Raw genomic sequence first — 57,671 nt, 5'->3', positions numbered from 1 at the left:
CTGTTTATTATCCGACACGGTCAATCCGTCGGCAATACGTGCAAGGAGGATATGCCCGACTGCGACTTGACGGAGCTGGGCTTGCGGCAGGCCGGGTATGTGGCGGAGTGCATGAAGGGAGCGGACCTGACGCATATCGTCTCCAGTCCGCTCGTGCGCGCGCTGCAGACGGCGCAGCCGCTGGCCCGGTCCAGCGGCTTGCAGATCCGGGTATGGATCGACGCTTACGAGGTGCGCGACCGCGGCCTGTATCGCGGCCCAACGGCGCAGGAGCTGGAGCGTGCGTACCCGGGGATCGTTATCGAGGACGAGGTGGAGCCGGACGGCTGGTTGTATGCCGGCGACGAGACGCCGGAGATGGGCCACCGGCGGGCGCTGGCTGTGCTCGGGCGGCTGCGCCGCGAGTTCCCGGGAGACGAACGGGTCGCGCTGTTCGCCCACGGCGGGTTCAACCGGTTTCTGCTGCGCGCGGCGCTCGGGCTCGATCATCAAAGCGCCGTCCGCTTCGAGGAAAGCAACGGCAGCATCTACTGGCTGAGCTTGCAGGAGCCGGAGATCGTCGTCAGGTATGTCGGGGGACCGCGGCCTTTATTTACGCAGGAGGGCCCTGCGGCTGCCAAGGTGTGAAGCGTGCGGAATGAAGCCGGGAAGCGGCCGCTCGGGTGGTGTTGCCGCCCGGTCGGTCGGCTATATGTGGACGGACGTGCGGCACCGGCCTGCAAGCGGCCGATGCGGGGAAGAGAGGGAGAACGATTGAAGGCACTCGTCTTATCTGACGTACACGCCAATATTTACGCCCTTGAAGCCGTATGGAGCAAGGAGAACGACAGCGATATCGTCTATTGCGCCGGTGATCTGGTCGATTACGGACCTTTTCCGGGAGAAGTGATCGCCTGGATGCGCGAACATAATGCCGTATGCGTGCAAGGGAATCACGACCGCAAAGTCGCCGCGCTGTATCGCCGGCCGGATCAGTTGAAGGATACGCCGGACGGGGAATGGAAATGGAAGCACGATAACGCCGGCAAGCTGGGCGAGGACGACATCACGTTATTGGAGCGGCTTCCGGAATCGGTCTCCTTTTGGATGGACGGTTTCGGTTATCGGATGCAGCATCTGTACTACAAATACGAGACGATCGAAAGCTTGCATCAGTTTGACGAATACTGGCGGTCGCATGCGGAAGAGGATGTACGGGAAGCGGAGCACCGGCGGCTGATCTTCGGTCATACGCACCGGAGAACCGTTCATTATCTTGGCGACCGGGAGCTGTGGCTGAACCCGGGCAGCGTGTCTTATCGGAGGAAGGACGATCCGTCCAAGGACGCCCATTACATGACGATCACGGACGGCCGCATCGAGATGAAAAGCGTCGAATACGATCGTTCTCCGCTGCTGGCGGCGACGAAGGCGACGCGGCTCTGCGCGGGCGAGCTGGAGGCGGGACTGCGGTTTTTCGGGTGATCCGGAGCGGATTTGTTGGCCGCTGGATCGCGAATGTTGGAGTATTCCGGGGCGAGTTGCGGGCTGGATTGTGTTATTTCTAGGGGGCCGGACTGCCAGGGTCGAATGGGGAGGCCGGGCTGTCCAGCAGGACTTATCGAGTTGTATCGTCGAGTAACAACATGGTTAGCCATAGGAGTTGTAGCATCGAATCGTACCGTGATTTTCAGAAAGAATTGAAGTATAAATTGCAGAATGATTTGTAGCATGAATTGCAGGATGAATCGCGGCATGAATTGTACAGCGAATTGAAGAATGAATCGCAAAATTAACTGTAGATTGAACTGCCTTCGCAGAATGAATTGCTGAGTGAATTGCTTTTTACAAGATGAACTGCAAAGTGAACTGCACCAGCAGTTGCAATAACTAAATTGGAATAGCGATCTGCTACCATGAATTGCACATTGATTCGGATCTTGAAAAGTCAACGATCTGGTGAATTAATGCGAAATTAATTGTAAATTAAATGTAAATTAAATGGTCACTGCACTTTGTTGATCATCCTCCCGGCAACTGCATCATGAGTCCGCACCACCGCGATCCGGGGCACTCCCTATTGAATAATCGAGGAGATTATCCTTTTTCTTTTTCAAGTTGGTTAATTGGTTTGTTGTCGATCGGCACGATAATTCGAAAATAGTTTAGTAGACGGGGAGGCCGTTATGGATTTATTTCTGATTCGCCACGGGCAGTCGATCGGCAATACGGTTTCTTACGATATGGCTGACGGAGAACTGACCGAGCTCGGCCGCAGTCAGGCCGAAAAAGTAAGGGCAGGTATGGAAGGAGCCGGTCTGACGCATATCGTCTCCAGCCCGCTGATGCGTGCGATTGAGACGGCGCAGCCGCTGGCACGGACGACCGGGCTGCCGATCCGTGTCTGGATCGAGACGTTCGAAGTGCGTGGCAAAGGGGAGTACCGGGGACCTTCCGAGCAGGAGCTGAAACGGATGTACCCGGAAGTTGATCTTGAAGACGAGGTGGAGCCCGAGGGGTGGTATTGCGCGGGCAATGAAGACGAAGCGATGGGCCACGACAGGGCGTTGCGCATCCTGGAGCGGCTTCGCCGGGAGTTCCCGGGTGATGAGCGGGTGGCCTTGTTTTCGCACAGCGGGTTTAACCGACGGTTGTTGTGCGCGGCGCTCGGTCTCGACCATCGCAGCGACGTCCGTTTCCTGCAAAGCAACGGGACGATGTATTGGCTGCACTTCGGCGAACAGGGGCTCGATCTGAGGTACATCGGCGATTTCCAACCGCTTTTCTCCAAGTGAGCGCTAAGGCAGGGCGCGGCTGAGCAGGGCGTCCATGGAATAAGAGCTTCTAGCACATCTTATTTTGGCCTCAAACGCAGATTTTTGTGGGATAAGAGCTTTTAGCAGCTCTTATTATGCCGGTTTGGGCGGGAATCGCGGAAAGTCGAGGAAATAAGAGCTTCCAGTATATCTTATTTCGGGCTCGAACACGGATTTTGGAGTAATAAGAGTCTCAAACATCCCCTATTACGCCGAATGGAGCAGGAAATACGCCAAGTTTTGGGCGAAGTGTGCCAGAAGTATGCCAAGTCTTTGGCGAGCGGGGCAGGGAGTACGCCAATTTTGGGTGTATGGGGCTACTGGAAGTATGTCAAATTGGGTTTTTGGGTATATGGGCTGCCGGAAGTACGCCAAGTTTGCGCCAAGGACGGCGAGAATCCTGCACGTGCGAATCCGAACCCGCAGCGGGCCGATTACTACCGAATGTTACTGGAAATTGACTCGACACGCTTCAGCATTAGAGGAATCGTGCTGCTGTTTGCGATCATTAGTTTACATATTCATTGCCGGAGGAGGCGTAAGATGAATAATCAGGCTAGGGCGACTTATTTGCTGGGCCGCTACCCCCAATTGGAGCGAACGTTGTATACGACCCGGCAAGGGCTGCCTTCGGATGAAGTGAATGCCGTAGCGCTGGCAGCCGGTACCGTATGGGCCGGGACGTCCGCCGGTCTCGCCAGGCTGAGCGGCGACGGTTGGGAGGCGGTCGACGGCGGCCGTGAGGATGGCCCTCAGGCGGGAGAAGCGGTCTCGATGCTGCTTGCGGACCGCGAAGGGAGCTTGTGGGTGTCGGCCGGAGACGCGCTGTATCGCTTCCGGCGAGGGAAGTGGAGCCAGGACGGACCGGATGGCCGGGTTGTCGCGATGACGCAGGACGACGACGGCGCCTATTGGGCGGCGACACCTGAAGCGCTGTACCGCTCCGGGGCGAAAAGCTGGGAGCGGATAGCGGCGTTCGGCCGTGCGCAGGTGCGGGACATTGCCGTCCTCGGTCAGGGCAACGTTTATGCGTCGACCGATTCGGGGCTGCTCGCCCTTTCAGGCAAGCGGCCGCACTGGTTTAAGATGGAGGCCAGAGACCGCGGCATCGATACCGATGACCTGCGCGGCCTGTCCGCCGACAAGTGGGGCCATCTGTGGATCGCCTCCGATAAAGGCATATGCATCCACGACAATACGGATTTGTTTTACAAACTGGACGGCTCCAAAGGTCTCGCCTACGAAGACGTGCGCGTCATCGTCCGGGGCGGGGACGGGGCGGTATGGTTCGGCACGTCGCGCGGAGCGATCCGGCTGCTAGACGGGCAGATGCGCTATTTCGCCTCCAAACGATGGCTGCCGCACGACGAGGTCCGCGCCATCGCCCTGGAGCCGGACGGGACGGCCTGGTTCGCCACGGCTGGCGGCGTCGGACGTATCGCAGCGCGCTGGATGACGCTCGAAGAGAAGGCGGACCATATCGATCGGATGGTCGAGCGGTACGAGACCCGTTACGACTATGTCACCCGGCGCGGCTTGAAGGAGGAAGGCGATATCGAAAGCGGCAGCGTCCGGATCTCCGACAACGACGGGTTGTGGACGTCCGATTATGTAGCGGCCCAAAGCTACCGTTACGCCGTAACCGGCGACGAGCATGCGAAGGCGAAGGCGAAGCGCTCCATGCATGCGGTGATGCGGCTGCTGGCGGTTACCGGCAGGCCGGGATTTTTTGCCCGCTCGATTTGCCACCGGACAGAAGCGCAGTTTGGCAAGCACCGGGAAAATCCCGAATGGCGCTTGTCGCCGGACGGCGAATGGGAATGGAAAGGAGACACGTCGAGCGACGAGCTTACCGGACATTTTTACGCGTATTCGATCTATTACGATCTGGTTGCGGACGAAGACGATAAGCGGCTGATCCGGGAAAGCGTCCGGGCGATTATGGATCACGTGCTCGAGCACGACTACTGCCTGACCGATGTGGACGGCTTGCCGACGACCTGGGCGGTATGGACGCCGGAGAAATTGAACCGTGACGCGAAATGGCTCGATCAGCGCGGAATCAACTCGCTGCAGCTGCTTTCGTTTTTGAAGACGGCTTCGCATGTAACGGGCGACGAAAAGTACGAGCGGACTTACCGCGAATTGGTTACCCGTTATCACTACGGCATGAACACGCTGGAGCAAAAACGGACCTACCTCGGCGAAGCGAGCAGCATCGACGACAATCTCGGCTTCCATGCGTACGTTCCGCTGCTCCTGTACGAGACCGATCCGGATCTGCGGGCTTTGTATATGATGAGTCTGGAGCACCATTGGCAATTCGAGCGGCGGGAACGGTCCCCGTTCTGGAACTCGGTGTACGGCGGGTTGACCGGGAAAGCGTGCGATATCGAAAACGCGGTGCAGACGCTGGCGGAGATGCCGCTCGACATGATCCACTGGAAGGTCGTCAACAGCCACCGGGCCGATATCCGGTTCCATCCGGAGCTGCAGCGCCACGGCTACAAGCTGCTGAGCGAGCCGCTGCCGTACGAGGAACGTCCGATGCACCGCTGGGACAAAACGCCTTATATTTGCGACGCAGGCGACGGACATTTGCTGGAGGACGGAACCGTTTATTTGCACCCGTACTGGTTGGCGCGGTACTTCAAGCTCATCGACGAATCGCCGAAGCCGGTCGAAACGGCCCCTGAGCGAAGCGAGCCGGCTCCCGTACGCTCGCAGCAAGAACACGAGACGGAGGCAGCAAGGTAACCCGAACCCGCTTCAGGGCGGCTATACGGATGAAGCGGTCGGAACATCGCAAGCGGACGGGCGGCAAGGGAATTATCGGCACAAGTTCAACGAATGGGCGGTCATAAGGCCAAAGGCATAACCATAAGCATGTTGACCCATGGTGAGGCAAGGAGCGGCGGAGGAAGGGACGATACACGCGGCTCTCAAATTCCGGTAAGGGGTGTGGAGAGATGGAAGCTGTCGTAACTGAGGAGATGCGCGACTTTTTTCATACGAACGGATATTTGCTTGTGAAAAATGCAGTGCCGAAGGAAAACTGCGAGCGGCTCATCGAAACAATCTGGGAATTTACCGGCCAGCAGCCGGACGATCCCGAGAGCTGGTACCGGCCTGCCGCCGGGATGGATTCGCTGTGGAAACACCAGAGCGCGGGTATGATTCCGCTGTATCAGCACCAGACGATGTGGGATAACCGTCAGCATCCGCGGCTGTATCAGGCGTTTGCCGAGCTGATGCAGGTGAAGGAGCTGTGGGTAAGCATCGACCGCGTCAATATGAAGCCGCCGCGCCGCGACGATTTTACGCAGTTTAATACAGGCTTTATTCATTGGGATACGAATACGTCGAATCTGACTTTCCCGCTTCCCCGGCCGCGTCCGGTGCAGGGCGTGCTGTACTTGGCCGACACGTCGGCGGATCAGGGCGGATTCCAGTGCGTGCCGAGCATTTACCGCGACTTCGAGCAGTGGCTTCAGACGCAGCCGGAGGACCGCCATCCGACGATCCCCGACGTGAAGGGGCATGAGATCGTTCCGATTCCCGGCGAGGCCGGCGATCTGCTCATCTGGGACTTCCTGCTGGCGCACGGCAACGGGCAAAATTATACGGATCAGCCCAGATTTGCCCAATACATCACGATGTTTCCCGCCAAGCCGGGGGTGACGCGTTCGGAAGTGGTCGAAGGCTGGCAAAATCGCAAAGGTCCGTCCATGTTCCCAGCAGATGAACGCGAGTGGGAGCTGAAAAACAGCGACGGCCCCGCCCGGTTGACCGAGCTCGGACGCAAGCTGGTCGGACTCGACCCTTGGTAAAGGAAGGGCCCGCTATCTGTCCAATCCGGCCTGCATGCGAAACGTTCAAACGCCGAGCTTCTTCAACCGGCGCGATGTAAAGCCGATTCATTGCCGGGCGCTGCACCTGCGGCGCCCCCATCACGCTAACCAGGACCCAACCGTTCTGGCGCATAGGGAGGTGCCAATCGATGAAATCGACGAATCCGTCACACCATTCGACTTGGACGCAAGGGGCCGGAATCCCGATCGGACTATGGGTGTCGCCCCCGCCGCAGCATATATCGGAAGAGCGGTATCGAGAGATTAAGGAAGCCGGGTTTACGTTCGTGATCGGCCTGGCCGAATACGGCGCAGGGACCGAATATATTCACAAGGCGCTGGATGCTGCGCAGGCGAACGGATTGCGGTATCTCGTTTATGACACGAGACTGTTTGCTTTGTCCCGGGGCGACCTGCACAAGGTCGGGGAAATTGCCGGTGAATTCGCAGGCCATCCCGCCTTCGGAGGAAATCTGTTCATCGATGAGCCGTCTGTCGCCCAGTATGCGCATCTGACCGCTTTGAAAGCGGCGTACTCCGAAGCGGTGCCGCACGGATTGGCGTATGTGAATTTGTTTCCGACCTACGCTTCCGACGAGCAGCGGGGAGGCGTCGATCACGAGCGGTACGTCGAGTTGTATATGGAGCAGTTTCGGCCGGACATCCTGTCTTACGACCATTACCCGTTTCTGACTCCGCGCCCGGGACGCGAGCTGACGATTACGAAGGACTATTTCGTCAACCTGCAGTTGATCCGCCAAGCCGCATTGCGGCATAACGTTCCTTTCTGGCTGTTCATTCAGACGCTGGCGTTCAACCGTTCGAACCGTGATCCTTCCGCGGCGGAGATCCGCTGGCAAGTATATACGAGCCTCGCTTTCGGTGCGAAAGGCATTCAATATTTTACTTATTGGACGCCGGATGACGGCAGGGAGACGTTCGGCGACGCGATGATCGACCGGGCGGGCAACCGGACCCGGCATTACGGCGAAGTGCAGTCGGTCAACCGGGAAATTGCCGGATTGGGCGGCTTGCTGTCGACGCTCGAGTCGGTCGGCGTGATGACCCACGGCAACGTACAGCCGCCGTTCGACGGCGCTCTGACGCAATTCGGGCCGCTGAGTCGTCTCGAGGGCGATGCGGCGATTATCGGCTGCTTCCGGGATGGCGTCGGCCGCGCCTACGCGCTGGTCGTCAACGAGAGCTTCGAGGTTGCGCATACGATAAACCTGTGGCTGTCCCGCCCGGAGGAGCCAGTGCAGGTATGGCAGCAAGGGGTGCAGATGGAGCTTCGTCCGGAGTCGGGCAGACTGAGCGTGTCTCTCGAGCCCGGCGAGGGCAAGCTGGTGCAGTTTGCGTGATGATGATTAAGTTGACAAGAGGAACAGGCGATGGAAATGAAAACAAAACCAAACTTGAAATATCGCGACGACGGAACGTTTACGATCGTGCAGTTCGCCGATGTGCATAACGGCGGAGGCGCGCCGGAGGATGTTCGCTCGCTCGCTTTGATGGAGGAAGTGTTGCGGCTGGAGAAGCCGGACCTTGTCGTGTATACCGGGGATCAGATTCGCAGCCGCGGACCCGATCCCCGGGCGCAGTTCCGCGAAGTGACTGCGATCGCGGAGAACGCCGGCATCCCGTACGCGTTTGTCTTCGGCAATCATGATTCCCGCCGGGGCGTCACCCGTCAGGAACTGATGGAGATGGAGGCTGTCCGGCCGTTATGTATGGCCGAGGCGGGGCCGAAGCACGTCAGCGGGACGGGCAACTACACGCTGACCGTGGTGGAATCGGACGCCTCCGCCGCCCGGAGACGAATCGCGGAGGGGGAGGAGCGTACGGCGTTGACAGCGCCGACGGACTCCCTCCCGCCACCTATCGCTTCGGGAGAAGCGGTCCGGCGGGCGGCGGCGAATCTGTATTTCTTCGACAGCGAATGCAACGCGCCGGAGCGGGCCGTCCGGGACGGACGAAGCGAATGGATCTCCCGCGATAAAGCCGAATGGTTCGCAGCCGAATCTGCGGCTCTCGAGAAGCGGCACGGAGCCAAGCTTCCGGCGCTCGCTTTTTTCCATATCCCGCTGCCGGAATACGAGGAAGTGTGGAACACCCGTCCCTGCTACGGGCACCGGCTCGCGGAGGTACGCTGCCCGCGGTTGAATACGGGCGTATTCGCCGCGATGGTGGAGAGAGGCGACGTGATGGGAATGTTCGTCGGTCACGACCATTCCAACGATTACTGGGGCGAACTGGCCGGAATCCGGCTGTGCTACGGCCGGACGACCGGATTTAACGGCAACATACGGGAGGGGCATTCGCGGGGGGCGCGGATCATCCGCTTGTCCGAGGGCAAGCGCGGCTTCGATAGCTGGCTGCGGCTGGAGGACGGATCGACGGTATACAGCCAGCCGGAGCATCGGCCCGGCGAACCGGCGATGGCGCCGAATGCTGCAGGATGAACCGACTGCCCCGGAGTGTCACAATTACGAATCGTATGAAGGGAGAATCAATCGGAATGGCGGAGAAGAAGAAGCTTCAATTTCGCGCGGACGGGACGTTTAAGATCGTTCAGATCGCTGATCTTCACTATGAGGGCGGCGTACCGGAAGATCTCCGCACGATCGCGGCTGTCCAATCGGTGCTGGAAGCGGAGCGGCCGGATTTCGTCGTATTTACGGGCGATGCGGTAAAAGGCAACCGTTGTCCCGACCAGCTCGGACAGTTTTTGGAGCTGCTCGCGTTGCCGGAGTCGTACGGGATTCCTTACGCGTTTACGTTCGGAAACCACGACTCGGAGCATGATATGTGCACCCGTGAGGAGATGATGGAAGCCGCTTCGCGGCGGCCGCTTTGTTATGCGGAGGCAGGGCCGGACGATGTGACGGGCGTCGGCAACTACATGGTTACGGTCGCATCCGCTGCGGATGGGGAAGAGTCGAAGGCGGCCTTCTACTTTTTCGACACCGGCTGCAGCGCGCCGAAGCATATTATCAAAAGCTACGCATGGCTCGAGCGCAATCAGGTGGACTGGTATATCCGGCAATCGGAGGCGTTGACGCAGCGAAGCGGGGAGCCGCTTCCGGCGCTTGCCTTTTTCCACATCCCGCTGCCGGAATATAACGATGTATGGGATTTTCATACATGCTACGGGGTCAAAAATGAAAATGTCGGCTGCCCGCGCCTGAATACGGGCATGTTCGCGGCGATGAAGCAGATGGGCGACGTGATGGGCACGTTTGTCGGGCACGATCATACGAACGATTATTGGGGAGATCTGTACGGAATCCGGCTATGCTACGGCCGGGCTAGCGGCTACAACACGGTGGGGGAAGAGGAATTCGCCAGAGGATCGAGGGTGATCCGGCTGCGCGAAGGCGAGCGCGGCTTCGAGACATGGATTCGGATGGCGGACGGTTCGGTCGTAGACGAACAGCCCGAGCACACCGCGATCGGCCGGGTGCCGCCCGTGCCCCGGGTGAAGGCGGAGCCGGCCGAGCCGGTGGAACCGGTACAATCCGAACAGCCGGTGCAATCGGCGCAGTCCTGAGGCGAGCAAGGCCGGGGCGGCGGATACGAGCTGCGGATTTAAGCGCGCCATATTCGGAAGCTGTAACGATGGGGACGGGAGGACTTTGTATGCTGCAAAAAAGAGGCTCTTCGGAAACGGATCGGCTGCTGATCGTGAATGCGGACGATTTCGGCATGTGCCACTCGGGCAACGAAGCGATTATCGGCTTACTGCGGGAGGGGTTGATCTCGTCGGCGACGCTGATGACGCCGTGTCCATGGGCGCTGGAAGCGGCAAAAGCGGCTGCGGACAATCCGTACTTTGATGTCGGCGTTCATCTGACGCTCACCAGCGAGTGGAAGATGTACAAGTGGGGTCCGGTTACCCGTGACGCCGATGTGAGCAGCTTGATTACGCCCGAAGGTTATTTTCCGGCCAAATGCCGGGAGGTCGAAGAACGGGCCGACTCCGCGCAGGTGAAGACGGAGCTTCGGAACCAGGTGCTGCTGGCGATGAAGCTCGGGGTGGACCCGACGCACCTGGACAATCATATGGGCAGCGTATACGGAATCGCTTGCGGACGCGATTTTCTGCGGGAGGCGATCGAGCTGTGCGCCGAGTTCCGGCTGCCTTTCCGGCTGCCGCGTCAGTTGGGCGACAACGGCCGAAAAATGTCGCCCGAGATGCGTCTGATCTATGAGGAGCGGGTCCGCTACGCGGAGGCCAGCGGCATCGCGCTGATCGATCACCTGCTCGGATTGCCGTATTCGTTGGAGGAAAACGAAACGTACGATTCGTTTAAAGCGAAGATGATCGATACGCTCCGCAGCCTGCAGCCCGGCATCTCGGAAATCATTATTCATCCGTTCTTCGCTACCGAAGAGTTGAAGGCGATCACCGGACAGTGGGCGAAACGGCAGATGGAATATGAATTGTTCCGCGACGCCGATGTGCGGCGCGTGATTGACGAGGAGAACATCCGCATGATCAATTGGAAAATGCTGCGGGATGCCCAGCGAGGGGGATAAGATGCGATGCAACTATCGGTGATGACTTTTAATTTGCGGCGGCAGACGACGAAGGACGGGGGCAATGCCTGGACGTTCCGGAAGACGTATGCGGCCGATATCGTAAAACGGTACCGCCCGACGGTGGCGGGAACGCAGGAAGGCTTTCGCGAGATGCTGACCGTTCTGGAGCAGCAGCTCCCGGGATATGCATGGATCGGCGAAGGCCGGAACGAGGGAAGCGCCGACGAACACAATGCGATCCTGTATTTGACCGAGGAGCTGGAGGTGGCCGACTGGGGGCAATTTTGGCTGTCCGAGCATCCGGAAGGGCCTGTAGCCAAATGCTGGGGCGCCTCGCATCACCGGATATGCACATGGGCGCATTTCCGCTCGCGCCAAGATCCGGACCGGCAGTTCCTGCATTACAACACCCATCTCGATCATAGCAGTCAGGAAGCCCGCGAGAAAGGCGTCCGCTTGCTCTGGCAGCGGCTGTCGGACCATCGGGCGCGGACCGGCTTGCCGGTGCTGCTTACAGGGGACATGAACGCCGAGCCGGACAATCCGGCCATCGCCTATTTGCGCGGACAGTCCGATCCGGGATCGGAGAACCGTTCGCTGACCGATGCGTATTCGATATTGACGGAGCCTCCGGGGACGTCGTTCCACAGTTTTGAGGGAGGGGCGGAAGGCGAGCCGATCGATTATATTTTCGGAACGTCCGAGGTCCGGTTTGACGATGTATGCATTATCCGGGACCAGTATGACGGCATCTACCCGTCCGATCATTACCCGGTTGCCGCCAAGGCTACGCTGTCCGGCTCCCCGGTGCAGGCGGCGAAGCGGGAAGGCGGGGAGAGCGCTTGAAAATCGGAATCAGCAGCTACAGCTTGAATTCCTGCATCGAGTCCGGCGAGATGGATATCGGAAGCGCGATTCGCTGGATCGCGGAGCAGGGCGCGGAACATGTGGAGATCGTGCCGTTGTCCGCCATGAAGGAGCGGATGAAAAACGGGAAGTACGTGGCGGACATTCGCAGAGCGGCCGAGGACGCCGGACTGGAGCTGTCCAACTATGCGGTTGGCGGCAATTTCGCGGGCAAGGACGATGCGGCGCTTGCCGGGGAGATCGCCAGGATCAAGGAACAGGTCGATATCGCCCATGCCCTCGGCGTCAAGCGGATGCGTCACGATACGGCCCGCAGACCGATGGCGCAATGCTCGGCCGACTGGTTCGAGCGGGATCTGCCCGCCGTGGCGGACGCCTGCCGGGAAATTGCCGATTACGCGGCAGGGTACGGGATCACGACCAGTCTGGAAAACCACGGCTACTACGTGCAGACGGCGGACCGGGTGCTGCGGATCTTACATGCGGTGAACCGTCCCAACTTTAAAACGACGGTGGATGTCGGCAATTTCCTGTGCGCGGACGAGGACCCGCATGTCGCGGTGGCGAAAGTGATCGGTCACGCTTCGATGGTGCACATCAAAGACTTTTATTACCGGCAGCGCTGCAAAAATCCCGGAGAAGGCTGGTTCGAGACTTTAAACGGGAATTATTTGCGGGGAGCGATCGCCGGCTGCGGGTATCTGGATATGCCGCATCTGCTGTCTACGATCAAGTCGTCCGGCTACAACGGGTATTTGTCGATCGAATTCGAAGGAATGGAGCCTGCTGTTGTCGGGGCACGGATCGCCTTCCAGAACGTGCGGCGGATCTGGTACGAGTCTTGAGTGGCAGGATTGGCAGGAGTGATTGGAGCGGCAGAAGCGAAGAGGGATGAACGAGGAGGCGCGCGCCGTACGAGGTTCCGCATGCACGGTGCTGCGCTTCATCGCGATGACCGGCCGGCTGCTCGGCTGCTTGACTGCAAGGAGGAGCTGTCCGGTCACGAAAATAAGCAAATCGGGTAGGAGGCGACGGTCGTATGGCGGGTGTGAAGGTACTGCTCTGGATTGACGTGGAAGATTACATTACCCCTCAGTCGCAGGATTCGCTGCTTGCTCTTCTGCAAATGCTGAACAAGCGCAGCGTGAAGGGGATCTTCAAGTTCGTCGGGGAAAAGGCGAGGCGGGTCGAAGAGGACGGTCGCGCCGACATTGTGAGCGAGCTGCAGCGGCATGAGGTAGGCTACCATACCGATCTGCACAGCCAGCATCCGGTCACGACGGAGTATCTGGAGTTGCTCAGCTTCCGCGGCGGAGCCGAAGAGTACGAAGCCCGGGAGCGTCAAGGGCTTGAGGACGTGCGCCGCATTACCGGCAAGCCGGCGCTCTGTTACGGACAGGCTGGCTACTCTTGGGCGCCGCAGACGTTCGCCGCACTGAACAAGTGGGGAATTCCGGTCTATTTGGACGATCACGACCATGTTTCCTGGCAGGAGAAGCCGTTCTGGTACGGGGGGCTGCTTCATTTTACCCATCTGAAAGGCACGATGCGGATGAAGCTGCGCGAAGGCGGGCTGGAGGAGGCGAAGCGGCAATTTGACAGGTTGTATGACGAGTTGTCCGCCGAACCGGCCGGATTCGTAAGCATCTATTACCACGAGTGCGATTTCGTGTGCAGCGCGTTCTGGGATAAAGAAAATTTCGGGCGGGGTCGGCAGACGCCGCGCGAGCTGTGGAAGCCGGCTCCTCTTAAACCGGCCGGAGAGATGGAATTTTACCTGGAGCAGCTCGGGCAGTTTATCGACTACACGTTATCGAGGGAGAACGTCGAATATATCGGCTCGGAGCAGGCGCTCGCCCTGGAATGTTCGTCCCGTGCGCCTGTGGGGGAAAGCGAGCTTCGCGCTTTGGCGGCTTCCATAGGCGATGAGCTGGGGTTCCGCGTATCCGGCACCCATTCACTTTCTCCGGCTGATCTGTATTCGCTGTTTCGCGGCTTGCTTCTGGGGAAGGAACTAACGCCGGAGTTCCTGTACGGACCGGAGAACGAGGTCGAGAGCGAAACGTCCGGCACGGTGCGGGTATCCGACTTGATATGGGCGCTCGGCGCCGAGCATCCCGAAGTTCTCGGGTTCAAGATGCTTCCGGATTCGTTTGAGCTGAATGGCGGGAAGATCAGCCCGCTCGATCTGACTTGTACGATGGCCCGGATTCTCGAGCGGGGGCTGAGCGGGGACGATGAGGTAGAGATTGTCCGCGGGAAGCTGAAGACGAAGGAATGCGCGGGGGACAATGAGCTGTGGGGAACCCGCTGGTCGATCTTCCCCGAAGATTTGCGGGTGCCGAACGTCGTCCGGATGTCGAAGCTGCAGACATGGACGATGAAGCCCGCCATATTCGGGTAAACGGCTTTCGCCTCGCCCGGAAGGCCGAATATCGGGCTTGACGCGGGGCGAAAGGCGAAAGACGAGAGGACAGGAGGAACGAACACGATGGAATTGTTTATTATCCGCCACGGCGAATCGGTAACGAATACGTCGCCTACCTTGCTGGCAGACGGAGGCTTAACCGACAAAGGGCGGGCTCAGGCGGAAAAAGTGGCGGCTTGTATGGCCGGCGCCGGTCTTTCGCATATTTTCTCCAGTCCGCTCATGCGGGCGATCGAGACGGCTCAGCCGCTGGCCCGGGCAGCTAATCTGCCGGTTGAAGTATGGCTGGACGCTCACGAGGTATGGACCGGGGACGGGTATCGGGGGCCGACGACCGAGTGGCTCGCCGCTATGTACCCGGAAGTAAGGTTCGCCGAAGGAACGGAGTGCGATCCGCTAGGCTGGCATTGTCCGGGAGGCGAAACGTCGGAGACGGGATACGGCCGGGCACAGCTTCTGCTGGACAGGCTGCGCACCCGGTTCACGGGAGACGAGCGCGTCGCTCTGTTCGCTCACGGCGCCTTGAACCGGCGCATGATGCTGGCGACGCTCGGCCTCGACTATTCGAGCAGCCTTCGTCCTTACGGCGACAACTGCAGCATCTGGTGGCTCGGCTTTGAAGGCGCCAAGACGTCGATCCGCTACATCGGTCCGGCGATCCCGCAGCTGTTCGACGTTGTATGAGTATCGTGTGACCGTGTGATTGGCTTGTGCTGGCCCTCGGTTCCGCAGTTTGCGGGCCGGGGGCTTATTTAAGAGAGCAGAATGTTTATGTTCTTCACCGTATCAAAGTGAAGATGAGCCCGGAATATAAGCTAAACGATACTCTAACGGACATGGTGGAGGCTATTTCGCTAAAATATCAGTTTATTTAAATGTAACGGTCACCACAGCGCTTATTTACTCCAAACTACCTCTAGTGGAAAAAAACGATCCGATTTGGCGGGAGTAACGATACAAGAGTTCGTTACAAATTCAAACGTCCGAATTCGGCTCTGATAACGAATGCTGGGTTCGTTAGCCATACCATCGCAAAAAGACAATACGACCGAGGGCGAGCGGCTGGAACGAAGGTACCCATTCCCTTCCACACGATGGCGTATGGGTTTGCACGTCAAAGAACCGCACGGGTGCTTTACCGGTCATCTCAGCTTCTTTGCCAGCACATTATCGATCCAGGCATACAACAGACCGGCCGTTCCGGTTCAGGTCGTAACGCTGGACGAATTCGGCGGGGTAGAAGGCATCGAAAATCCAGACTCCCCCCAAGGCGCCGATCAAGGTATAAACCAACACGTGTACGATAGGGACTTTTACCGTTTTGCGAATCAGCATCGATACGAGCATCAGCGTGAGAGGATATCCTATAGCGGCGATGATGCAAAATAGCGTAGTTAAGATAGGCCCGACATTGCGGATGCCCATATATTCTGTAGTTGTTATTTTGTAGCCTTCCAACAGCTCCATACCGAACGTCGCCGCACTGAAGAGCACGATAAAGCAAACCCACAGGATCGAATAATGCCGGAACAGATTCAACGGCAGCACCGCCTTTAGCAGAGATGAGGTGGTTGGTCCGAAGCGAACGAACGATGAAGAGGGTGACACATGACACGTTCCTCGGCCCTACAGATTAGACGAGTGCGGAATCGTAAAGTTTCATTTCGGATGCAAGCCGGTACGGCAAAAAGCCCTCCTGCCGAAGCGACGGAAGGCTTGAAGCGGAATCGGACGATCCGGATGAATTAATGATGATGGCCCGAATGACCGTGAGGCCCATGATTGTCATGATGGTGATGATGATGATGCTTGTGATCGTCAACGGCGCTGTGGTGGTGCATGACTCCGCTCTGGTGCATCCGGTTGTGCAGCATGCGGTGGGCGCTCGTCAGCGTCATCAGAAGGCGCTTGTACGTTTGCTCGTCCGCCTTCGTCGCCATCGTTTTGATATATGCGGTCGATCCTTCGATCTGTTCGAGGATGGTGACCGCATCGGCTGGGCTGAAGAGCGGATTCCCTTCGACGACGACCATAACCGCGCTTGTATGAGCGGCGATCATCTCCGACTGGTCATGGTATTTGCCGCGCACGCGAAGCGCGATCCAGCAGCTTTCCTTAACCGGTACCGACCAGTGTCCGGCATAATGACAGGCTTCCGGATCGGTCGTCTGCAGCTCGCGGAGCTCGCCGTTAACGACCAGCTCGATCTTCGTCACGGGAACGGTGACCGACGATACTTGCCAGACGACATCGAGCGTTCCGCCGGAAGACGATAGTTCCAGCCGCGTCCCCATCTCGTGTTCGCCCACCCGGAAATCGATCAGCGGGCCGAGTGTGGCGAACGTGTTCCCGCGGCGGATTGCGTTCATCCACGACTCGTAGGAGAAGAGTTCGTCCGGAGGAATCAGCGCATATGTGCGGATCGTTCCGACCGCTGTAGATTGGGACATTTTATCGGTCCCTCCGACAGCCGGGGTCAGGTAGCCGCAATTCAAATAACGGTACCAGTCGGACAGCGAGTACGGGTTGATCCCGATATTTTCAAATGAGCACATCTCGACCGCGTCGACCTCGCCGAGCACGAGAGCGGCAGCGCCTTCCGCGCGCGGGTTGGGCAGATGGGGCATGACGACAATACCGCCCTGCTCGTGGCATCGCTTGGCCCATTCCGTTACGGTCGCCTCCAGCGGATCGCCGAGTCCGGATTCGTCCGGCCCTCCGGTACACAGCGGCAATATCATCCGCCCTTCGTAACCGAGCAGCGAGATATGGCCGAGCACATGCTGGCGGTTTTCCGTCCCGACCCTGACCAGATACTCGCCGGAGCCGCCGTTTTCTTTGCTGCCGATCGTTGTTTTGCCGTCGAAGTCACCGAGATTGCTGAACATTTCGCCCCATTGGCTCGTAAGCAGGTTGACCACATTGACGCCTTCGGCTTCCCCTTCGAGCAGAGCCGTCTGCGGCGACAGGAAATGGACGTGCGTATCGGCCGTCACCCAGCCTTTTTGCCTCCATGGAAGGACATGGTCCAGTTCGACGGTGATCGTACTCGTCTGCCCGTCGACCGTCACCTTGCGGCGAACCGGACGAATCTCGAAGCCTTTCGTTACCTCGATGTACACGTCGCCGCGCGGCAGCTTGAATTCGGCTTCCCCGTCGATGTAAGCGCTGTAATGGAACTCCTGGACATATTCCGCACCGTAGTCTTCGAACCAGTGGGCGTTCGGCATCCGGTGTCCGGCTACCGGGGCGATGTAGTCGCCGAAGGCGCCGTGTACGTGAATTTTGGCTGCGACTTTGCGGCCGCTTGTCCGTTCGACGATCCGGATCGCGACTTTTTGCACCGGATTCTCCACAGGCGTCCATAAAGACGATTGCTGCAGCTTCCGGACGGGGATCGCTTCGACGCTTCCGCCGTGTTCGATGAACAGCAGCGCATCGGGGTGTGCGGAGTACTCGATGATCCATTCGTCCGGGCGAGGCGTAGGCAGGCGAGGGTTAGTGTTACCCAGCCATTCGTCGTGATTGTATTCGAGAGCCGGCGCGGCGTGGATCACCTCGCCAAGATCGATGAGAATGTTGGCGTTATCTCCATAAGGCTGGGGGATGAAGCCGGCCGGCGCGGTATAACGCATCTTCCGTTTGGCTTCCCAGCGGAACGGATTGGATGCCAGATCGGTCCGGGTGATGCCGAACAGGAAGGCGGTGCCGTCTGCGGGGCGCATCGACAACGCGATCAGTTCCTTGTCCGGGTGAGGGTTCTCGAGCGCGTACAGCCAGTGGTGCATCGGGCTTCCGAAGCCGGGAAACGTAGTGCGCAGCTGGCTTTGCCCCCACGGAATGGCCGGAGCTTCTATATGCAGCAGATCCGTATTCGTCGCCATCGTGCGCGGCTTGACGTGTTTGACCGATTCGAAGCTGTTCTCGCCCCATTTCACCTGAAACTCGCTGATCTGGTACCGTCTCCGAATCGGGAATTCCGCCTCCGTCCCGTCCGAGTACCGCAGCGTGTACACGCACACCGTCTCACCGAGACGAGGGGTGCCCATCATCGGGCTGACAATTCCGCCGTGAGCGGCCGGGCTTTCCTTAAAATCGGCGGCATGCAGAAAAAGCAGCTGGCGGTCATGCAGCGGCTGCGGAAATGCCAGCTCGACGGCTTCGTCCTTGAGCAGCACGACGTTGCCCGCTCCTTTTCGCGCTTGCGGACCGAGCGAGAACGGCACTCCCCATAACTCCTGCACTCCGGTCAGGAGATGGTGCTTGTTGCGGAGTACCGCGTCGGAGCAGTCTTCCGGCTGCAGCTCGGCGATGATCCGATTATAGGCGGCTGATAAGTCGACCGGGGTAAACCGGCCGTCGCGACAGTTCGTGTTCGGGTGCATGCTCATCCTCCCAGTGTTTACAAAAGTCCGGTTTACCTTATATAATACATTTAATTAATGATTAAGTAAATTAGGAAAAGCAGCAGGAACTACTCTCTGCGGTCATGGAAAGTGGAAGGCTGCGGGGCGGCGGATAATCAGATGAAAATGAAATAGATGCAATGTGGGACAGCCGTCTAACTAATTAATTTAAGGAATAAGTCAATTGACAAACGGCGTGCCGCACAGTTTGTCAGACAAACGTCTTGATCGGCGCGGTCTCGCATATTTATCGATGGAGATTAGGCCGAAGTCATGCAGAACCAGAGCGTAATGCGGGTGAAGGCGCGTCTGTTCCGTTTTCTCTTGTGGTCGGCCGAAGCGAAAGGAAGTGGCGGCTTCTTATGCAAGCGGTTGTGCTTAAAGAAAGGGAGCGCGGTCAATACGTGACGGTAACCGATCTCCCGGTTCCCCGGCTGGCCGGTCCCGGAGATGTGCGGATTCGCGCGCTTAGCGTCGGACTGGACGGTACGGACCGGGAAATTATCCGCAACCGGTACGGCGTGCTGCCGGAAGGCGCGTCCCAGCTTGTCATCGGGCACGAGCTGCTCGGAGTCGTCGTCGAGGCGGGGCCCGCTTCGATGTTGAAGCCAGGCGAGCTGGCGACGGTGCTGGTGAGGAGGCCGTGCGGGGACGTCCGGTGCACCTGCTGCCGCAGCGGTCAGCAGGATTACTGCTCGACGGGCTTCTACACGGAGCGGGGCATCCGCGGGGCGGACGGCTTTTTGTGCGAATATGTGGTGGAGCGGTCGGACTATGTGGTGCCGGTTCCCCGGGAGTGTGCGGAGTACGGTGTGCTCGTAGAGCCGCAGAGCATCGTGGAGAAGGCGTGGAACCAGATCGGCAGCCTGCAGCGGCGTCTCGCTTGGTCGCCTGAAACGGTCCTTATCGTCGGTTCGGGTCCGCTCGGCTTATTGGCGACGCTGACGTGCCGAAGTGTGGGGCTTGATGTCCATGTATGGTCCAGGTCGGGTGCGGACAGCGTGAATGCGGACATCGTTCGCAGCTGTGGAGGCCGCTATCACGAGGTAAATCTGCGGGAGGAGCCAGGCGCTGACTCCGGTTTGTTATCGGGTGGCGGCGGTCTAAGCGGCGTCTCCGGACTGGCCGAATTTGCCGTCACGCAGCGGATATCGCCCGATCTGATCTGGGAATGCAGCGGGTACAGCCCGCATGCCTTCGAGGCGATGAAGGCGTTAAACGCGAATGGAGTGCTGGCGCTGCTCGGAGTAGCCTCCGGCGACCGAAGGATCGAGATTTCAAGCGATATGCTGAACCAGGAAATGGTCCTGAAAAATAAAGCGATTATCGGCTCGGTTAACGCTTCGCGTGCCGACTTTGAGTCTGCGATCCGCCGCTTGCAGCGCATCGAGGCGATGTACCCGGGGCAGCTCGTCCGGCTGATGACGGAGCGATTGTCGCTGGGACAGGTGCCGGATCTCGATTTTGAACAAGTAACGGTCAAAGCGGTGGTCGATCTGGTAACGAGAGAGGAAGCCGCTCGTCTGATCGGCGGCGGCGTTCGGGACGGATACTGAAGCGGAACGTCCGGACTGGCAGGTCGTGGAGAATGTCGTATGAACTCCTCAGTGGCCGGAGATCAAAGATGATGAGGCGCACTTTCGTGCGCGATCCGGGCTGGGCGGGGCAAGGGGATACGCCGATGCCGCTACAGTTGGTTCAGGCTAAGAGGGGATGTTAGGCACGGATCAGATCCGGACCGGTTCGCCGTATGTCCCGAACAATGCGAGGTGCAGGAGGGATTGCAGTGAAAATAGGCATAATGGGAGGGACCTTCGATCCGGTACACCTTGGACACCTGCTCGCGGCGGAACAGGCGCTTGAGGCTCACTCGCTGGACGAAGTCTGGTTTTTGCCGGCCTATCTCCCTCCGCACAAAAGGAAGCATACCGTCACGCCGCCCGGATTGAGACTTGCGATGCTGAAAGAGGGGATCCGGGATCAGCCGCGCTTTCGTGTTGAAGAGGCCGAGCTGAGACGGGGCGGCATTACTTACACGGTAGATTCGGTGCGGGAGCTGTGCCGGACGTATCCGCAGCATGATTTTCATTATATGATCGGCTCCGATGCGCGGGCATCCTTGCCCGGCTGGCGGGGGATCGAAGAGATTGCCGCACGCGTCGGATTTATTGAACTGAAGCGTCAAGGCTGTCCGGACACGGGGCGGGCGCTCCCCGAGTTTATCGCAGACAAAATGCGAAGCGCGGGAATGACACCGGTCGGCCTATCGTCGGCTGACGTTCGCGCAAGGCGGGATGCGGGACTCTCTATTCGTTATCTGGTGCCGGAGCGGGTCCTTCGCATCATCGAAAGCAGCGGACTGTACCGGCCGGACGAACAGGCAGAAGTCCGAAATGTTTCTATTTCTATTACAGGAGGCACCGATTCATGAGGGATGTATTGAATCAATGTGTAGCGAAATATCCGGAGCTGTCGGAATGCTCCGGCGATATCGTAAGTGCGTTCGAGACGATCCGGGACAGCTATCGCGGTGGCGGCAAAGTGCTGCTTGCCGGCAACGGGGGCAGCGCGTCTGACTGCGAGCATATCGTCGGCGAGCTGATGAAAGGATTTATGTCGAAGCGTCCGGTTCCGCAGACGATGCGAGACCGGCTGCGCCGGTTCGGGGACGAGGACGGCGGCTATATCGCCGACCGGCTGCAGGGCGCCCTGCCGGCGATCTCGCTCGTCAGCCATACGGCGCTGGCGACCGCGTATGCGAACGATGTGGCGGCCGACATGGTGTTCGCCCAGCAGGTGTACGGCTACGGCCGGCCGGGCGATGTGCTGATCGGCCTCAGCACGTCGGGCAATTCGGCCAACGTCGTGCGCGCCCTTCAGGTGGCGCGTGCGCTTGATATGCGCACGATTGGCCTGACCGGCCGGAGCGGCGGACGGATGAAGGAGCTGTGCGACGTTATCATCCGCGTCCCTTCCGATGTGACGCCTGACATTCAGGAACGGCACCTGCCGATTTATCATACCCTCTGCATCATGCTGGAGGAGGAGTTTTTTTGAACGAAGGCAGGCGTTGAAGCAGCGGAGGGATGGGATAAGGTTAGTGTAGGTTAGGCAATGGTGAGGCCATGCGAGGTCAGGAAGATTAGGTGAGGCGATGGAAGATTAGGCAGGGCAGGTGAAGGGCTGCTGCCGCCTGCGGCGCTATATGGTGTGACGGCGGACGAATGACCGCATCCGAAGAGGAGGGACAGCTTAGGGCTGGCCCTTTTTGGCGTGGGGTTAGCAGTCTTTTGGAGCTCTTATTTTTCCATACGCACGGTGTTTTGGATAAATAAGGGATGTTTGCAACTGCTATTTTGAGGAAAATCACCGTTGAAGAGGGAGTAGCCCCCGAATAAGAGGCGCAAACGTCTCCTATTTGCCTTTTCCTATACGTTATACGGTAAATAAGAGCCTCAAACCACCTTTATCCGCCTTGGTTCAAGCGCTGGTAGGCTGCGAACGAAACGCCAATAAAAACTCAGATAGAGGGTGCTTTTGCCAGGAAAGGACTGTAGAATGGGAACTAAGCTCCTTGGCTCGCAGGTTATTTTTGCTATGATGGTCGAGCAGGTATGGAATTGTAGGCCGGAGCAGGTGATGGAAGCTTCATCCGGATTTTACCTTCGATCTGTCGAGCCTGCGGATAAGGATAACAAGAACTTTATTTGACCAAATACTTGTAAAGGCAGGCATCATGAAAAAGAAACCGAAAACACTTACTGTCGTACTGTTTGGATTACTGGCTCTGTTGTTTTTCTACAAGCCGGAGCTGCTGTCTTTTCTAACATCCGAAACCGCTCCAAGCCACGATGAAGAAGCGGCGTATACGATCTATTTTCCTTCCGACCGGTTCCCCGAAACGGCGGAGCATATCCGGATCGCGGTGGAACGCGGCAAGTCTTCCATCTGCACGATTGACCGTAAAGGCGCCGACGAGAACCGGAAGGAGTCGTTAAAAGGCGTACCGACCAAGCCGAATCTGGATCGCGATGAGTGGCCTATGGCGATGTGTGCCGAAGGCGGGGCGGGAGCAGATATTATGCACATAAGCCCCTCGGACAACCGCGGCGCCGGATCTTGGGTCAGCAATCAGCTGGAGAAGTATGCAGACGGGACGAAGGTCCGCATCGTTGTGAAGTAAAGAGAGGCGAAGGTCCGCATTGTTGTCAGGTAAACTTTCCGCACCTTAGTACTTCCGTATCCCCAGCAAAGTAAATGTCAGACTCGCAGCGTCACGTGTGGCGGGCGGCTGCGCGGAAGCACGGAAGGACGGATGGATGCCTTGACGGCAACCGTCCGTCTTTTTTCCATGCGGGGCTTCCCGCTGCCGCTGTCGGCCAGCCGCTTTCCGTTTACGTCTTCAAGCGGGTCCCGGCTAGGCGCAGCTTGAGGAAGGAGGAGGGGGCGGAGCCGGTCCACCTTTTGTACATCCGGTTAAAGTAGGACGGGTCGCAGTAGCCCAGAAAATCGGCAATCTCGGCGATGGTCATCGTACTGTTCAGTAGCAGGTCTTTCGCTGCGTTGATCCGCACCTGGTGGAGGTAGTCGATCGGCGGCTGACCGGTGATCTCCTTGAAAATGCCGGTTACGTAGTTCGGCGTGCGGTCGACGACTGCGGCAAGCTGTTCGATCCGGATCGGTTCCCGGTAATGCTCCAGTATGTACTGCAGCATCGTCTGCACTTGAGCGTGTTTTTTGTGCGGATAGCGCGTCGCTTCATAATCCCGGCACGCCAAGGCGATCAGTTCCTGGGCGATCCCGCAGCATACCGGCTCGTAATAGGCCAGCTTGCCGAGCCACTGCTGGGCCAGAATATGGAACCGCTGCTTCCCGTATTCGAGCGTCTGGGACTCGGCCTTGAACCAGCTGTCCGAGCGGAGCGGAGGGAACAAGCGCAGCGTTTCCTCGTCGGGCGTGAAATGTACGGAATATTTCTGATGCGTCTCACCGTTTATCGGCAATCCTTCCCTCATCGTATGCGCAGGGATGTAGAGCAGGTCGCCTTTTTGCAGCGGGATGTCTTCGCCGTTCAGCCGGTAGAGGAGCCTGCCCCGGACGACCAGAATGAGCATACAGTATTCGGTAGACGATAACGGCTTGCGCCAGGTCGTATCGACATCGTCGAAATAAATCGAATGCAAAGCGAGCAAAACTTCGCCCCCTATCCGGAATGCGTGTAGGATTATGAAGATGAAATCATTATAGTACAACCTGAAAGAAATAAGTATACATAGAAGAAGCAGAGTCTGAAGTCCATGCAAAGAAAGCTTCCGAGCGAAGCTGTATCATGGCAAATGTCTTGTGCGAAAAGGGGGCTTGGTTGCAGGAAGGAAGGGTTCAGTTTCACTGAAAACGTATGCCTCTTCTGAAAGTAGAATCATCCAAGGGAATCGGTCAAAGCCTTCCCTGCGATACAGGAAAAAGGGAAGCATCCCGCCACGGTAAAGCGTCTCAACATCTCCGGCGAAGCTGAAGACAGATGCGGCGATGGAGGCGCTGAAGGTGATTACCTCCGACGAAGTGCAGAAGCTGATGAGCGAATACGGCTCCCCGAGCATACTGCAGAGCGATGAGATCCGCAAGGTATACGGCTCCAAGCTGGACGAGTATAAAGGGAAGAACGTACAGGCGCTGTTCAAGACGACGCCGGGAACTCCGCACGTGATTACCAAATACGAGTATCTGGTAAGCGCCGAAGCGGAGGTGGGAAGACGGCTGATCACCGAAGGCCATGACGTGAACACGGTGATCCGGACGATCGAGGAGAAAGCGAATCAGAAGCTGTCGCAGTAAAAATAGGCGCGGGGCTTTTCGGGAGGACCGGGTTCCGTAAAATGGCCGCCAAATCGTGGCCGTCTGAATGTCTGGCCGTTGGAAGTCGCGTGAACACCGTGCGGAAACATCGTGCCAAAGGACCGCGCTAAAACACTGTGCCAAAACACCATGCCGAAACCGTGCCGGCAGTTGCGCTCATGAATCGTCGGTTAGACGTGCAATTCTGCTGCTTGCTCCGGTTATTTTTTGACACCTGTTTTTTCGATTTTGTCGCATATACGGGCGCAATGTATTGTAAGATGAGGGCAGATGGAATTAAGTTTAAGTTTTAAGCAATCGGAGGCGATCGATGATGAAAGTAGGACTCAGCACGTACAGTTTGTCCCGGGCGGTAGCGGACGGGGAGATGACCTTCCTGGATACGGTAAAATGGATTGCGGACAACGGCGGGGAGCACGTAGAAATTTCTTCGGGCAAAATCAATTTGACCGAGGAGCCTGCGCTCGTGGAAGCGATCCGCAAGCAGGCGGATGTTAGCGGAATCGATGTGTCCGACTATGCGATCGGCGCTCAATTCGTGCAGCCGGACGAAGCGTCGTACGAGGCGGAAATCGCCAGGGTGATGAAGCATGTTGACGTCGCTCATGCGCTGGGCGTGAAGCTGATGCGTCATGATGTGGCGTCCCGCCCGATCCCGGAAGCGACGCTCGTCAATTTTATCGCGGACCTGCCCAAGCTGGCCGAGGCGTGCAGACGGATCGCCGATTACGCAGCCCAATACGGGATCACGACCAGCGTAGAAAATCACGGCTACTATATTCAGCACAGCGACCGCGTACAAGCGCTCGTTCATGCGGTCGGCCGCGACAATTACCGCACGACGCTGGATATCGGAAACTTTATGTGCGCGGATGAGGATTCGGTCGTTGCCACGAGGAAAAATTTGCCGATCGCCTCGATGGTCCATATAAAAGATTTTTATTTGCGGCCGTTTCACCAGAACCCGGGCGAAGGGTGGTTCCGCACGGCGGGCGGCAATTACTTGAGAGGCGCTATAGTCGGTCAGGGCGACATCGATATCCGGACCGTACTGAAGGCGATCAAAGATTCCGGTTACGACGGTTATCTCTCGATCGAGTTCGAAGGAAAAGAATCCTGCACGTACGGTTCGAAGGTCGGCATGGAAAATGTCCGGCGCCTATGGGATGAAGTGTAGGGAAGAGTAGGGCTAAAGGCTACTGGAAGGGCCGGAAGAGCTAAAAGAGCTAAAAGAGCTAAAAGAGCTAAAAGAGCTAAAAGAGCTGATAGGGCTAAAAGCGTAGTTGCGCAAGCTCCGTTCCAGTAAGTTTCTCTGGGATGGGGCTTGTTTTGAATGTTGATGTGCGCGTGCGCGGCTTTGGCTGGCTGGTTACTTGCCCAATAAGAGTCTTTAGAAGCTGCTATATCGACGGAAACTGGCTCTGCACACAATATAAGAGATAACAGGGACCCTAATAATGGTGCGTTAAGCTGCAATCTTTGATTTTGATAAAAATAAGGGGTGCTAAAAGCCCTTATTTCCACATTTATCCTTGAATGACCAAAAATAAGAGCTGCTAAAGACTTCTATTCGTTTGATTGATTGCGATACGCGGTGGTGTGCTATTTGACTCCAATGCAATTCGCAGGCGGGGCCCAGGTAAAGTCGCAGTTGAACCTTAATATTACTCAGTCAAATGAGCCACCGTGCCGATCGGACCGCCACATGAACTTGCTAGCGACAAAAACTACTAATTACCGCCCACCGTCCAAACAGCGGCAAGTTGTTGGGAAGTTGCAGGTGCGTGAGTCGTATGGGTAGGCGTATGGGTAGATACGCGGCGCGTAGGCATGCGAGGGCTCCGGTAACCACGCCCGCTCCGACTTCCGCACCCCGGCTCCCGTTCAGCAACCACTCCAGCACTCACTCCCATTCCTGCTCGGCTTCCCCTCCAGCACCCACTCCGGCATGATGTTAGACTTTACATTGGACACAGGAAACCGAGAGTTCGACAATAGATGGATTCTAAATCGAGGTGTCCGAGAGGACAAAAAAGTATGACAAGGAGTTCAATTTCAAACTGTTCGGCTCATCCAAGAAGAAGGGCAGGAGGTAGCACAGATAGTTTGAGAAATGGGGCTGCATATGAATACGCTCTATCGATGGATGGCTGAATTCAAGAACGATGGTGCACAGGCCTTACCCTCCAGCATCCACCTCGGCTCCCAGTCGCTCCTATTCCAGCACTCACTCCCGCACCCGATCCGACTCTCGCTTCTACTCCCACACCCGAATTCCGTCCATTTATCCGTCCCAGGAAGGTCCTAATCAAAGAATGTCATTTACAACTGCAGATGCCGTTGATTATAATATGAATTAATTAAATAATTAAGAAAATAGGAGGAGACCTGCAATACAGCAAAATAAAATCGCCTATTTGAAACAGGTGAAGCAAAGTAACATGTCCGAAGTTCTCGAGCGGATCTGGCAATTTCAGCAGATTTCGCGGGTGGAACTTGTTGAGCATACGGGGTTGACCTCGGGAACGATTACGAATTTGACGCACGAGCTGATCGGGTTGAAGATTATTCGCGAATTCGAAGCCGTATCGGGGAACGTCGGCCGCAGGAGGGTGATGCTCGGCCTCGACTCGAGCCTGTACCGGATTATCGGGCTGGATATCGGCCGGGCTACGCTGGAGGTTGTAGTCGTCGACCTGAACGGTAAAATCATCAAATCGATCGAACGCGACATGAGCGAGCGGAGAGGTCCCGACGAGTATTTTGACGTAATCGGACCGCTGCTTACCGAGACGAAACGGGAGATCGAGAACGCCGGCTACACGGTACTCGGCCTGGGAACAAGCGTGCCGGGACCGATGGACTACAGCACGGGAGAACTGCTGAATCCGCCGAACTTCCCGGGCTGGAGCGGGTTTCCGCTGCAGCGGACGCTGGAGGAACGGTTCGGCATGGTCACCCTGATCGAGGACGACGCGCGTACGTCCGCGATGGCGGAGCGCTGGTACGGCCTGGGCCGGAACGTGCAGGATCTCGTCTTCATCACGATGGGCATCGGCATCGGCGGCGGCGTCGTATCCGGAGGCAAGATCGTCCGGGGTACGAACGGACTGTGCGGGCAAGTGGGCCATATGACGATCGTCATCGACGGCAAAATATGCGACTGCGGCAACCGCGGCTGCTGGGAAACGGTAGGCTCGATCCCGGGCATACTGGGACGGTGGTCCGGCGGCGGCTCAATGGAGCAACTGCGTGAAGCGATCCGGCAAGGAGACGCGGAAGCGCTGCGCTGCCTGGAAGATACGCTCGGTTATCTCGAAACGGCGCTTATCAATGTGTATAACTTGTACGATCCGGAACTAGTCGTGCTGGGAGGGAGATTATATCCTTATTTGGCGGATTACCTGCTTCCGGTCCGGAACCATCTGCGTTCGAGGCTGTACGCCTTTGCGAAGGACCGGCTGCGGATCGAACCTTCCACCTTCGGTACTTCTCAGAGCGCCGTAGGAGCTGCGGCGCTGTTGTTCGGATTTTTGCTGTCCGAGCCGGTGCGGCTGCTGGCGCTGGCCGAAGGCGGATAAGAGCCCGTGTAGTCCGTTAAGCTTGCCTGAATCGGGCTGCCCCGTGTTGGACTGCAATCGCGTTTCGCTTTGCAGAGCTTCAGCCGCCTTCACGGCATTCTGCACGAATCGTCCGCCTCCGGGTTAGACGGGATGATCCCGCCGGCCCGGACGGGCGGTTTCTGGCAGAGCTGCAGGCCAAGCATCACGTACTCAACTACATAGCACTACATCTTTTTTTTGCCGCATAAACTTAAAGATTAAGTAAATTAAAATCAGGAGGAAGAACCATATGGGAGAGGGAGAATGGTATCGTCCGCATCGCAACGCCGGCTGCAGAATAACCGACGGTCTTACGTTCAAAGGCTACCGGTCGCTGCTGCTCGAAAACGAAAAGGTACTTATTCATCTGCTGCTCGATAAAGGCGGCGAGCCGATCCGCTGGCTGCACAAGCCGACTGACACCGACTTTATCTGGATAGCCGGCAAAGGGCTGGGCCCGAGCCATCCGTTATATTCCGAATATGAAATCAGCTATATCGGCGGATGGCAGGAGATGTTCCCGGAGGTCAGCTATACGTCGACCTACCGCGGTGCGACGGTACACCGCGGCGAGTCGGCGGTAACGCCGTGGGATTACCGGATCATCCGGGACGATCCGGACGAAATCCGGGTGCTGCTGATCAACCAGATCCGCTCGCTGCCGCTGCGGACGGAGAAGCAGATCGTGTTGACGGCGGGAAGCGAGACGGTCCGGATCGAGGAGACGATTTTCAATCTGTCTCCGGCGACCCCGCTCGAAGCGAACTGGGGGCATCATCTGGCGTACGGCCGGCCATTTCTGGGTCCGGATTCGTTTATTACGCTTGGCGAAGGGGCGACCGTTCATCACCCGGTAACCGGGGAAAGCTGGGCATGGCCTCTGATGAGCGGCGGCGGAACTGATACCGATCTGTCGATCATGCCGGCACCGGGGACAAAACGCGATCTGCTCTACATCTCTGCGCCGGACAGCAAGTACCGGCTGCACAGCCCGCGCCGGGGCGTATCGCTCGAGGTGCGCTGGGACGGCAGCGTATGGCCGTATTTGTGGTACTGGCAAAATTTCCAATCCGACTTCGCCGCGCCGTTCTTCGGATGCGACTACAACATCGGTCTGGAAATGTTCAACGTGCCGCCGAAGCTGACGCTGGGCGAAGCGGTCGAGCGCAAGCTGGCGCTGGCCGTGCCGCCGTCGGGGCGCCTGTCGTCATGGCTGGAATTCGAAGCGATTCCCGGAGGGGAATAGCGGCATAGACTTCATCTAATCCAACGCTTGACAGAGGGAGGAGCTAATCTATGACTGCCGGGAAACGATTGATTTTTGCAGCGATACGCACCAATTCGGTGTACGACCGGACCAATCTCGTCACGATCCGCAATATGGCCCGCCCTTACGACGATGAGGCGGAGCCTTGGAGGGGAGCGGAGACGCCGGAGTTCAGCTGTCTGCTCGATACGATTATAGCGAGAAGGCTCGAGGGGAAACCGGTCGTCTGGTCGATGGGAGCGCATGTGATCAAAAACGGGCAGTCCCGCTACGTGATCGAGATGGTGCGTAACGGTTTTCTTACGCATGTATCGGGAAACGGCGCGACGAGCATCCACGACTTCGAGCTCGCCTTTCTCGGGGAAACGTCGGAGGATGTGGCCCGTTCGATCGAGGACGGTTCGTTCGGGATGTGGGAGGAAACCGGCCGGTACATGAACGAGGCGATCCGTGAGGGAGCGGCGCAAGGCTTGGGCTACGGGGCGAGCCTGTATCAGTATTTGTCGGCTCATCCCGAGAAGTTCCCGCATTATGACGACTGCGTCTTCGTTCAGTGCCAGCGTTTCGGCGTTCCGTATACGTGCCATATCTCGATCGGTACCGATATTATTCATCAGCATCCGATTGTCGACTATGAAGCGCTGGGCGGAACGTCCGGGGAAGATTTCCGGCACATGTGCCGATCTGTCGCCGCTATGAAGAACGGGGGAGTCTTTCTCAACTTTGGTTCGGCGATCTCCGGACCGGAAATTTTTCTGCGCGGCTTATCGCTTGCGCGTAACCGGGGGCTGCCGATGCAAGACATCGTCGCCGCGAATTTCGATATCGTTCCCGTAACCGCCGATTCGCGCCCTCCGGAAACGGACCCCGACTACCATTACCGGCCCCGCCGGGTACTGATCGACAGACTCGGCGAGATCGGCGGGGAAGGTTACTTGTTCCACGGGCTGCACCAGCAGACGATCCCCGCGCTGTTCCACGGTCTGATGCGCCGCAAGGAGAAGCTGGACGCCCCATTCGCACCGCCTAAGGATGCGGGCGCCGAAGCGGCGCAAAGCTTGAAGCTGTACCCGGTCGGCGTCAGGCGCAGCAAATTTCGTCTCGACCAGGACACGCCGCCGGACGTTGACGCTGCGGCTGGTCCGGCAGGCGCGCCGCACCACCGGGTGGAAGCGGCACACGCCGGAGGTCCCGCCGGCGGCGCATCCGAGCCGAGGCCGGGAACGTGGACCGATCCGCAGCTAGGCGATCTGATCGCCCGGCTGCAGGAAGCGAAGGAGCGCGGCTGCCGTGTCCTCGTCTCGCTGGGCAGCAACGTGGCCGGCAGCGGAGTTCAGCCTTACTTGATCGATCTGATCCGCCGCGGCTACGTGACGCATCTGGCGCTGACCGGGGCCGCCTGCTTCCAGGATATCGAGCTGGCCGCCTTCGGCCATACGGAAGCGGTGGAGGAAGGGACGCTGAAGGATGGAAAGCTGGCGATGTGGAAGGAAACCGGGGATATCGTGCACGGGGCCCTTCTCGAAGGCAACGCAACCGAAACCGAAACCGAAATCGGAACTGGATGCGGTTACGGGGAGAGCATCATCCGATACGCCCGCAATCATCCCGCCCTTTTCCCGCATATCGAGGACAGCCTGCTCGGAGCTTGCGCCCGGTACGGCATCCCCTATACGTGCCATATTACGATCGGCACGGACGATATCCAGTTGCACCCGATGTCCGACTTCGCGGCCCAGGGGAAGGCGAGCGGCATCGATTTTCAAATGTACTGCCATACCGTAGCTCATCTGGAGGGCGGCCTGTTCCTTAATTTCGGCTCCACTGTCACCGGTCCCGAAGTGTTCCTGAAGGCGCTGTCGATCGCGCGCAACCTGCACTATCCCGTTCATCATATCACTACCGCGAACTTCGACATCGTCCGGCTGGGCGACTACCACAAGAAGGTCGGCTACGAAGATTGGGACTACTACTACCGGCCGCGCAAAAATATCGTTCACCGTCCGACCAGCCTCGGCGGCAAAGGGTTTCATTTTGAAGGGCTCCATGAGGAAACGATTCCCGCGATCTGGGAAGCTCTGGTCGAAGCGGGGCAAGCAACGTAAAGAACGGATATACGATATGGGGGAGGCATAAAGCACATGGAATCTAGCAGCGGAACTACACTGAAGACGCCGGTCAAGGCGATTTTGTTCGATTTCGACGGCACGCTGTCAACGCTCCGGGCGGGCTGGGAAGAGACGATGGCCCCGATGATGAAAGAAGCGATCGCGGGAAGCCGGCAGCTGACGCAGGAGGAATCCGAGGCGCTGGACCGGGAAATCGCCGATTATATCGATCAATCGACCGGAATCCAGACGATATTTCAGATGAGATGGCTGGCGGATCAAGTGGCGAAAAAAGGATGGAACGAGCAGGTGCTCGGGGAGTGGGAGTACAAGGCGGAATACAACCGCCGGCTGCTCGAGACGGTGCGCAGACGGATCGCCGACCTGGAGGCAGGGAAGCTCCGGGCGTCGGATTATTTAATGAAAGGGTCCGAGGCGTTTCTCGAGCTGCTGCACGCCAGAGGGATCGAGATGTTCGTCGCGAGCGGCACCGATCATCCGGACGTTGTGAATGAAGCGAAGGTGCTCGGCGTCCATGCGTATTTTAAGGAAATTGCGGGAGCGCCCGTAGGCCGTGCCGACTGTTCGAAAGAAAAAGTGATGCGCGATCTGCTGGAGCAAAAAGGGTTTCGCAGCGACGAGCTGGCGATTATCGGCGACGGCAAGGTCGAAATCCGGATCGCTCGCGAGAACGGAGCACTGGCGCTGGGACTGGCGAGCGACGAGAACGAGCGGGAAGGCATCAATCCGGTCAAGCTGGAGCGGCTGAAGACGGCGGGAGCGAACCGGATCGCCGGAGATTTTACGAATACGGCGGAGTGGCTGGAATGGCTCGGGCTGGATTCCAAATAAACGAACGGGAGGCGGGACCAATCATGAAAGGGATCGACTTCACAGGAGCGCTGGTTCTAAGCGCGCCTGAGGTTTGCGGACCCGAGGCGAAAGCTATCGACGTACTCGTCGAGGAGATAGCCGATCGGACCGGCGTCGTCCTGGAAAGGACGCAGGTATATGCCCGGCGGCCGGTACCTGTTATCGTTGCCGGAACGGCTGAGTCGCTGCGCCGCATCTCCGGGCTGGAATGGCCGGAGGCGGTGACCGGGGGACTCGCGGAGCTGAAGCCGGAAGGGTACATGCTGCGAACGGAGGGAGGCGATGGCGTACCGCCGGCGGTATGGATCGTCGGAGCGGACGCGAGAGGCGTCCTGTACGGCGCCGGCAAGCTGCTGCGTCTGCTGCGCTGGGGAGCGGGCTCGTGCCGGCTGGAAGGGCCGCTTCATACGATAACCGCCCCGTATTCGCCGATACGCGGCCACCAGCTCGGCTACCGGCCGAAAAACAATGCGCTGGACGCTTGGAGTCCGGAGCAGTTCGACCGGTACATCCGCGAGCTTGCGTTGTTCGGGGCGAATAGCATCGAGATTTTGCCGCCGCGCACCGACGATCATCCGACCGGCCCGCTGATGAAGGTCGAGCCGCTGGAGATGATGGTGCGGATCGCGGAATCGATCGACAGCTACGGGCTCGATACGTGGATCTGGTATCCGAATATGGGCGACGATTACGATGATCCGGTTACGATCGCGGCCGAGCTGGCCGAGCGCGAAGACATTTTCCGCAAGCTTCCGCGCATCCGGGCGTTGTTCGTCCCGGGCAGCGATCCGGGCAAGATGGAGCCTGATCCGCTGTTCGTATGGACGGAGCGGGTAGCCCGGCTGCTCAGGCAATACCATCCGGAGGCGAAAATTTGGCTGTCTCCGCAAATTATGAGGCATGATTCGGCGGCCTGGATGGAAGCGTTTTACCGGCAGGTCGACCGGGAACCGGATTGGCTCGGCGGCATCGTCTTCGGTCCGCATGTCGACGTTCCGCTGCCCGAGCTGAGGCGGCGGATTCCGGCCCGGTACCCGATTCGGCGTTACGAGGATATAACCCACAACTATCATTGCCAATACCCGGTCGCAGACTGGGATATGGCTTATGCGCTCACGCTCGGCCGGGAAAGCTGCAATCCGCGTCCCGCCGCCCAGAAGCATATTCATAACGTGCTTGCGCCTTACGCAGACGGCACGATTGCCTACTCGGAAGGGATCAACGACGATGTGAACAAATTCGTCTGGTCCGATCAGGAGTGGGACCCGGCGACGCCGGTCGTGCAGACGCTGAGAGAGTACGCCGGATTGTTTATCGACGACGAGCGTGCGGAAGCGGTCGCTCAGGGACTGCTCGCTCTGGAGCGCAACTGGGAAGGGCCGCTGGCCGTGAACGACGGAGTCGAAGTGACGCTGCAGCAGTGGAAACGGATGGAGGCGGACGCGCCGCCCCGGATGCGCGACAGCTACCGGTTCCAGATGCATCTGCTGCGCGCTTATTTCGATACGTACACGAAGCGGCGGCTCGCTTACGAGACGGAGCTGGAGTATAAGGCCAGGGAAGCGCTGCAAATGGCGCCTGTCAGCGGAAGTCTGGCTGCGCTGGAGCGGGCCGGGCATATTCTCGGGCAGGCGAGGACGGAGCCGGTGGGGGCTCCTTACAAGGAGCGCTGCGAGCAGCTCGCCGACGAGCTGTTCGCGAACATCGGCTACCAGCTGACGGTAACGCGCCATTTCGCCAGATCGCAAGGCAGAGGCGCCTTCATGGACGCGATCGACGCTCCGCTGAACGACATCCGCTGGCTGCGCACCCAGTGCGAGCTGATTGGCGAGGCGGAAGACGAAGGCGAGCGGCTTGCGCTGATCGAAGGGGCTCTGAACCGGACGGACCCGGGGCCGGGCGGCTTTTACGACAACTTGGGGTCTTGTCGGGGCTTCCGCCGCGTCGATCCGGGTGCAGGCTGGCAGGCGGACCCCGGGTATTTGGCGACGCCGAGAATCGCTTATGCGATGCATCTGCTGTCGATGTCGCCAGAGCGCCAAAAAGAGCTCGGAGGCATACCGCTTTCCTGGGTCGCCCATACGAACGCGATGCTGGATACGCCGATCGTCGTCCGGTACGATTCGCTCGATCCGCAGACGAAGTACAAGGTGAAGGCGGTGCTCGTAGGCGAGACGAGCGGCCGGACGCCAAGGGACTGCTGGGCGAGTCTGACCGCAGGCGACAGCTTCGTGCTGGACGAAGAGGTGCATATCGCGGCAGGAGGCGTGACGACTCGGGAATGCGCGGTTCCGCCGGAAGCGGTGCAGGACGGCCGGCTGAGCCTGACGTTCCGGCGTACGCGCGGTTTCAAGCGGTTGAATGTCGCGGAAGTATGGCTGCTGCCGGAACGGAACCGTTCCGAAATTTGAAGCGGGGGATGATGGGAAATGCGGGTGGAATCCGCCAGTAAAGAGTACATTTTCGAGGACGAGCGGCCTTTTCAGTCCTGTCATGCTTCTACGATCGTAGCGCTGGATCACGGACGGCTGCTGGCCGCCTGGTTCGGCGGGACGAAGGAAGGGGCGCACGATGTCGACATCTGGGGTGCGTTTCGAACGAAGGAAGGCTGGAGCGAGCCGGCGCGTTTGGCAGGAGCCGACGTTCCTCTGTGGAACCCGGTGCTCGACCGGGACGAGAGGGGCATCCTCACGTTATATTACAAATCCGGCGTTAAAATCCCTTCGTGGCGGACAATGGTGACGACCTCCTCCGACGACGGCACGACCTGGTCGGCTCCCCGCGAGCTGATCGAGGGTGACAAAGGGGGACGAGGTCCGGTCAAAAACAAGCTGATCCGGCTGCGCGACGGCACGATGGCCGCCCCCGCATCGCTAGAGACGAAGGAGCGCTGGGACGCTTTCGTCGACTTGTCCGAGGACGGCGGCGCTTCCTGGAACCGGACCGGGTTCGTCCCGCTCCGGCGCGTCCCGAAACAGGAAGGAGAAGCGGCGACGGACATCCGGCCCGCCGAGGAGGCCGACGGCGTGATGAACAAAGGCGTTATCCAGCCTACGCTGTGGGAATCGGAGCCGGGCCGTGTGCACATGCTGCTGCGCACAACCGAAGACACGATCTTCCGCAGCGATTCCGCAGACGGCGGACGTTCGTGGTGCCAGGCCTATTCGATCGGCTTGCTGAATAACAATAGCGGCATCGATCTGGTACAGATGAATGACGGAACGCTCGCGCTTGTTTATAACCCGGTAAGCGGGAGATGGGGGCCGAGAACGCCTCTGGTCGTCCGCTTCTCCTCCGACAACGGAATGAGCTGGGGCGGCGAGTTCGTGCTCGAGAAAGAGCCGGGCGAATATTCGTACCCCGCTATCGTGGCGGACGGCGAAACGCTTCATATTACGTACACCTGGAACCGGGAACGGATCGCGTATTGGAAGCTGACAGTATCCGGAAACGGATAAGGATACGGTACATTTGTGCGATAGGGAAAAGGAGGATGGCGGACGATGATTCGCGTTACGATCTGGAACGAGTATTCTCACGAGCTGCGTAAGGAAAAGGTGGCGGCGATTTACCCGAGAGGCATCCACGGGGCGATCGCCGAAGGGATCGCATCAAGCGATTTTATGATCCGCACCGCGACACTGGCTGAGCCGGAGCATGGACTGACGGACGATGTGCTGCAAAATACCGATGTGCTGATCTGGTGGGGACACCGCGCCCACGAGGAAGTGGACGACGCGATTGTAGACAAAGTGCATGCCCGCGTCTTGAACGGGATGGGGTTCATCGCGCTTCATTCGTCGCATTACTCGAAAGTATTCCGCAAGCTGATGGGCACGACCTGCTCGCTCATCTGGAGAGTGGCGGACGAGAAGGAACGGTTGTGGGTCGTCAATCCCGGTCATCCGATTACGCAGGGCATCGACCGTTATTTCGAGCTGGAGCAGGAGGAAATGTACGGCGAGTTTTTCGACATTCCCGAGCCGGATGAGCTTGTGTTTATGAGCTGGTTCCAGGGCGGGGAAGTGTTCCGCAGCGGCTGTACGTTCCGGCGGGGCAGAGGGAAAATCTTTTATTTCCGCCCGGGCCACGAGACGTATCCGACGTTCCATAACGAATCGGTGCTGAAGGTGATCTCGAACGGAGTCCGTTGGGCGGCACCGGAGCCGGAGCAGGCTCCGCGCAGCGTGCCGCCTAGTCCGCATCCGGCGCTCGAGCCGGTGCCCAGCGAGAAGCCGGTCAAATCATCCAACTAATAGCGAGGAGAGAAAATCGAATGGCAACTTTAAAAGTAGGGGCAGTAGGAACGGGCGGGATGTTCAAAGGCGCGCATCTGGCCGCCTGGCTGGCCAATCCGGACACCGAGCTCGTCGCCTTGTGCGATGCGAATAAGGAGGCGGCTCAGAGAATCGCCGACGAGCACGGCATCGAGGACGTGTACGAGGACTACCGCGAGCTGATCGCGAGAGACGACATCGATATTATTAACGTCTGCACCCCGAACCTGTATCATTCTGAAGTGTCGATCGCCGCGCTGAAGGCGGGCAAGCATGTGTTCTGCGAAAAGCCGGACGCCGTCAGTCCCGAGGAAGCGGTCAAGATGGCGGAAGCGGCGAAGGAGAGCGGCAAGGTGCTGATGGTCATGCGTAACAACCGGTTCCGTTCCGTAGCGCAGTTTCTGAAAACGTATGCGGAAAAAGGCCATATGGGCGACTGCTACATGGGCCGGTGCGGATGGATCAGGCGAAGAGGCATACCCGGCAAAGGCGGCTGGTTTACGACGAAAGAATTGTCGGGAGGCGGTCCGCTAATCGATCTGGGCGTCCATATGATCGACCTGGCTGTCTGGATTATGGGCAATCCGAAGCCGGTTGCGGTTAGCGGCTCGGCATATACGAAGTTTGCCGAGACGGATCTCGCCGATTCGGAGCACAGCGCGTTCGGGGAGAAGAAAAGCGGCGGCGTATTCGACGTGGAGGATCTGGTCTCCGGCTTCATCCGGTTCGAGGACGGGGCGACGCTGCAAATCGAATTCAGCTGGGCGTCCAATATCGAGCAGGAAACCCGGTTCGTCGAGCTGCGCGGCACGAAGGCGGGCTTCAGCTTGAGAAACGACGATTTGAAGCTGTTTACGGAGATCGAAGGGACCCTGTGCAACGTGGAGCCGCAAATCGTCAAAAACGGGCATGGGCACGGCTCCAACATCCACCATTTTGTAGAGGTGGTACAAGGGCGGGAGAAGCCGATTTTTACGCCGGAGCAGGGCGTCGATATGATCAAGATTTTAAGCGCGATCTACGAATCGGCGCGGCTAGGCCGCGAAATCCGGCTCGACTGAGGACAGTTCCTATTCAGGCTTGGCCGGCGGGAGGTTGGATCTATTTGTTCTGGGGGCATATCGACAATTGGGAAGCGGAGAAAGCCATGTGGCCGGCGGCTCTTCAACAAGCGATGGAGCATATCCGCTCGCTGGACTTCGATCAAGTACCGGACGGAAAATACGAGCTGGACGGCAGACGGATGCACGCTTCAATCAAGACGACAACGACGAGAGCCGCGGCGGATCAAAACGCGGAATCGCACCGTACTTATATCGATATTCAATACGTAATCAGCGGCGAGGAGAAGATCGGAGTCGTGCCGTGGCGCTCTTTGCTGCAAGTCGCCAGGGATGATCTGGACACGAGGGACGTCGCTTTCTACGACAAGGTGGAGCAGGAGCTCTGGCTGCACCAGAAGCCGGGGATGTACGCCGTCTTTTTCCCGGCGGATGTTCACCGCCCTTGCTGCAGCGTGAACACGGAAGGCCCGGTACGCCGGATGGTGATCAAAATCGATAGACGGCTGCTGGTTGGCGAAGAGCAATAAAACACCCCCGATGGCCCGAAAGAGCGGTTAAGCTTCCCGGGTCATCGGGGGTTTCGTCAGATTAGGGCATATAAGTTCATTTGTCTGTTTCGGTTTCGGGCGAGGCAGTGATACCGGTATCTAGGATTGCGCTGGTACCGGCGCGTCCGCAAACAGCTTCTGCTCGAGCGCTTCCGCCATCCGTTCGTGGAAGTCGGCGGTCGGATGGTTAATCCCGTTCGACAGCATCTCGTGAATATCGATCCCCTGCTTCTCCATCTCTTCCCACATCGCGTAAATGTCGAGCAGCGCCACATCCTCCTCCCGGGCCATCGCACGAAGAGCCTGTACGTACCGGTGCAGGTTTCCGTTCTCGTATACCCGGGTAAAGTTCGCCACATGGTGGCGGTGCACGTCGGCGATCCGCGGGTTGTCGTGCTTCATCATCATCGGGGGAGTGAACAGCAGCACTTCCGCTTCCGTCTGTTCCTTCACTTGACGGATCAGATCGCGGATCGCCCCGATGTAGTTGTCCAGCCCGGCGTCTCCGCCGTGGGCGTCGTTCAGTCCGAAGCAGATCGTAACCAGATCGGGCTTGTAGATAAGCACGTCATGCTGCCAGCGTTCCCTGGACCGGTGAGCCGTGTCTCCGGATACGCCGGAGTTGATCACGTTCAGGATGCTGATCGGATAACGGTTGGCTACCCGTTTGCGAAGCAATTGATGATAGACGCGCTCATGCTCGACCACGCCTTCCTCCATGCACCCTTGCGTTACGCTGTCGCCTATCGCGACATATATAGCAGGCCTCGCCGCAGGATTTGTTGCCTTCTCCAGCAGTCTGGCTTGCAGTCTTGTAAAGTCGTCCATGAACCGTAAACCTCCTGAGCAAGTGATGAACCCATCATAGCAAATCGGCGGGAACGCCGTCTTTGTACAAAATTGATTTTTGTGCGTCACGAACCTTTAATGGTAAAAGGCGGCGGAACGTACACGGAAAGCGGATAGAAGGGAAGCTGCCCCTTCGAAAAAACGATCGGAGCCGGCTTTACGGGTCCACCCGCGAATGTTTTTTTCTGTAATCGGTTGCGCTCATGCCGGTCGCTTCCTTAAAGACGCGGGTAAACGAGCGCAAGGAAGAGAAGCCGACGTCATAGGCGATCTCCGACACCGACATGTCCGTGGCGCTGAGTAGACCCGATGCCCGGCGAATCCGCAGCTGATGCAAATATTCGAGAAAGTTTTTGCCGAGCAGCCGCTTGAAGGCGTTGCGCACGACAAATACGCTCACCCCGAACTTGCCCGCCACTTCCTCAAGGGAAATATTTTCCTCCAGAAAATGCGTGTTGACGTATTTGACGAAATCCCATTCCTCGGGCTGGGCGGAGGACGGCTGCTCGAGCGAGGCGAAGCCGGGATGGTGGCGGAAAAACAAATAGATCGCCTCCAGCAGCTTAATCCGCATAAAGCCCTGTTTGCCAAGCGTCTCCGGCACGGTCCTGTATTCGTTCTCCAATGCGAAGAGAACCGATTGCAATGCTTCGAACGGCTGGGCAGGGAGATCGTAAAATGGAGTCATCTCGTCCGATAGCCGGACCAGCCACCGCCCGACCTCGGCGAAGTCGGGCTGGAACAGCAGGTTAATATCGAACATGCAGCAAAATTTGACGAGCTTTCGGTCCCCGTGCAGCTTCAGCGCATGCAGATGGTAAGGAAGCAGCAGGCAGATGCTGCCTGGTCCCAGCCGGTGCTCCGCGCCGTTGACGACTTCCGTTCCCTCGCCGCCGGTCACAAGCGATATTTCGACGAACTCGTGATGGTGGTTCGGGTACCCGTTATGGACGGTGTAATGCTTGATGTACAGCGGCAGCTCGCCCTTCTTGAACGTGTTGAGGCGAAGGCTGTCCTGAAAAATAGGAAAAGTCGTCATTCGTTTTTCCTCGCATATCACGATGGGATCAACGTTCGTATGGCCTTATTGTATCAATTATTGGCTTACTTTCCTACACAAATTGGCGCGTAAGCGTTTGCCCGGGCTTTTATAATAGCAACTGAGAGCAGCAGTTATATCCGGCGCCAGAGAAGCCAAGCAAGCAGCCGCTTCGCCTGAGCGGAGCCGGACAATACATGGGATAAGGGGATAGAGCCATGAGTCAAGAAACGTTAGCCATCCACGGCGGTCCGAAAACGAAAACGACTCCGTTCGGCACCGGGAAGCGATTCGGTCTGGACGAAGCGAAGGAGCTCCTGGAGGCGCTTGAGCAAAATACACTGTTTTACCATTTCGGCAAAAAGGTAAAACAATTTCTGAGCGATTTTAACGAGATGTACGGCGTGAAGTACAGCGTCGCGACAACCTCGGGGACGGCGTCGATTCACGTAGCGCTCGGTGCGGCCGGCGTAACGGTGGGCGACGAAGTTATCACGAGCCCGATCACCGACCAGGGGACGCTTATCGGCATTTTGTATCAAAATGCGATTCCGGTGTTCGCCGACCTCGATCCGAATACGTACAACATGGACCCGAAATCGATCGAAGCGCGCATTACGCCGCGTACGAAAGCGATTCTCGTCGTCCACCTGGCGGGCAACCCGGCCGATATGGACGCGATTATGGCGATCGCCCGCAAGCATAACGTCAAAGTCATCGAAGACTGCGCGCAAAGCTACTTGACCAAATACAAAGGCCGTCTGGCCGGCACGATCGGCGATTACGGCTGCTTCAGCACCAATGACTTCAAGCATATCTCGACAGGCGACGGCGGGATCGTGACGGTAAACTCCGGAGACGAGCAGGATTTCCTGACGACGCATGCGTTCGCGGACAAAAACTTCAAACGTTTCGGCGATACGGTTCAGAAAGATCTTCATTACGTGGCGCCGAACTACCGGATGACCGAGCTTCAAGGCGCGGTAGGGATCGCGCAGCTCAAGAAGCTGCCTTGGATTTGCGAGCGCCGTCACAAATTCGGCGACCGGATTACAGCCGGAATCAGCGGTTTGCCGGGCATCGAGCCGCATAAGGTGGAGGAAGGCAACGAGGGGACGTACTGGTTCTACATGCTGCGCATCGACGAGTCCAAGCTGACCTGCACGCGCAAGGAGTTCAGCGAGGCGCTGGCGGCGGAAGGCATTCCGAATACGGCGGGTTATATCGCTTCCGTTATGTACATGCAGCCGTTGTTCCAGAAGCGCCAGGCGTATCTCGGCAGCCACTTCCCGTTTGATATTACGGGAATCACGTATAAGGAAGGCGACTGCCCGGAAGCGGAACGGATTTTGCAGACGGCGATCCGCCTGAGCGTCAACGAGTTTTTCTCCGAGCAGGACATCGACGATATGGTCCGGGCGATCCGCAAGGTCGCGAATCATTTTGCGAAAGTACCTGCGGTATAAGCGAAACGAATACAGCGTATAGATTGAAAACGAGGCGGGGCCGTTCCTCTAAGTCTGATGAGACTTGGAGGACGGCCTTTCTCCGTCTCCTTTCTCCGTCTTCGTTTGGCCTTCAGGCGAAGCAAACTTGCATCGTGTAAAGAAGCAAACTTACATCGGGTAACGAACTGTACGGCGCTTATACTCGCAAAGTACGTTTTTCTGAGATCTAACGAACGCCATCGGCCTTATTAGGCGAAGAACAGTTGGAGATACGATCTTGTAGAGGAGGTAACGTGCCTAAGGTTCGCAACAGCTTTCAATCGCAGCATTTTGGCTGAATAAGGGGTGTGATGCAAAAAGGCCGAGCGCCAGCTTGCAACGCTCAACCTCTTTTTTGAAAATTCCCCGGGCCTACACCGTCTCCTCAATCCTCCGGCTGACGGTGTCCATATCGTCGAGCCCGGCCCAATAGAGCTTCAGCTCGGCGCAGATCCGCACCAGCTCGGCATAGCGGATGTTCATGTCGGCATACAGCCGGTAAGTCGGCACAAGATCCCGGTACACCTCATGGCGGGAGGGACGGTTCAAGCCGTCCGGACCGCTCCATTCGGCGGCTTCCTTGCGGGAAGGCAGACTCAGCGTCGTCTTCCGGATGAACAGCTGGGCTTCTTCCCCCGTGCAATAATCGACGAACCTTTTGGCCGCCTGTTTTTTGCCGCTCTGCTTGTTGACAGCCAGTCCGATCGCCAGCATCAGCGTAGCGGGCTTCCCCGAGTGGGGAAGCGGCGCAATATCGTAATCGAGGTCGGTTTCGCGCAGCGAATTTATACTGAAATAACTCGTGACGATCATCGATACTTTCTGCTGGGCGAATAACGCCTCCGCATCGGCATCCCGCTCGGACAAATAAGCGGAAGCGACGTTTTGCGCGGCAAGCAGGGAGGAGCCGGTTGCGGCCGCCGTGCGGAGCAAGTCCCGGTCGAACGCCAGCCGGCCTTCCGGGCTCCGGCCGAAACGAATCCCGCTTTGCAGCAGAAACAGCGGCCACCGGTTAATCGATAAATAATGCATATAAAAACCGAGATGTCCGCGGCTGGCGGACAGCCGCTTCGACGCTGCCGCCACATCGTCCCATGTCCAGCTGTCGTCCGGCGCGGTCAGCTCCGTTTCGCGGAAATGAACTTTATTGTATGCCAGCACAAACGGGGAAAAAACGAATGGCTGTACATACAGCGCCCCCGCTTCGGTAAACGGCCTGTTCAGGAACGGATACAGCGAACCGGACGGCTCCAGCGGCTCCAGTTGGCCCGAAGCGGGACCGTTCTCCAGCATCGTCTCGAACATCTCGTTGTTTACGGTGACGACATCGATCGGCTCCGCGTTAAGGAAATCGGCGAGCTCGGAAGCGGACCGGGTAGACGGAAGCGGTACCGGTTGTACGACTATGCCCGGATACGTCCGGTGAAACCGGTTCAGCAGCGTCATCAGGTTGACATGCTCGAGCAATGTCGAGAAATACCCGAGCCTGATCGTAACCGTCGCTGCGGCTGCGTTCTGGACGACCCGGGTGCCGATCCGCGGCACCTTCTCAACAAGTCCTTGCTCCACCAGCTGCTCCAGTCCTTTGCGGACGGAGTTTTTGCTTAAGGAAAACTGCTCGATCAATCGATGCTCAGACGGCAAAAAGTCGCCGGGCGCGTACCGGCCCATGCCGATATCGTTGCGCAGCGAGACAAGCATTTCTTCCAGTCGGATGCGAAATGTAGTGCGTTTCGGTTTTGCGGACATGCAGAAACCTCCGAAGATAGTCCGGCCAAACGTACATGGCTTGATCGGTTGTACTCATTATAACGGCAAATGTGCGTGTTGAGAAGTTGACGGTAATGGTTAACCCTCTTTATAATATACAATAAGAACAAGATATGAACCAAAGATCAGCGGAATCGAGGACAGCAATCATGAGAATTGTAACGACCCATAAGGGCGTCATTCGGACGCAAACGGTGCAGGCTCCTTTGTGCGCGGACGGTCACGTTGTTGTAGATACCGTCTACTCGGCGATCAGTCCGGGAACGGAAATTAGCGCGATTAACCGGAGCAGGGAAGTGGAAGATTCGATCGTGCTAGGCTACAGCGCGGCAGGGATCGTGAGAGAAGTCGGGGCTGGCGTAGAGCATGTGCGCCCCGGGCAGCGGGTTGCTTGCTACGGCGGTCCTTACGTCAGGCATGCCGAGCAAATCGTCGTTCCGAGAAATCTGGTCGTACCCGTACCGGACCATGTCGACTTGCGCGACGCTTCGTTCGTGGCGCATGGAGCGATTGCGATTCATGCTTTACGCCAATCCGATCTGCGGTTCGGTGAGACGGCCGTCGTCGTTGGGCTCGGCATCCTCGGACAACTGCTGTGCCAGCTCGCAAGCGCGGCCGGCTTCCGCGTTATCGGGTTTGATCTGATGGAGGAAAGGTGCGAGCAATTGCGGGCCGGCGGAGCCGGCACCGCATGCGTGAATGGAGCGGAACTGGGGGAAGCGATCCGCGACCGTTCCGATGGAGCCGGAGCGGACGCCGTGTTCATCTGTGCGGGCGGCAAGGCGGGGGGCTTGATCGATCAGGCGCTTGAGTGGCTGCGGGATCGGGGCAAGATCGTCATCGTCGGCGACGTCAAAACCGAGTTCAGCCGCAATAAGTTGTTCAGCAAGGAAGCCCAGGTGATCATCTCCCGGGCGGGCGGTCCTGGCCGCTACGATGCCGTCTACGAGCGGGGCGGAGTCGATTACCCGATCGGTTATGTACGGTGGACGGAAGGACGCAACATGGGCGAATATATCCGGATGCTGTCCGAAGGGCGCGTTGCCGTCGGTTCGTTGATTACGTCGTGCGTGCCCGTAGACGATGCGGCCGGCGTGTACGAACAGTTGATGCTCGATCCCGGCAGCCAGCTCGGCGTCGTATTCAGCTACGATAAAGTGCCGTCATCGTCGGCCGTCTGACTGCAAGGTCCATCGGTCGTCCTATATTAAGGAAGAAAAGCGATACGGTCCGAGGCCGGTTTCCCCCGATTCGTTCGGCAGGCCTCAAGGAGCGTATCGCTTTTGGTATAGGAAATGAAGGGCGGCCCTTGCCCGCCTAGGACGGAGGGCCCTCCGTTTGCAGCGGAAAAAGCCGCTAAACGGATCTGTGCATCCGAAGGCAAGCTTCCGTCCGGACGTGTTTACCGGAACGGATATGTGTAGTTGAGCTCTTCGTTAAACGTTACATAGTCCAGGTTGACCATCAACAGCAAGTAACGCATTCCTGTTTTCGGATCGCTGATGATGATATGATCGCGTCCCGCCGCTTCGATGACGCCTCGGAATATTTTGGCGTTCCACTCGCTGTTGTTCTCGTACGTCATGTAAAACGTGCCTGTTTTGCCCAGATTGAGCCGGAGAATATTCTCAACGAACGATTCCTCGGCCGGCAGCATCGGAGTCGGACCCGGCATTCCGGGAATTGTGCCTCCTGTCGTAACCGGCGGCATCGGACTCGGTCCATAGGACGGGAAGCCCGTGCCGGGTTGCGGCATCATTCCGCTTCCGTACGAAGGCATGCCGGAGCCGGATTGCGGCATGGACGGGAAAGACATTTTCGGCGCGCCTGCGCCCGTTTGGTAAGGATTCATGTTCATCATGATCGCATTCCTCCTTGAACGAATTCGTTCAATTTTTTTGTAATGCTTGAAGCGCGATTTGGGGAATAATGTAACGAATCGGGTATGGGCTAAAACCTACTCTATAGTGTATGGGCGGATGCCGGAAAGGTGACATCAGAATCGACAAAATTATGAAAACCAAACTGCGTTTGTTGTCAAATCCGGCACGTGTTGCTATGATAAGGTGAGTACGGCGCCGAGGGCGCTGAAGGAATCGTTCAGGAGGCTTACATTGTGGACAAACAAAGCCGTATAGATTCGGCCACAGCAGCAGCCGCAGATACGGAGGAGGAACAGTCGGCAGCCCGGATTCCGACTTGGAAAATTTTCGTGGAGCTCACCAAACCCGGCATCCTGTTCTCGAATACGATCACGGTATTCGGCGGATATTGGGTCGCGTTGGGCAGCTCGGGAGAATCTTTCCGTCTATCGCTGCTTCTCTACGCGGTACTTGGAGCGCTGCTCGTTATGGCTTCCGGCTGTGTGCTTAATAACTACTGGGATCGGGATCTGGATCAGAAGATGACCCGTACACGCAAGCGTGCGCTGCCGACGGGCATCATTTCCCCGAATATTGTATTAGGGTACGGTATTTTTCTCGGAGCGGCCGGACTGGTGGTCCTGTATTTCGGCACGAACCCGCTTACAGCGCTGCTTGGAGCGGTCGGCCTGATCGTATACGTCTTTATATATACGATGTGGCTGAAGCGGACTTCGACGCTTAGCACGACGATCGGCGCGATCTCCGGATCGATGCCTCCCGTTATCGGGTATTGTGCGATTACCGGTGTTATGGATATGGGCGCATGGATTTTGTTCGGCATTTTGTTTTTCTGGCAGCCGCCGCACTTCTGGGCGCTGGGCATTCGCCGCAAGGAAGAATACCGGGCTGCGGGATTCCCGCTGCTGCCGGTTGTGCACGGCAACGAGCTGACTAAGATGCATATGCTTCGTTTCCTCGTTATGCTCGTACCCGTATCTTTGCTTTTGTACGCATACGGATACGTCGGTGAGATTTATTTGGTCGCGGCGATCGTACTCGGTCTTGCCTGGACGTTTATCGGCCTGGCCGGATTCAAGACGAATGAAGACGACAATTGGGCAAAGAAGATGTTTGTGTTCTCGATCAACTACTTGCCGATTTTGTTCATCGTGATGATCATCGATACGATCCACGCCTAAGCCCAAGCCCGGCCCGGCCGAATTGTAGATACGATCCGCTATTACGGCATACGGCGCGGATAACCGGAACAAGTCTTCATGGCTTGTTCTTTTTTTGGGAATGAAGCACATTTCAACGATTCCTGTTTGGCAGAACAAAGGAGGGCCTTATTCATGGCATTTGTACAAAAACATTGGTTTAAGCTGCTCGTAATCGCAGTGATTGCGGCAGCGGGGGCGGGTTGGGCATACAATTCCCAAAAAGGGGACAAGCTGCCGGTTATTAAGCAGGCGGCCGACTTTCAACTGGAACATACGAGCGGGCAAATGACCGGTTTGAAGGACGATGACGGCAAAGTGCGGCTTGTTTACTTTTTCTGGTCCTCGTGTCCGGACGTCTGCCAGCCGACCACCTATGAGCTGTCGAAAGTGCAGCAGGAGCTGCAGAAGAGCAGTCTGCTCGGATCGGATGCGGTCATCTATTCGATCAGCTTCGATCCGGACAAAGATACGGTCGAGCAGTTGAAAACGTATTCGGCCCGATTCGAAGCGGACCCGAACGGCTGGAAGTTTTTGCGGGGAGATACGAAGAAGATCACCGACCTGGCCAAACAATACGGAGTCAGCGTATTGGCCGGCAAGGACGGAACGTTCGCGCATACGAACTCAGTCGCTCTGGTCGACCGGGCCGGCAATATCCGTAAATATTTTGTTGCGACAAACGGTGATTTGAGCTATCGGCTCGTAGCCGAAGAAGTGAAGAAGCTGGCCAAAGAATAGCGGAGAGAAGGTACCGAAGGCCGTGTCATACTTCGTATATATTCTGCTGAACAACGTAGTGCCGCTAAGCTTGCTCATCGCGCTCGGGGTTATTTTGCAGAAATCGTTTCAGCTCGACATCAAGACGTTGTCCAAGCTTAACTTTTACTTGTTTTCTCCGGCAATCATGTTCCAGATGCTGTACGAATCGCAGCTTTCCTTTAAAGTGATGTCGCAGGTGCTGCTGTTCTTTTTCGTGTTTTTCTTCGCGTCGTTCGGCCTGGTGGAGATTGTTATGCGTATTCGCGGCTACAAGGGCGGCATGCGCAGCGCGATGCGCAACAGCGTTATTTTCTATAACAGCGCCAATTATGCAATCCCGCTTAATCAGCTCGTATTCGTAGGCGATCCGTTCACGCTGTCCATCCAGATCATCATTATGATGATGCAGAGCCTGATTCCGAATACGTACGGAGTATATGCGGTCAACGCGCATAGACAGAAGCTGAAGGATACGTTGAAGACGATTTTGTCGATGCCGGTTATTTATGTGATTCCGATCGCGCTGATTATGCGCGGTTTTCACATTCCGGTGCCGCAGCCGCTGTATATCTCGATTGATTATATTGCCAAAGGATTTATTGCTACCGCCCTCACGACGCTGGGCGTGCAGCTGGGCAGCATGAAGTGGCAACTGAAGCTGAAGGATGTGGCGATCTCGAATTTCCTGCGGCTCTGCGCCGGGCCGCTGCTCGGTTTCCTGATTGTCTGGGCGTTCGGATTCGAGGGCGATATGGCGAAAGCGCTGATCTTGTCATGCGCGGTTCCGACCTCACTCAGCAGCGTACTGCTTGCGGTGGAGTTCGACAACGAGCCGGAGTTTTCGTCCCAAGCCGTATTTTCTTCGACCGTCTTCAGTATTTTCACTGTGACGTTTGTCATTTATTTGCTGCAGTTTGTAGGTTGACCCAAGGTTACACAAGCCGATATGATCTGTAACAGACCCATTCGTCCGTCAGGGCGGAGAGGGTCTGTTTGGTTCGTACAGAATGGTTCAAAAGCGGGGAGAGGAGAACCGGATAAGATCGGTTTTGCACATCAAAGCACTATCCGGACGTTTTACCGGACAGATTTTCTTTACGGCGCTGCTGGGAGATCCGGATAGCGGATATATTCGTCCAACCCGGCTTTCTCGAGCTGCTGGATCATGTACTCGTCAGGCGTGCCCTCGACGCCGGCATACCCTTTGCGAGTATAGATCTGCTCGGCACCGGGGAAGGCGTCGCGCAATAAGCCGCGTATTCGTTTGCCCGAGGAGTCGTTGTCTGTAAACAGGTATACGTCGCGCGTTCCGATCGTTTTTTTGATCCGCTCGAGTTTGTCGCTGCTTAGCGTGCCGTTGGTGCATACGATCCGGATTTCGTCGGAAAGCAGTCTGCGCAAGCGGCTTTTGTCGTTTTTACCTTCTACGATGATCGCGACGGTCATTAGGCACCTCCGGTTTCGATGTTGGGAAGAGATGTCGTTTCCAACAGTATAGCCAATCCGTGATCCGACAAACAAGTCGGAGCAGGCGCGGATTTCCCGGGAAATGTCGAAGGGATACCAGTCGGAGGGTGAAATTGGTTAATGGGGTTAAAGGTTACCGCCCGGTGCTGCGGTTCGCCCGAATAAATGAAAGCCGTCGCGATATCGCGACGGCTTCATGGTTCGCAGCGGTCAGATCCAGCTGGAACAAAGGATGATTACCAGCAAAATATACAGTACCAGAATGATTCCCGTGGAGGTAAACACGCCGCCAACACCAGGGCCGCAAGTAGACATCTATCAATCACTCCTTTTGGGTAACTAATGATTTGTCATTTGACAATACATCGTATTACCAAGGCGGGCGAATCGCCTGTGCAAACACCCAGCCCGGATAAAATGGGCATCGCCCTTGTGCGGTTACCGGAAGCTTGCGTTTCAATCCGCTACGGGAGGCGCATCCGGCGTAGAGCGGAATTTCCCCGGAGCGAGAAGGACCAGAGCGAGCATGAGGCCGAGAAAGGCGATAAAATAGGGGGATACGGCGTGCCGGAACTGTCCCGCTGTGATCGGACCGATAAAAGCGCCGATCGACGTGGAGATCGACAACAGGGAGAACACCCGGCCGTAACGGCTGGCGCTCGACAAGCTGGCCAGCAGCGCGGCGGTCGCCGGGAAGATGACGCCTTTCGCCATGCCGATCATAAATAACGACACCGTCAGCGGCAGCGGCCATTCGACAGCAAGCCCGAAAAACGTTAGAGCCAGCGCGAACGAGCCCGCCGCCGCCCGGACGAAGGGGGAATACCGGTGAAGGAACATCAGGCAAAGCGTCAATAAAGCGCCCAGGCTGACCATCGAAAACAGCAGTCCGGACGTTAACAGCGATTGCTGGGAGGTTTGAAGCAACGGCAGCTCGAAGAACAGGATGCCTTGGGAGCAAGCCAGCGCGAGCGGCAGTCCGTAGAACAGCCACGGAATCCGTCTGGCTGAATCGGTCACGGGCGGCAGGGAGGCTTCCGGCGCCGGTACCGCGCCGTGGTGATGATGCACCGGGAAGCCGTCCGAGAGCACTGCGGCCGTCTTCGGTTCACGAATAAAAAACGCCGCTACGCCGCCGACAGCGATTAACGCCCAGCCGAGCACGGAAAATGCCGTCGTAAAGCCGACCTCTGCGACAAGAAAAGCGCCGGCGGCGGGCGAGACGACCGAGGCCAGCGTGTGCACCAGACCGTTGCCCGCCATCAGCTTCCCTTGGTGGGTTCTGGAGCGCCCCAGCTTGGCGAGCATCGCCAAACAGGCCGGAGACAGAAAGGCGAGGACGAACCCGCTGACCGAACGGATTGCCAGCAGCTGCCACGGATCGGCGACATAAGACTGCACGAGCAGCAGCATTCCGGCACAGACCAGGCTGATGGCGATAAACCATTTGCTGCCGTACCGGTCGACCCAGTATCCGGCCAGCAGGTTGCCGGGGAGATGCGTTAAGGAATACATGCCCATCATCCAGCCGATGAAAGTCGGAGCGGCTCCGAGCGATATGGCGAACGGTGTCAGGATCGGATACTGGGCATGCAGATCAAAAAAAGCGACGAACATGAACAGGTACAGCCATAAAGCGGTTTTCATCTCAATCCTCCTCTTCGCTTGTCTCTTATCCATAACTTGTACGTCTTAGGGCCGCCGGTTATGCCTAATGGGGGAAGATTAGGCGAAATCGGCCTGCCCGGGCTTGAATCCCGCGGTATGTTGCAGTTTGATTCAAGCTTGTTGTGTGATAATCTAAATATCGTATATATGGATCAGATTATCCCGTTGTCGAAAGGATGAACTTAGGATGGAGCAGCTTGTTGCGTTTTTGCAGGATCGGTGGCTCGTTGTCGTTATCGCCCTGGTCGTACTGTTCGTCGTGATTAAAATTGTTAAAACGCTGATCAAATGGGTCATCGTGGCTGCGATCGTGGCCGGTCTGTTTTACTATGGCGTCACCTATACGGACGAGCTGAAAGATCTGGGGCAAAACGTCGCGACGGCCGCCAAAGAGGCGGTCGGGGAATTAAAGGAGAAGGCCGTCCAGGGACTGGCCGGCAAGGACGGCGCTTACAAGGATAACGGGGACGGCACGTATACGATTACATCAGGCAGCATCAAGCTTGAAGGCAAGACGGGAGCGGACAAAGTGAAAATCACGGTAGCCGGAGTGTCCGCCGAAGTTTCGCTTGACGAAACGTTGAAAAAAGTAATTGAAACCGCGAAGAAGAACGGTTAAACGGTTCCGTTTCCGTTCATGCTGGAACGGAGGGGGGATGACGAATGAGCGATATCGAATGGCTTCAGCCAACGTTTCCCGTTAACCTGGTTACGGTTGTCCTTATTATTATTGTACTTGTATCGGTTCTGCAAGGAGCGACACGCGGAGCAACCGGCTCCGCTCAGCGGTTCATGCAATTCGCGGCCGAGGGAGCGGCTACGGTCGTCAGTGTGATCGTGGCATGGAAGCTTGCAGCCGTGTTGTCGCCGGTTGTAGAGGAGTGGCTCAAGTCGAGGCAGATCGTTTATCCGGATGAAGAGCTCGGCCTGTTCCGCCAGATGTACTACACGTTCGTCACGGGAATTCGCGATTTCCCGCTGCTGCGGGTCGGCACGGTGTTCGTGCTTGCCTATACGGCGTGCAAAGCGATCCTGCTCCGGCTCTGGCTGTTCATCGCCTACGGTGCGGGGCTGATGGGCAAATCTCCCGCGGGCGGGGGCGGCCGGTCATGGATGAGCAGCGGAGTAGGCGGAGCGATCGGTACGTTAATCGGCTGCGGACGGGCGCTGCTGGTTATCGCGTGCCTGTTCGTTTATACGGCGCTGTTTCCGGAGTCGCCCTTTACCCGATACGTTCAAGCGTCGACGTTGTACGCCGAAGGAGCGGCCCGGGTAGTCGAGCCGGCGGGCGGGGAGCTGCTGCAGCAGCGGCTTCCGGTATTCGCCAAGGCGGTCGAGCAGGAATTCAGCCAAATTTTGCAGCGCAAATACGAGGTCATCGACGCCCGGATTCCAAGCGACATCGCCGAAGCGGCCAAGCAGATTACCGCGGGCAAGGAAACCGACGAAGCGAAAGCGAGAGCGCTTTACCAGTGGGTGGGCACCCGGGTCCAGTACGACTACGACAAGGTCGAGCAGTACGAGCAGAAGCGGATCTGGAAGGAGCAGACGCCGGAGGATACGTTCGCAACGAAGTTGGGCGTATGTATCGATTATTCGCGGCTGTATGCGGTCATGGCCCGGGCGGTCGGACTGGACGTCAAGGTGGTGACCGGGCTCGGCTCCGACGGGCGGGGCGGCTACGGTCCGCATGCCTGGAACGAGGTGTTTCTGGCCGACAACAACGAATGGGTTCCGCTGGATGCGACCTGGGTGTCGAGCGGCAGCAACTGGTTCAATCCGCAGGGGTTCGACAAAACCCATATACGCGACGCTTGATGCAGAAGCCGGTGCCTGAGGGCGCCGGTTTTTTGTTTGGCGACTCGGGTTTTTATCCGAAAGGATTTCACAGAAATTTATCCCGTTCGCGGCTGTAACTCTTAAGCATTGAAGCTCCGGATTATGGTACACTATGGAGGAGATCAAGCCACTATTTCACCTTATCCAGCAAGGAGACCAGCATGACGACAACTCTTACCCTAAACGGCTTCAAGGCTGTTTTTTTTGATGTAGGCGACACGCTTATCACGATTCCCGGCGCACAGGAGACGATGCACCGCTATTTGGCCGAGAGGGACTTTCACCGGGACAAGGAACAGATCGGCGTACTGTTCGACGAAGCGTTCCGGACGTTTTATTACGGGAAAGTATCGGACGGCACGGAGGTGTGCTCCCCGGAATCGGACCGGGCGTTCTGGGTCGGCATCTACACGCATATATTGAACCGGCTTGGAGCAACAAGCGAGCCGGGCGAGGAGGAGATCATTCACGGCTGGAGCCACGAGCTGTACGATCTGTTTACTTCCCCCGAGCAATACGAGCTGTTCGACGATGTGACGGAGACGATGGAACGTCTTCGCGCCTTGGGTTTCCGGCTGGGCATTATCTCGAATTTCGCTCCCACGCTTACTTCCATCCTGCGTCATAAAGGGATTTTGCACTATTTCGATCCGGTTATCGTGTCCACCGAGGTGGGTCTGGAGAAGCCGAATCCGGCTATTTTCCGTCTGGCTCTCGAGCAGTCCGGCCTCCTTCCGGAGGATGTGCTGTACGTCGGGGACCACGACAAAAACGATATTTGGGCGCCGAACCAAGTCGGCATCCGCGCGATCAAGATCAAACGTTACGGCTACATGACCGGAGACGGAATCCTCTCGCTGCGCGAACTCGTGTAAGGAGTGAACGACCTCCATGAATATGGAAGATCCCGCCAAAAAAGAGCTGATCAAGCGCCGGCACTTTTCGCTCCGGCTGAATTTATTGTTTTTTTGTACGTTTTTGTTGTTCTCGATCTTGATCGTTCGTCTGGCGCTGCTTCAATTTGTGGAGGGGAAGCGGTATTCCGAGGAAGAGACGAACCGTACGATAACGTCTCATGCCATTCCGCCGATCCGCGGCAATATTTTTACAAGGGACAATTACCCGATCGCCATCTCGGTATCGACGCAATCGCTGTATTACACGGTCGATTCCAGCAACCGCAATAAAGATGCGGTTATCGAGCTCGCCAGGCAGCTGGAGCAGGCGTTCGCGCTCAATGGGGACACGACGCTGAAGGCCGAAGAGATAATTAAGCTGATGGATGTCGGCTATGATTTGAACAAAAACAAAACGAAAGATGCGAGCTTTTACTCCATCCCCAGAAAAATTAAAGGCGATCTGTCACAGGAAGAGGTTGCGTTTTTCTCTTGGCATCGCGACGATTTTAAAGGGATTGACATCCAGGAGGAAAGCATTCGCCAGTATAATGATAAAATACGGATTGCCGTCCAGTTAACCGGGTATTTGAAGCAGTTTTCGGGGGCGCGCAATACGAACGGGCTGAAGTTTTATCAGGAGAAAGCGAAGTCGACCGACCCGACCGAGAAATATCTCGACAACGAATACGTCGGCTTCGACGGCATCGAGTACATGTACCAGGAGGAGCTGCGCGGCAAAAACGGGGTGAAAACGTACCCGGTGAACGCCGAAGGGAAAATCGTCGGACCGGTCAAGCTGACGCGGCCGGAAAAAGGGCAAACCTTGTATTTGACAATCGACAAGGACGTTCAGTTGACCGCCCAAGAGGCGATCGTCTCCCATATTAACTATATCAAAAGTCCGGGCAGGGACCGCTACACATATGCCCCGTATGCCACGACCGGTTACGCGGTGGCGATGGAGGTCGATACCGGCAATGTCGTCGCGATGGCCAGCATGCCCGATTACGATCCGAGCCTTTGGTACGGCGGGTTGACGGATGAAGAGTGGAACAGCATTTTGCTGTACTACCGCAACGGGACGATCTCCGACGTTCCGGCTAATTGGCCGAATCCGAAGGACCGCGCGAAGCATCCTTCCTCGCTCGTTTATCTCGGCTCCACGATCAAGCCCTTAACCGTGCTGTTGGGTTTGCAGGAGAAGCTAATCACCGCAGGCGAAATTTACAACGACAGAGGATCGACCTCGTTCGGCAAGGACAAGACGACGATCAGCAACTCCGACGGAAGAGCTTGGGGGCCGCTGAATGCCGTGACCGCTATCGCCCGTTCGTCGAATACGTACATGATCGATATGATCGGCCTCCGTTTATACTCGCGCCCTGGCGGATTGGACGTCTGGGACAGCTATATGAAGCAGTTCGGTCTCGGCGTTCTGACCGGAAGCGGGCTGCTGGGGGAGACGGCCGGGGTTGCTGAATACAAAACCGAAGCTCAAAAAGCGAGCATGCAATCCGCGCTCGCCCGTGCTGCGTGGGGGCAGATGGGGAAATATACGACGCTCCAGCTCGCTCAATTTACGGCGATGCTCGCTAACCGCGGGAAGCGGATGAAACCGCAATTTGTCGATAAGTTCGAAACGTTCGACGGCCAGCCGGTCCGAAAGACGGAACCCGAAGTGCTGAATGAGGTTCAGTTTCCGAAAGAATACTGGGATACGATTCAGCGCGGAATGGAGCAAGTCAATAAGCAGGGCTTCGACGGGTTTCCGCACACGGTGGCCACCAAAACCGGAACGTCCACCCAAAGCGTCGCCGGCAAGGACGTCGACAATGCGGTGTTTATCGCTTACGCTCCAGCCGAGAAGCCCAAGCTGGCGATTGCGGTCGTCGTACCGGAAGGCGGCTTCGGTTCCTATGGAGCGGCGCCGATTGCAAGGAAAATATTCGATGCCTACGACCGTTCCATCGGCCTGACCGGAACGCCTAACCCGAATGCCGGCCAGTAGGCCGAAATAACCGTAATCCGTAATCGCAATTCCCGATGCCGATGTGCGGGGATTGCTTTTTTTTTTGGCTAGCGCCGCCGATCGAACCGAATCGGCCTGTCATTCGTCCAATTCATATACAAGAAATCTGTCAAGGAGCTCTGCAATTACCGTGAATAGCGAAGATCTGGATAAGAAGCAGTTGACGATACGCCGCCACTTTATGTTTCGCACTAACTTTTTTTTCTTTTGCATCTTTCTATTGTTTTCCGTCTTAATTTTCCGCTTAGCGCTGCTGCAGGTTGTGGAGGGGGAGAAATACGCGGAGGAGAAGGAACGTCACACGAATACGCCTCATGCGATTCCGCCGATCCGCGGCAATATTTTTGACCGGAACAATTATCCGCTCGCCGTATCGATATCGACGCAATCGCTGTATTATACGGTCGAGCCCGGTAATAAAAACCGCGAAGAGGTTGTGGCGCTGGCCAGGCAGCTGGCCGAAGCGTTCCAGCTGTACGGCTCCAAAACGGTCGTGCAGCCCACCGCCGAAGAAATCATCACGATGATGGATGTCGGATACGACCTCAACCTGAACAAAACGAAGGACCCGAGTTATTACTCCGTCCCGCGGAAAATCAAAGACGGGCTGACGGAGGAGGAGATCGCCTACTTCTCCTGGAACCGGGACAACTTCAAGGGCATCGACATTCAGGAGGAGAGCATCCGGCAATATAACGATAAGCGGATTGCGGTCCAATTGGTCGGGTATTTGAAGAAGTTTTCCGCGGCGCGCAATCCGACGAACGGGTTGAATTTTTACCGGGAAAAGGCGAAATCGACCGATCCGACGGAAAAATATTTGGATAACGAATATGTCGGGTTCGACGGGATTGAGCTAATGTACCAGGAGGAGCTGCGCGGCAAAAACGGGGTGAAAAGCTATCCGGTCGACGCGATGGGCAAAATCGTCGGACCGGTATCGCTGACGAAGCCGGATAAAGGGCATAACCTGTTTTTGACGATCGACAGTGAGGTCCAGCTCGCTACGCAGCAAGCGATCCAAGATCATTTGAAGTACATTCGCAGCCCCGCGCGGGATTCGTGGACGTATGCGCCCAATGCGATTACCGGGTATGCGGTGGCGATGGAAGTCGATTCGGGCAAGGTCGTCGCGATGGCGAGTTATCCGGATTACGATCCGAACCAGTGGTATGGGGGCATGAAGCCGGACTACTATGAAGCGAACCATTTTTTTGTACGGAACGGCACGATTAGCGAAGTGCGCCCGCCTTACGCGGACCAGAAAGAGCTGAACAAGCATCCGACCTCGCTCGTGTATCTGGGTTCGACGATTAAGCCGCTTACCGTATTGATGGGGCTGAATGAAGGACTCGTGACAGCCAATGAAATTTACGAAGATACCGGCGTGTTTCATTTCGGGAAAGACAATAAAGAACGGCTGACCAACTCCGACTCCAAGCGGTTCGGACCGATCACCGCGTACCAGGCGATTCAGCATTCCTCCAATACGTACATGGCGATGATCGGGAACCGTCTCTACTTCCGCCCGAATACCGATGCGGTCAAGGTGTGGGATACGTATATGGAGAAGTTCGGGCTGGGTGTCTCCACCGGCAGCGGGTTGCCGGGCGAGTCGGTCGGGTTGAAGGACTACCTGGACACCGCCAAAAAGTATAGCCCGCAAGCGGCGCTCGTCCGCGCCACCTGGGGGCAGCTGGGGAAATATACGACCTTGCAGCTGGCGCAGTTCACCTCAATGCTGGCCAACCGGGGGACCCGGTTGAAGCCGCAGTTTGTTGAGAAGATCACAACCTTTGACGATCAAACCGTTCAGGAGTTTCAGAAAGAAGTGCTGAACCAGGAAACGTTCGCGAAGGAGCATTGGGACGTCATCCAGCGAGGTATGGAACTCGTCAAAGCCGAAGGCTTCAGCGACTTCCCGTACCGGGTGGCGATCAAAACCGGGACGTCGACCCAATCGGTCGGCGGCGATACCGTCGACAATGCGGTCTTTATCGCTTACGCGCCAGCCGACAAGCCGAAGCTGGCCGTCGCCGTCGTCGTCCCCGAAGGCCGCTTCGGCGGACGCGGCGCCGCCCCGATCGCGCGCAAAATGTTCGACGCCTACGACAGCGCCATCGGCTTGACCGGCGTGCCGGTGGGCGATCCAAACGAAGCGGCGGCGGGACGGTAGGGAGTTGCTTTGCAGTACTGGCGCGTATGCAATGCGGAGCGCGGATAGTTGTAAGTTGGAAACGCCTGTTTATAGCAGGCGTTTTTTTGAGTGCTATGTGCTGCGTGCTGCGCGGCTAGC

General features: G+C 57.4%; 48 protein-coding genes (1 of these 48 only partly in view). 38 read left to right on the top strand and 10 right to left on the bottom strand.

Going from position 1 to position 57,671, the window contains the following annotated elements:
• From IDH45_RS05840 to IDH45_RS05780, 13 genes are all read left to right on the top strand, one after another.
• Window positions 1-627 carry the 3' portion of a histidine phosphatase family protein gene (locus IDH45_RS05840; protein ID WP_190925598.1) on the top strand. 6 nt of this gene lie to the left of the window's left edge, so the window shows 627 of its 633 coding nt (coding positions 7-633); the start codon falls outside the window, past its left edge; it ends in the stop codon at window positions 625-627.
• A 126-nt stretch (window positions 628-753) separates the two neighbouring features.
• Window positions 754-1,464, top strand: coding sequence for a metallophosphoesterase family protein (locus IDH45_RS05835; protein ID WP_190925596.1), 711 nt, complete (start codon window positions 754-756; stop codon window positions 1,462-1,464).
• 701 nt (window positions 1,465-2,165) lie between these two features.
• Window positions 2,166-2,774, top strand: coding sequence for a histidine phosphatase family protein (locus tag IDH45_RS05830; RefSeq protein WP_190925594.1), 609 nt, complete (start codon window positions 2,166-2,168; stop codon window positions 2,772-2,774).
• Window positions 2,775-3,338: 564 nt separating this feature from the next.
• On the top strand, window positions 3,339-5,552 hold the full coding sequence (locus IDH45_RS05825) for a ligand-binding sensor domain-containing protein (protein WP_190925592.1): 2,214 nt from the start codon (window positions 3,339-3,341) through the stop codon (window positions 5,550-5,552).
• A 212-nt stretch (window positions 5,553-5,764) separates the two neighbouring features.
• Window positions 5,765-6,625: a phytanoyl-CoA dioxygenase family protein gene (locus IDH45_RS05820; RefSeq protein WP_190925590.1), complete on the top strand. Its 861-nt coding sequence runs from the start codon at window positions 5,765-5,767 to the stop codon at window positions 6,623-6,625.
• A gap of 170 nt (window positions 6,626-6,795) precedes the next feature.
• The gene (locus IDH45_RS05815) at window positions 6,796-8,007 is read left to right on the top strand and encodes a beta-galactosidase (protein WP_190925588.1); all 1,212 of its coding nucleotides are present in this window, start codon (window positions 6,796-6,798) and stop codon (window positions 8,005-8,007) included.
• 30 nt (window positions 8,008-8,037) lie between these two features.
• Window positions 8,038-9,108, top strand: a complete 1,071-nt coding sequence (locus IDH45_RS05810) for a metallophosphoesterase family protein (RefSeq protein ID WP_223836415.1) — start codon at window positions 8,038-8,040, stop codon at window positions 9,106-9,108.
• A 56-nt stretch (window positions 9,109-9,164) separates the two neighbouring features.
• Entirely contained in the window at window positions 9,165-10,196 is a 1,032-nt protein-coding gene (locus IDH45_RS05805; RefSeq protein WP_190925587.1) for a metallophosphoesterase family protein, read from the top strand.
• A gap of 89 nt (window positions 10,197-10,285) precedes the next feature.
• The gene (locus tag IDH45_RS05800; RefSeq protein ID WP_190925585.1) at window positions 10,286-11,185 is read left to right on the top strand and encodes a polysaccharide deacetylase family protein; all 900 of its coding nucleotides are present in this window, start codon (window positions 10,286-10,288) and stop codon (window positions 11,183-11,185) included.
• A gap of 6 nt (window positions 11,186-11,191) precedes the next feature.
• Window positions 11,192-12,034, top strand: a complete 843-nt coding sequence (locus tag IDH45_RS05795; RefSeq protein WP_190925583.1) for an endonuclease/exonuclease/phosphatase family protein — start codon at window positions 11,192-11,194, stop codon at window positions 12,032-12,034.
• Complete coding sequence (locus IDH45_RS05790; protein ID WP_190925581.1) at window positions 12,031-12,900, top strand: sugar phosphate isomerase/epimerase family protein; 870 nt, start codon at window positions 12,031-12,033, stop codon at window positions 12,898-12,900. The genes IDH45_RS05795 and IDH45_RS05790 overlap by 4 nt, the downstream gene beginning before the upstream one ends.
• Window positions 12,901-13,094: 194 nt before the next feature.
• Window positions 13,095-14,459, top strand: coding sequence for a polysaccharide deacetylase family protein (locus IDH45_RS05785; protein ID WP_190925579.1), 1,365 nt, complete (start codon window positions 13,095-13,097; stop codon window positions 14,457-14,459).
• An 87-nt stretch (window positions 14,460-14,546) separates the two neighbouring features.
• Complete coding sequence (locus tag IDH45_RS05780; protein WP_190925577.1) at window positions 14,547-15,167, top strand: histidine phosphatase family protein; 621 nt, start codon at window positions 14,547-14,549, stop codon at window positions 15,165-15,167.
• A 483-nt stretch (window positions 15,168-15,650) separates the two neighbouring features.
• Here the strand turns inward: IDH45_RS05780 and IDH45_RS05775 are convergent, their stop codons facing one another.
• Together IDH45_RS05775 and IDH45_RS05770 are read right to left on the bottom strand one after the other, a co-directional pair.
• Entirely contained in the window at window positions 15,651-16,022 is a 372-nt protein-coding gene (locus IDH45_RS05775; protein ID WP_190925575.1) for a hypothetical protein, read from the bottom strand.
• A gap of 206 nt (window positions 16,023-16,228) precedes the next feature.
• Window positions 16,229-18,868, bottom strand: coding sequence for a CehA/McbA family metallohydrolase (locus IDH45_RS05770; protein ID WP_223836414.1), 2,640 nt, complete (start codon window positions 18,866-18,868; stop codon window positions 16,229-16,231).
• 383 nt (window positions 18,869-19,251) lie between these two features.
• On the opposite strand from IDH45_RS05770, the gene IDH45_RS05765 reads away from it, so the two are divergent.
• From IDH45_RS05765 to IDH45_RS05750, 4 genes are all read left to right on the top strand, one after another.
• Window positions 19,252-20,445, top strand: coding sequence for a glucose 1-dehydrogenase (locus IDH45_RS05765; protein WP_190925573.1), 1,194 nt, complete (start codon window positions 19,252-19,254; stop codon window positions 20,443-20,445).
• A gap of 230 nt (window positions 20,446-20,675) precedes the next feature.
• On the top strand, window positions 20,676-21,320 hold the full coding sequence (nadD, locus tag IDH45_RS05760) for a nicotinate-nucleotide adenylyltransferase (protein ID WP_190925571.1): 645 nt from the start codon (window positions 20,676-20,678) through the stop codon (window positions 21,318-21,320).
• Window positions 21,317-21,946, top strand: a complete 630-nt coding sequence (locus tag IDH45_RS05755; RefSeq protein WP_190925569.1) for a D-sedoheptulose-7-phosphate isomerase — start codon at window positions 21,317-21,319, stop codon at window positions 21,944-21,946. The genes nadD and IDH45_RS05755 overlap by 4 nt, the downstream gene beginning before the upstream one ends.
• A 679-nt stretch (window positions 21,947-22,625) precedes the next feature.
• Entirely contained in the window at window positions 22,626-23,072 is a 447-nt protein-coding gene (locus IDH45_RS05750) for a NucA/NucB deoxyribonuclease domain-containing protein (protein WP_190925567.1), read from the top strand.
• 211 nt (window positions 23,073-23,283) lie between these two features.
• Here the strand turns inward: IDH45_RS05750 and IDH45_RS05745 are convergent, their stop codons facing one another.
• Window positions 23,284-24,081, bottom strand: a complete 798-nt coding sequence (locus IDH45_RS05745) for an AraC family transcriptional regulator (protein WP_190925565.1) — start codon at window positions 24,079-24,081, stop codon at window positions 23,284-23,286.
• A 352-nt stretch (window positions 24,082-24,433) separates the two neighbouring features.
• Between IDH45_RS05745 and IDH45_RS05740 the strand changes: the two genes are divergently transcribed.
• From IDH45_RS05740 to IDH45_RS05690, 11 genes are all read left to right on the top strand, one after another.
• On the top strand, window positions 24,434-24,724 hold the full coding sequence (locus tag IDH45_RS05740) for a hypothetical protein (protein ID WP_190925563.1): 291 nt from the start codon (window positions 24,434-24,436) through the stop codon (window positions 24,722-24,724).
• 334 nt (window positions 24,725-25,058) lie between these two features.
• Window positions 25,059-25,922: a sugar phosphate isomerase/epimerase family protein gene (locus IDH45_RS05735; RefSeq protein WP_190925960.1), complete on the top strand. Its 864-nt coding sequence runs from the start codon at window positions 25,059-25,061 to the stop codon at window positions 25,920-25,922.
• A gap of 1,264 nt (window positions 25,923-27,186) precedes the next feature.
• Window positions 27,187-28,326 carry an ROK family protein gene (locus IDH45_RS05730; protein ID WP_190925561.1) on the top strand — a complete coding sequence of 380 codons (1,140 nt, stop codon included), beginning with the start codon at window positions 27,187-27,189 and terminating at the stop codon, window positions 28,324-28,326.
• A 271-nt stretch (window positions 28,327-28,597) separates the two neighbouring features.
• A complete protein-coding gene (locus IDH45_RS05725) occupies window positions 28,598-29,593 on the top strand; it encodes an aldose epimerase family protein (RefSeq protein ID WP_190925559.1) in 996 nt (331 codons plus the stop codon).
• 50 nt (window positions 29,594-29,643) lie between these two features.
• Complete coding sequence (locus IDH45_RS05720) at window positions 29,644-31,719, top strand: deoxyhypusine synthase family protein (RefSeq protein WP_190925557.1); 2,076 nt, start codon at window positions 29,644-29,646, stop codon at window positions 31,717-31,719.
• A 36-nt stretch (window positions 31,720-31,755) separates the two neighbouring features.
• On the top strand, window positions 31,756-32,574 hold the full coding sequence (locus tag IDH45_RS05715; RefSeq protein WP_190925555.1) for an HAD family hydrolase: 819 nt from the start codon (window positions 31,756-31,758) through the stop codon (window positions 32,572-32,574).
• A 23-nt stretch (window positions 32,575-32,597) separates the two neighbouring features.
• The gene (locus IDH45_RS05710) at window positions 32,598-35,006 is read left to right on the top strand and encodes an alpha-glucuronidase family glycosyl hydrolase (protein WP_190925553.1); all 2,409 of its coding nucleotides are present in this window, start codon (window positions 32,598-32,600) and stop codon (window positions 35,004-35,006) included.
• Window positions 35,007-35,024: 18 nt separating this feature from the next.
• Complete coding sequence (locus IDH45_RS05705) at window positions 35,025-36,053, top strand: sialidase family protein (protein WP_190925551.1); 1,029 nt, start codon at window positions 35,025-35,027, stop codon at window positions 36,051-36,053.
• Between the two features lie 45 nt (window positions 36,054-36,098).
• A complete protein-coding gene (locus IDH45_RS05700; protein ID WP_190925549.1) occupies window positions 36,099-36,851 on the top strand; it encodes a ThuA domain-containing protein in 753 nt (250 codons plus the stop codon).
• Between the two features lie 20 nt (window positions 36,852-36,871).
• Window positions 36,872-37,933, top strand: coding sequence for a Gfo/Idh/MocA family protein (locus tag IDH45_RS05695; RefSeq protein WP_190925547.1), 1,062 nt, complete (start codon window positions 36,872-36,874; stop codon window positions 37,931-37,933).
• Window positions 37,934-37,977: 44 nt separating this feature from the next.
• Entirely contained in the window at window positions 37,978-38,463 is a 486-nt protein-coding gene (locus IDH45_RS05690) for a YhcH/YjgK/YiaL family protein (protein ID WP_190925545.1), read from the top strand.
• Window positions 38,464-38,583: 120 nt separating this feature from the next.
• Here the strand turns inward: IDH45_RS05690 and IDH45_RS05685 are convergent, their stop codons facing one another.
• Complete coding sequence (locus IDH45_RS05685; RefSeq protein WP_190925543.1) at window positions 38,584-39,312, bottom strand: SGNH/GDSL hydrolase family protein; 729 nt, start codon at window positions 39,310-39,312, stop codon at window positions 38,584-38,586.
• A 178-nt stretch (window positions 39,313-39,490) separates the two neighbouring features.
• Window positions 39,491-40,372 carry an AraC family transcriptional regulator gene (locus IDH45_RS05680; protein WP_190925541.1) on the bottom strand — a complete coding sequence of 294 codons (882 nt, stop codon included), beginning with the start codon at window positions 40,370-40,372 and terminating at the stop codon, window positions 39,491-39,493.
• Between the two features lie 218 nt (window positions 40,373-40,590).
• On the opposite strand from IDH45_RS05680, the gene IDH45_RS05675 reads away from it, so the two are divergent.
• Window positions 40,591-41,838: a DegT/DnrJ/EryC1/StrS family aminotransferase gene (locus tag IDH45_RS05675; protein WP_190925539.1), complete on the top strand. Its 1,248-nt coding sequence runs from the start codon at window positions 40,591-40,593 to the stop codon at window positions 41,836-41,838.
• Window positions 41,839-42,231: 393 nt separating this feature from the next.
• Here IDH45_RS05675 and IDH45_RS05670 read toward each other — a convergent pair whose 3' ends face one another.
• Entirely contained in the window at window positions 42,232-43,608 is a 1,377-nt protein-coding gene (locus IDH45_RS05670; RefSeq protein ID WP_190925537.1) for an extracellular solute-binding protein, read from the bottom strand.
• Between the two features lie 170 nt (window positions 43,609-43,778).
• Between IDH45_RS05670 and IDH45_RS05665 the strand changes: the two genes are divergently transcribed.
• Window positions 43,779-44,810, top strand: a complete 1,032-nt coding sequence (locus IDH45_RS05665; RefSeq protein WP_190925535.1) for a zinc-dependent alcohol dehydrogenase — start codon at window positions 43,779-43,781, stop codon at window positions 44,808-44,810.
• A gap of 221 nt (window positions 44,811-45,031) precedes the next feature.
• On the opposite strand, the gene gerQ is transcribed toward IDH45_RS05665, so the two are convergent.
• Window positions 45,032-45,487, bottom strand: coding sequence for a spore coat protein GerQ (gene gerQ, locus IDH45_RS05660; RefSeq protein WP_397326993.1), 456 nt, complete (start codon window positions 45,485-45,487; stop codon window positions 45,032-45,034).
• Window positions 45,488-45,745: 258 nt separating this feature from the next.
• On the opposite strand from gerQ, the gene cyoE reads away from it, so the two are divergent.
• The 3 genes from cyoE to IDH45_RS05645 all read left to right on the top strand — a co-directional run bounded on the left by cyoE (window position 45,746) and on the right by IDH45_RS05645 (window position 48,398).
• Window positions 45,746-46,693 (top strand): heme o synthase, encoded by a 948-nt coding sequence (gene cyoE, locus IDH45_RS05655; RefSeq protein WP_317891151.1) that lies wholly within the window; start codon window positions 45,746-45,748, stop codon window positions 46,691-46,693.
• A 153-nt stretch (window positions 46,694-46,846) separates the two neighbouring features.
• Window positions 46,847-47,452 (top strand): SCO family protein, encoded by a 606-nt coding sequence (locus IDH45_RS05650; RefSeq protein WP_190925533.1) that lies wholly within the window; start codon window positions 46,847-46,849, stop codon window positions 47,450-47,452.
• 22 nt (window positions 47,453-47,474) lie between these two features.
• Complete coding sequence (locus IDH45_RS05645) at window positions 47,475-48,398, top strand: AEC family transporter (RefSeq protein ID WP_190925531.1); 924 nt, start codon at window positions 47,475-47,477, stop codon at window positions 48,396-48,398.
• Window positions 48,399-48,568: 170 nt separating this feature from the next.
• Here the strand turns inward: IDH45_RS05645 and IDH45_RS05640 are convergent, their stop codons facing one another.
• From IDH45_RS05640 to IDH45_RS05635, 3 genes are all read right to left on the bottom strand, one after another.
• The gene (locus IDH45_RS05640) at window positions 48,569-48,919 is read right to left on the bottom strand and encodes a toprim domain-containing protein (protein ID WP_190925529.1); all 351 of its coding nucleotides are present in this window, start codon (window positions 48,917-48,919) and stop codon (window positions 48,569-48,571) included.
• 231 nt (window positions 48,920-49,150) lie between these two features.
• Window positions 49,151-49,255, bottom strand: a complete 105-nt coding sequence (locus IDH45_RS33850) for a YjcZ family sporulation protein (protein ID WP_223836413.1) — start codon at window positions 49,253-49,255, stop codon at window positions 49,151-49,153.
• 141 nt (window positions 49,256-49,396) lie between these two features.
• Window positions 49,397-50,587 (bottom strand): MFS transporter, encoded by a 1,191-nt coding sequence (locus IDH45_RS05635; protein WP_190925527.1) that lies wholly within the window; start codon window positions 50,585-50,587, stop codon window positions 49,397-49,399.
• Window positions 50,588-50,795: 208 nt separating this feature from the next.
• On the opposite strand from IDH45_RS05635, the gene IDH45_RS05630 reads away from it, so the two are divergent.
• The 5 genes from IDH45_RS05630 to IDH45_RS05610 all read left to right on the top strand — a co-directional run bounded on the left by IDH45_RS05630 (window position 50,796) and on the right by IDH45_RS05610 (window position 57,551).
• Window positions 50,796-51,227, top strand: coding sequence for a hypothetical protein (locus IDH45_RS05630; protein ID WP_190925525.1), 432 nt, complete (start codon window positions 50,796-50,798; stop codon window positions 51,225-51,227).
• A 44-nt stretch (window positions 51,228-51,271) separates the two neighbouring features.
• Window positions 51,272-52,426: a transglutaminase domain-containing protein gene (locus tag IDH45_RS05625; protein WP_190925524.1), complete on the top strand. Its 1,155-nt coding sequence runs from the start codon at window positions 51,272-51,274 to the stop codon at window positions 52,424-52,426.
• Between the two features lie 182 nt (window positions 52,427-52,608).
• Window positions 52,609-53,322 carry an HAD-IA family hydrolase gene (locus tag IDH45_RS05620; RefSeq protein ID WP_190925522.1) on the top strand — a complete coding sequence of 238 codons (714 nt, stop codon included), beginning with the start codon at window positions 52,609-52,611 and terminating at the stop codon, window positions 53,320-53,322.
• Between the two features lie 16 nt (window positions 53,323-53,338).
• Window positions 53,339-55,354, top strand: coding sequence for a peptidoglycan D,D-transpeptidase FtsI family protein (locus tag IDH45_RS05615; RefSeq protein ID WP_190925520.1), 2,016 nt, complete (start codon window positions 53,339-53,341; stop codon window positions 55,352-55,354).
• Window positions 55,355-55,556: 202 nt separating this feature from the next.
• Entirely contained in the window at window positions 55,557-57,551 is a 1,995-nt protein-coding gene (locus IDH45_RS05610) for a peptidoglycan D,D-transpeptidase FtsI family protein (RefSeq protein WP_190925954.1), read from the top strand.
• Window positions 57,552-57,671 lie beyond the last annotated feature (120 nt).

It is taken from the genome of Paenibacillus oceani (assembly GCF_014705615.1).
Classification (GTDB): domain Bacteria; phylum Bacillota; class Bacilli; order Paenibacillales; family NBRC-103111; genus Paenibacillus_AB; species Paenibacillus_AB oceani.
The sequence above is the reverse complement of the archived record's forward strand: the minus strand, read 5'-3'. Positions and strand labels throughout refer to the sequence as shown.

Coding starts and splice junctions, on each gene's coding strand:
- IDH45_RS05695 (WP_190925547.1), top strand. CDS start 36,872: ATGGCAACTTTAAAAGTAGGGGCAGTAGGAACGGGCGGGATGTTCAAA.
- IDH45_RS05615 (WP_190925520.1), top strand. CDS start 53,339: ATGAATATGGAAGATCCCGCCAAAAAAGAGCTGATCAAGCGCCGGCAC.
- IDH45_RS05830 (WP_190925594.1), top strand. CDS start 2,166: ATGGATTTATTTCTGATTCGCCACGGGCAGTCGATCGGCAATACGGTT.
- IDH45_RS05810 (WP_223836415.1), top strand. CDS start 8,038: ATGGAAATGAAAACAAAACCAAACTTGAAATATCGCGACGACGGAACG.
- IDH45_RS05820 (WP_190925590.1), top strand. CDS start 5,765: ATGGAAGCTGTCGTAACTGAGGAGATGCGCGACTTTTTTCATACGAAC.
- IDH45_RS05670 (WP_190925537.1), bottom strand. CDS start 43,608: ATGTCCGCAAAACCGAAACGCACTACATTTCGCATCCGACTGGAAGAA.
- IDH45_RS05750 (WP_190925567.1), top strand. CDS start 22,626: ATGAAAAAGAAACCGAAAACACTTACTGTCGTACTGTTTGGATTACTG.
- IDH45_RS05770 (WP_223836414.1), bottom strand. CDS start 18,868: ATGCACCCGAACACGAACTGTCGCGACGGCCGGTTTACCCCGGTCGAC.
- IDH45_RS05795 (WP_190925583.1), top strand. CDS start 11,192: ATGCAACTATCGGTGATGACTTTTAATTTGCGGCGGCAGACGACGAAG.
- gerQ (WP_397326993.1), bottom strand. CDS start 45,487: ATGAACATGAATCCTTACCAAACGGGCGCAGGCGCGCCGAAAATGTCT.
- IDH45_RS05805 (WP_190925587.1), top strand. CDS start 9,165: ATGGCGGAGAAGAAGAAGCTTCAATTTCGCGCGGACGGGACGTTTAAG.
- IDH45_RS05610 (WP_190925954.1), top strand. CDS start 55,557: ATGTTTCGCACTAACTTTTTTTTCTTTTGCATCTTTCTATTGTTTTCC.
- IDH45_RS05725 (WP_190925559.1), top strand. CDS start 28,598: ATGGGAGAGGGAGAATGGTATCGTCCGCATCGCAACGCCGGCTGCAGA.
- IDH45_RS05625 (WP_190925524.1), top strand. CDS start 51,272: ATGAGCGATATCGAATGGCTTCAGCCAACGTTTCCCGTTAACCTGGTT.
- IDH45_RS05640 (WP_190925529.1), bottom strand. CDS start 48,919: ATGACCGTCGCGATCATCGTAGAAGGTAAAAACGACAAAAGCCGCTTG.
- IDH45_RS05635 (WP_190925527.1), bottom strand. CDS start 50,587: ATGAAAACCGCTTTATGGCTGTACCTGTTCATGTTCGTCGCTTTTTTT.
- IDH45_RS05715 (WP_190925555.1), top strand. CDS start 31,756: ATGGAATCTAGCAGCGGAACTACACTGAAGACGCCGGTCAAGGCGATT.
- IDH45_RS05700 (WP_190925549.1), top strand. CDS start 36,099: ATGATTCGCGTTACGATCTGGAACGAGTATTCTCACGAGCTGCGTAAG.
- IDH45_RS05785 (WP_190925579.1), top strand. CDS start 13,095: ATGGCGGGTGTGAAGGTACTGCTCTGGATTGACGTGGAAGATTACATT.
- IDH45_RS05630 (WP_190925525.1), top strand. CDS start 50,796: ATGGAGCAGCTTGTTGCGTTTTTGCAGGATCGGTGGCTCGTTGTCGTT.
- IDH45_RS05765 (WP_190925573.1), top strand. CDS start 19,252: ATGCAAGCGGTTGTGCTTAAAGAAAGGGAGCGCGGTCAATACGTGACG.
- IDH45_RS33850 (WP_223836413.1), bottom strand. CDS start 49,255: ATGTCTACTTGCGGCCCTGGTGTTGGCGGCGTGTTTACCTCCACGGGA.
- IDH45_RS05720 (WP_190925557.1), top strand. CDS start 29,644: ATGACTGCCGGGAAACGATTGATTTTTGCAGCGATACGCACCAATTCG.
- IDH45_RS05780 (WP_190925577.1), top strand. CDS start 14,547: ATGGAATTGTTTATTATCCGCCACGGCGAATCGGTAACGAATACGTCG.
- IDH45_RS05815 (WP_190925588.1), top strand. CDS start 6,796: ATGAAATCGACGAATCCGTCACACCATTCGACTTGGACGCAAGGGGCC.
- IDH45_RS05735 (WP_190925960.1), top strand. CDS start 25,059: ATGAAAGTAGGACTCAGCACGTACAGTTTGTCCCGGGCGGTAGCGGAC.
- IDH45_RS05755 (WP_190925569.1), top strand. CDS start 21,317: ATGAGGGATGTATTGAATCAATGTGTAGCGAAATATCCGGAGCTGTCG.
- IDH45_RS05675 (WP_190925539.1), top strand. CDS start 40,591: ATGAGTCAAGAAACGTTAGCCATCCACGGCGGTCCGAAAACGAAAACG.
- IDH45_RS05650 (WP_190925533.1), top strand. CDS start 46,847: ATGGCATTTGTACAAAAACATTGGTTTAAGCTGCTCGTAATCGCAGTG.
- IDH45_RS05620 (WP_190925522.1), top strand. CDS start 52,609: ATGACGACAACTCTTACCCTAAACGGCTTCAAGGCTGTTTTTTTTGAT.
- IDH45_RS05710 (WP_190925553.1), top strand. CDS start 32,598: ATGAAAGGGATCGACTTCACAGGAGCGCTGGTTCTAAGCGCGCCTGAG.
- IDH45_RS05800 (WP_190925585.1), top strand. CDS start 10,286: ATGCTGCAAAAAAGAGGCTCTTCGGAAACGGATCGGCTGCTGATCGTG.
- IDH45_RS05680 (WP_190925541.1), bottom strand. CDS start 40,372: ATGACGACTTTTCCTATTTTTCAGGACAGCCTTCGCCTCAACACGTTC.
- IDH45_RS05825 (WP_190925592.1), top strand. CDS start 3,339: ATGAATAATCAGGCTAGGGCGACTTATTTGCTGGGCCGCTACCCCCAA.
- IDH45_RS05665 (WP_190925535.1), top strand. CDS start 43,779: ATGAGAATTGTAACGACCCATAAGGGCGTCATTCGGACGCAAACGGTG.
- IDH45_RS05705 (WP_190925551.1), top strand. CDS start 35,025: ATGCGGGTGGAATCCGCCAGTAAAGAGTACATTTTCGAGGACGAGCGG.
- IDH45_RS05685 (WP_190925543.1), bottom strand. CDS start 39,312: ATGGACGACTTTACAAGACTGCAAGCCAGACTGCTGGAGAAGGCAACA.
- IDH45_RS05730 (WP_190925561.1), top strand. CDS start 27,187: ATGTCCGAAGTTCTCGAGCGGATCTGGCAATTTCAGCAGATTTCGCGG.